At 66.1% G+C, this 57509-nt stretch carries 49 protein-coding genes and 5 tRNA genes (2 of these 54 only partly in view); 23 read left to right on the forward strand and 31 right to left on the reverse strand.

Annotation, left to right across the window (positions count from 1 at the left end; all coding sequences use genetic code 11):
* The 4 genes in view from panC to pcnB are tightly spaced (at most 34 nt apart) and all read right to left on the reverse strand, a layout consistent with a single transcriptional unit that may run on beyond the window.
* On the reverse strand, positions 1-321 hold the 5' portion of the coding sequence (panC, locus tag ACZK0Z_RS14435) for a pantoate--beta-alanine ligase (RefSeq protein ID WP_049431728.1). It extends 519 nt beyond the left edge of the window; the window shows 321 of its 840 coding nt (coding positions 1-321); the start codon lies at positions 319-321; its stop codon lies off the left edge, out of view.
* A complete protein-coding gene (panB, locus tag ACZK0Z_RS14440; RefSeq protein ID WP_049423510.1) occupies positions 318-1133 on the reverse strand; it encodes a 3-methyl-2-oxobutanoate hydroxymethyltransferase in 816 nt (271 codons plus the stop codon). The genes panC and panB overlap by 4 nt, the downstream gene beginning before the upstream one ends.
* A 34-nt stretch (positions 1134-1167) precedes the next feature.
* Positions 1168-1653 carry a 2-amino-4-hydroxy-6-hydroxymethyldihydropteridine diphosphokinase gene (gene folK / locus ACZK0Z_RS14445; protein ID WP_049431731.1) on the reverse strand — a complete coding sequence of 162 codons (486 nt, stop codon included), beginning with the start codon at positions 1651-1653 and terminating at the stop codon, positions 1168-1170.
* A 3-nt stretch (positions 1654-1656) separates the two neighbouring features.
* Positions 1657-3036, reverse strand: coding sequence for a polynucleotide adenylyltransferase PcnB (gene pcnB, locus ACZK0Z_RS14450; protein WP_049431734.1), 1380 nt, complete (start codon positions 3034-3036; stop codon positions 1657-1659).
* Between the two features lie 52 nt (positions 3037-3088).
* Here pcnB and ACZK0Z_RS14455 point away from each other — a divergent pair.
* Positions 3089-3163: transfer RNA gene (locus tag ACZK0Z_RS14455), tRNA-Glu, on the forward strand.
* Positions 3164-3699: 536 nt separating this feature from the next.
* On the opposite strand, the gene ACZK0Z_RS14460 is transcribed toward ACZK0Z_RS14455, so the two are convergent.
* On the reverse strand, positions 3700-5124 hold the full coding sequence (locus ACZK0Z_RS14460) for a sugar porter family MFS transporter (protein ID WP_197633512.1): 1425 nt from the start codon (positions 5122-5124) through the stop codon (positions 3700-3702).
* 193 nt (positions 5125-5317) lie between these two features.
* On the opposite strand from ACZK0Z_RS14460, the gene fdxA reads away from it, so the two are divergent.
* The gene (gene fdxA / locus ACZK0Z_RS14465; protein WP_005409054.1) at positions 5318-5641 is read left to right on the forward strand and encodes a ferredoxin FdxA; all 324 of its coding nucleotides are present in this window, start codon (positions 5318-5320) and stop codon (positions 5639-5641) included.
* Between the two features lie 171 nt (positions 5642-5812).
* On the opposite strand, the gene ACZK0Z_RS14470 is transcribed toward fdxA, so the two are convergent.
* Positions 5813-6328 (reverse strand): hypothetical protein, encoded by a 516-nt coding sequence (locus ACZK0Z_RS14470; protein ID WP_049430669.1) that lies wholly within the window; start codon positions 6326-6328, stop codon positions 5813-5815.
* 32 nt (positions 6329-6360) lie between these two features.
* Positions 6361-7254, reverse strand: coding sequence for a 4-hydroxy-tetrahydrodipicolinate synthase (gene dapA / locus ACZK0Z_RS14475; RefSeq protein ID WP_049430670.1), 894 nt, complete (start codon positions 7252-7254; stop codon positions 6361-6363).
* Positions 7255-7418: 164 nt separating this feature from the next.
* Here dapA and ACZK0Z_RS14480 point away from each other — a divergent pair, with 164 nt between their 5' ends.
* The 10 genes from ACZK0Z_RS14480 to ACZK0Z_RS14525 all read left to right on the forward strand — a co-directional run bounded on the left by ACZK0Z_RS14480 (position 7419) and on the right by ACZK0Z_RS14525 (position 13407).
* A complete protein-coding gene (locus tag ACZK0Z_RS14480; RefSeq protein WP_005409051.1) occupies positions 7419-7979 on the forward strand; it encodes a glycine cleavage system transcriptional repressor in 561 nt (186 codons plus the stop codon).
* A gap of 92 nt (positions 7980-8071) precedes the next feature.
* Complete coding sequence (locus ACZK0Z_RS14485; protein ID WP_049430673.1) at positions 8072-8551, forward strand: peroxiredoxin; 480 nt, start codon at positions 8072-8074, stop codon at positions 8549-8551.
* A gap of 84 nt (positions 8552-8635) precedes the next feature.
* Entirely contained in the window at positions 8636-10036 is a 1401-nt protein-coding gene (locus ACZK0Z_RS14490) for a PhoH family protein (protein ID WP_014036782.1), read from the forward strand.
* The gene (locus tag ACZK0Z_RS14495) at positions 10033-10536 is read left to right on the forward strand and encodes a hypothetical protein (protein ID WP_197632696.1); all 504 of its coding nucleotides are present in this window, start codon (positions 10033-10035) and stop codon (positions 10534-10536) included. The genes ACZK0Z_RS14490 and ACZK0Z_RS14495 overlap by 4 nt, the downstream gene beginning before the upstream one ends.
* Positions 10537-10548: 12 nt before the next feature.
* Positions 10549-11217, forward strand: coding sequence for a YoaK family protein (locus ACZK0Z_RS14500; RefSeq protein ID WP_049430678.1), 669 nt, complete (start codon positions 10549-10551; stop codon positions 11215-11217).
* Positions 11218-11352: 135 nt separating this feature from the next.
* Positions 11353-12162 carry a bifunctional hydroxymethylpyrimidine kinase/phosphomethylpyrimidine kinase gene (gene thiD, locus ACZK0Z_RS14505; protein ID WP_197632697.1) on the forward strand — a complete coding sequence of 270 codons (810 nt, stop codon included), beginning with the start codon at positions 11353-11355 and terminating at the stop codon, positions 12160-12162.
* Positions 12159-13085, forward strand: coding sequence for an alpha/beta hydrolase family protein (locus ACZK0Z_RS14510; RefSeq protein WP_197632698.1), 927 nt, complete (start codon positions 12159-12161; stop codon positions 13083-13085). Before thiD ends, ACZK0Z_RS14510 begins: the two co-directional genes overlap by 4 nt.
* Positions 13076-13152: transfer RNA gene (locus tag ACZK0Z_RS14515), tRNA-Arg, on the forward strand. Before ACZK0Z_RS14510 ends, ACZK0Z_RS14515 begins: the two co-directional genes overlap by 10 nt.
* 69 nt (positions 13153-13221) lie before the next feature.
* A tRNA-Arg gene (locus tag ACZK0Z_RS14520) sits at positions 13222-13298 on the forward strand.
* Between the two features lie 32 nt (positions 13299-13330).
* Positions 13331-13407: transfer RNA gene (locus ACZK0Z_RS14525), tRNA-Arg, on the forward strand.
* Positions 13408-14018: 611 nt separating this feature from the next.
* Here the strand turns inward: ACZK0Z_RS14525 and ACZK0Z_RS14530 are convergent.
* Positions 14019-14939, reverse strand: a complete 921-nt coding sequence (locus tag ACZK0Z_RS14530) for a LysR family transcriptional regulator (RefSeq protein ID WP_100443621.1) — start codon at positions 14937-14939, stop codon at positions 14019-14021.
* Positions 14940-15088: 149 nt separating this feature from the next.
* Here ACZK0Z_RS14530 and ACZK0Z_RS14535 point away from each other — a divergent pair, with 149 nt between their 5' ends.
* Positions 15089-15790, forward strand: coding sequence for a pirin family protein (locus tag ACZK0Z_RS14535; RefSeq protein WP_049428172.1), 702 nt, complete (start codon positions 15089-15091; stop codon positions 15788-15790).
* A 113-nt stretch (positions 15791-15903) separates the two neighbouring features.
* Here the strand turns inward: ACZK0Z_RS14535 and ACZK0Z_RS14540 are convergent, their stop codons facing one another.
* Both ACZK0Z_RS14540 and ACZK0Z_RS14545 read right to left on the reverse strand, forming a co-directional pair.
* A complete protein-coding gene (locus ACZK0Z_RS14540; RefSeq protein WP_459004708.1) occupies positions 15904-18108 on the reverse strand; it encodes a TonB-dependent siderophore receptor in 2205 nt (734 codons plus the stop codon).
* A 144-nt stretch (positions 18109-18252) separates the two neighbouring features.
* Positions 18253-18948: an alpha/beta hydrolase gene (locus ACZK0Z_RS14545; protein ID WP_049428171.1), complete on the reverse strand. Its 696-nt coding sequence runs from the start codon at positions 18946-18948 to the stop codon at positions 18253-18255.
* Between the two features lie 184 nt (positions 18949-19132).
* On the opposite strand from ACZK0Z_RS14545, the gene ACZK0Z_RS14550 reads away from it, so the two are divergent.
* Entirely contained in the window at positions 19133-20272 is a 1140-nt protein-coding gene (locus ACZK0Z_RS14550; protein WP_049428188.1) for an MFS transporter, read from the forward strand.
* Between the two features lie 78 nt (positions 20273-20350).
* On the opposite strand, the gene ACZK0Z_RS14555 is transcribed toward ACZK0Z_RS14550, so the two are convergent.
* Entirely contained in the window at positions 20351-21469 is a 1119-nt protein-coding gene (locus tag ACZK0Z_RS14555) for an alpha/beta hydrolase (RefSeq protein ID WP_049428170.1), read from the reverse strand.
* Positions 21470-21652: 183 nt separating this feature from the next.
* Here ACZK0Z_RS14555 and ACZK0Z_RS14560 point away from each other — a divergent pair, with 183 nt between their 5' ends.
* From ACZK0Z_RS14560 to ACZK0Z_RS14575, 4 genes are all read left to right on the forward strand, one after another.
* Complete coding sequence (locus tag ACZK0Z_RS14560; protein WP_197632700.1) at positions 21653-22999, forward strand: c-type cytochrome; 1347 nt, start codon at positions 21653-21655, stop codon at positions 22997-22999.
* A complete protein-coding gene (locus tag ACZK0Z_RS14565) occupies positions 22996-23922 on the forward strand; it encodes a c-type cytochrome (RefSeq protein ID WP_049428164.1) in 927 nt (308 codons plus the stop codon). The genes ACZK0Z_RS14560 and ACZK0Z_RS14565 overlap by 4 nt, the downstream gene beginning before the upstream one ends.
* Positions 23923-24042: 120 nt before the next feature.
* Positions 24043-26421: a TonB-dependent receptor domain-containing protein gene (locus ACZK0Z_RS14570; RefSeq protein WP_197632701.1), complete on the forward strand. Its 2379-nt coding sequence runs from the start codon at positions 24043-24045 to the stop codon at positions 26419-26421.
* An 8-nt stretch (positions 26422-26429) separates the two neighbouring features.
* Positions 26430-28538, forward strand: coding sequence for a phosphocholine-specific phospholipase C (locus ACZK0Z_RS14575; protein ID WP_197632702.1), 2109 nt, complete (start codon positions 26430-26432; stop codon positions 28536-28538).
* Positions 28539-28638: 100 nt separating this feature from the next.
* Here the strand turns inward: ACZK0Z_RS14575 and ACZK0Z_RS14580 are convergent, their stop codons facing one another.
* The 4 genes from ACZK0Z_RS14580 to ACZK0Z_RS14595 all read right to left on the reverse strand — a co-directional run bounded on the left by ACZK0Z_RS14580 (position 28639) and on the right by ACZK0Z_RS14595 (position 34854).
* Complete coding sequence (locus ACZK0Z_RS14580; RefSeq protein WP_478449145.1) at positions 28639-30234, reverse strand: alkaline phosphatase D family protein; 1596 nt, start codon at positions 30232-30234, stop codon at positions 28639-28641.
* Positions 30235-30244: 10 nt separating this feature from the next.
* Positions 30245-33178: a TonB-dependent receptor gene (locus ACZK0Z_RS14585; RefSeq protein WP_197632704.1), complete on the reverse strand. Its 2934-nt coding sequence runs from the start codon at positions 33176-33178 to the stop codon at positions 30245-30247.
* A 141-nt stretch (positions 33179-33319) separates the two neighbouring features.
* On the reverse strand, positions 33320-34342 hold the full coding sequence (locus ACZK0Z_RS14590) for a FecR domain-containing protein (RefSeq protein ID WP_197632705.1): 1023 nt from the start codon (positions 34340-34342) through the stop codon (positions 33320-33322).
* The gene (locus ACZK0Z_RS14595) at positions 34339-34854 is read right to left on the reverse strand and encodes an RNA polymerase sigma factor (protein WP_049428148.1); all 516 of its coding nucleotides are present in this window, start codon (positions 34852-34854) and stop codon (positions 34339-34341) included. The genes ACZK0Z_RS14590 and ACZK0Z_RS14595 overlap by 4 nt, the downstream gene beginning before the upstream one ends.
* A gap of 139 nt (positions 34855-34993) precedes the next feature.
* Between ACZK0Z_RS14595 and ACZK0Z_RS14600 the strand changes: the two genes are divergently transcribed.
* A complete protein-coding gene (locus ACZK0Z_RS14600; RefSeq protein WP_049428145.1) occupies positions 34994-35293 on the forward strand; it encodes a hypothetical protein in 300 nt (99 codons plus the stop codon).
* Positions 35294-35537: 244 nt separating this feature from the next.
* Positions 35538-38210: a pyruvate dehydrogenase (acetyl-transferring), homodimeric type gene (gene aceE / locus ACZK0Z_RS14605; protein ID WP_197632706.1), complete on the forward strand. Its 2673-nt coding sequence runs from the start codon at positions 35538-35540 to the stop codon at positions 38208-38210.
* Positions 38211-38261: 51 nt separating this feature from the next.
* Here aceE and ACZK0Z_RS14610 read toward each other — a convergent pair whose 3' ends face one another.
* Positions 38262-38744: a hypothetical protein gene (locus ACZK0Z_RS14610; RefSeq protein ID WP_049428141.1), complete on the reverse strand. Its 483-nt coding sequence runs from the start codon at positions 38742-38744 to the stop codon at positions 38262-38264.
* 203 nt (positions 38745-38947) lie between these two features.
* Between ACZK0Z_RS14610 and ACZK0Z_RS14615 the strand changes: the two genes are divergently transcribed.
* Together ACZK0Z_RS14615 and ACZK0Z_RS14620 are read left to right on the forward strand one after the other, a co-directional pair.
* On the forward strand, positions 38948-41278 hold the full coding sequence (locus tag ACZK0Z_RS14615) for a TonB-dependent receptor domain-containing protein (RefSeq protein WP_197632707.1): 2331 nt from the start codon (positions 38948-38950) through the stop codon (positions 41276-41278).
* 120 nt (positions 41279-41398) lie between these two features.
* Positions 41399-41833 (forward strand): DUF4189 domain-containing protein, encoded by a 435-nt coding sequence (locus ACZK0Z_RS14620; protein WP_197632708.1) that lies wholly within the window; start codon positions 41399-41401, stop codon positions 41831-41833.
* 105 nt (positions 41834-41938) lie between these two features.
* On the opposite strand, the gene ACZK0Z_RS14625 is transcribed toward ACZK0Z_RS14620, so the two are convergent.
* The 15 genes from ACZK0Z_RS14625 to rlmE form a co-directional block, all read right to left on the reverse strand.
* Positions 41939-42031, reverse strand: a tRNA-Ser gene (locus tag ACZK0Z_RS14625).
* Positions 42032-42109: 78 nt separating this feature from the next.
* Complete coding sequence (gene csrA / locus ACZK0Z_RS14630) at positions 42110-42313, reverse strand: carbon storage regulator CsrA (protein ID WP_004152909.1); 204 nt, start codon at positions 42311-42313, stop codon at positions 42110-42112.
* Between the two features lie 147 nt (positions 42314-42460).
* Complete coding sequence (gene alaS / locus ACZK0Z_RS14635; protein WP_049428135.1) at positions 42461-45109, reverse strand: alanine--tRNA ligase; 2649 nt, start codon at positions 45107-45109, stop codon at positions 42461-42463.
* Positions 45110-45218: 109 nt separating this feature from the next.
* Positions 45219-45710: a recombination regulator RecX gene (gene recX, locus ACZK0Z_RS14640; protein ID WP_005409024.1), complete on the reverse strand. Its 492-nt coding sequence runs from the start codon at positions 45708-45710 to the stop codon at positions 45219-45221.
* Between the two features lie 110 nt (positions 45711-45820).
* Positions 45821-46858: a recombinase RecA gene (gene recA, locus ACZK0Z_RS14645; RefSeq protein ID WP_049428133.1), complete on the reverse strand. Its 1038-nt coding sequence runs from the start codon at positions 46856-46858 to the stop codon at positions 45821-45823.
* 204 nt (positions 46859-47062) lie between these two features.
* Complete coding sequence (lexA, locus tag ACZK0Z_RS14650) at positions 47063-47698, reverse strand: transcriptional repressor LexA (RefSeq protein WP_049428130.1); 636 nt, start codon at positions 47696-47698, stop codon at positions 47063-47065.
* A 186-nt stretch (positions 47699-47884) separates the two neighbouring features.
* The gene (ubiB, locus tag ACZK0Z_RS14655) at positions 47885-49567 is read right to left on the reverse strand and encodes a 2-polyprenylphenol 6-hydroxylase (RefSeq protein ID WP_197632716.1); all 1683 of its coding nucleotides are present in this window, start codon (positions 49565-49567) and stop codon (positions 47885-47887) included.
* A gap of 34 nt (positions 49568-49601) precedes the next feature.
* Positions 49602-50096 carry a CinA family protein gene (locus tag ACZK0Z_RS14660; protein WP_049428177.1) on the reverse strand — a complete coding sequence of 165 codons (495 nt, stop codon included), beginning with the start codon at positions 50094-50096 and terminating at the stop codon, positions 49602-49604.
* Positions 50097-50199: 103 nt separating this feature from the next.
* Positions 50200-51510 (reverse strand): ribosome rescue GTPase HflX, encoded by a 1311-nt coding sequence (gene hflX, locus ACZK0Z_RS14665; protein ID WP_197632709.1) that lies wholly within the window; start codon positions 51508-51510, stop codon positions 50200-50202.
* A 14-nt stretch (positions 51511-51524) separates the two neighbouring features.
* Complete coding sequence (gene hfq / locus ACZK0Z_RS14670) at positions 51525-51800, reverse strand: RNA chaperone Hfq (protein WP_004152891.1); 276 nt, start codon at positions 51798-51800, stop codon at positions 51525-51527.
* 96 nt (positions 51801-51896) lie between these two features.
* On the reverse strand, positions 51897-52850 hold the full coding sequence (gene miaA / locus ACZK0Z_RS14675) for a tRNA (adenosine(37)-N6)-dimethylallyltransferase MiaA (protein ID WP_049428127.1): 954 nt from the start codon (positions 52848-52850) through the stop codon (positions 51897-51899).
* Entirely contained in the window at positions 52850-53746 is an 897-nt protein-coding gene (gene folP / locus ACZK0Z_RS14680) for a dihydropteroate synthase (RefSeq protein ID WP_197632710.1), read from the reverse strand. The genes miaA and folP overlap by 1 nt, the downstream gene beginning before the upstream one ends.
* 646 nt (positions 53747-54392) lie before the next feature.
* Positions 54393-54578, reverse strand: coding sequence for a hypothetical protein (locus ACZK0Z_RS14685; protein WP_043034328.1), 186 nt, complete (start codon positions 54576-54578; stop codon positions 54393-54395).
* Between the two features lie 102 nt (positions 54579-54680).
* Positions 54681-56615, reverse strand: a complete 1935-nt coding sequence (gene ftsH / locus ACZK0Z_RS14690) for an ATP-dependent zinc metalloprotease FtsH (RefSeq protein ID WP_010485966.1) — start codon at positions 56613-56615, stop codon at positions 54681-54683.
* 69 nt (positions 56616-56684) lie between these two features.
* Entirely contained in the window at positions 56685-57317 is a 633-nt protein-coding gene (rlmE, locus tag ACZK0Z_RS14695) for a 23S rRNA (uridine(2552)-2'-O)-methyltransferase RlmE (RefSeq protein ID WP_005409014.1), read from the reverse strand.
* A gap of 65 nt (positions 57318-57382) precedes the next feature.
* Between rlmE and yhbY the strand changes: the two genes are divergently transcribed.
* Positions 57383-57509, forward strand: partial view of a ribosome assembly RNA-binding protein YhbY gene (yhbY, locus tag ACZK0Z_RS14700; RefSeq protein WP_004152868.1) — the 5' portion only. Its footprint extends 179 nt past the window's final position; the window shows 127 of its 306 coding nt (coding positions 1-127); the start codon lies at positions 57383-57385; the stop codon falls past the right edge of the window.

A 57509-nucleotide genomic window follows, 5' to 3' on the forward strand; every position in this document is an offset into this window, starting at 1 on the left:
GGTCTTGTCCACGCCCAGCGGGTACATGGCCTCGACGCTGGGCAACCACACCGCGTCGCAGCCGACCTGCTCCAGCCCGGCCACGTCGGCCTCGGGCGTGCGCGGGTAGCGGTTGAAGTCTTCGTTCGGCCCGAACTGGGTCGGGTTGACGAAGATGCTCGCCACCACCCTGTCGGCGTACTGGCGGGCCAGGGTCACCAGCGAATGGTGGCCACCGTGCAGATTGCCCATGGTCGGCACCAGCGCCACGCGCAGGCCTTCGCGCTTCCACTGGGCGATCTGCCCGCGCAGCGCGCCGAGCTCGTTGAAGGTCTGGATCATTGAGCGTAGGCGTGCTGTTCGTCGGGGAAGCTGCCGTCGCGCACGGCGTCGGCATAGGCGCGGGTGGCACCGGCCACCGAGCCGCCTTCGGCAAGGAAATCCTTGACGAACTTGGGGCGGCGATGGCCACTGTCCAGGCCGAGGAAATCGTGCAGCACCAGCACCTGGCCGTCGCACTGCGGGCCGGCACCGATGCCGATGGTCGGCACATCCACCGCCGCGGTCACTTCCGCAGCGACCGGGGTCGGCACGCATTCGAGCACCATGATGCTGGCGCCGGCGGCGGCCACCGCCCTGGCATCTTCCACCAGCTGGCGCGCGGCATCGCCACGGCCCTGGATCTTGAAGCCGCCCAGGCGCAATACCGACTGCGGGGTCAGGCCCAGATGGGCGCAGACCGGAATCTCGCGCTCGACCAGGTAGCGGATGATGTCGACCTTGAAGCCGGCACCTTCGATCTTGACCATCTCGGCACCGGCCTGCAGCAGCTGCAGCGAGGCATCCAGCGCGCGTTCCGGGGTGGCATCGGCACCGAACGGCAGGTCGGCCACCAGCAGCGCGCGCTGCAGCACGCGGGCCACGGCGCGGGTGTGGTAGACCATGTCGGCCACAGTCACCGGCAGGGTCGAATCATGGCCCTGCACGACCATGCCCAGCGAATCGCCGATCAGGATCAGGTCGATGCCATTGGCATCGAAGGTGCGGGCGAAGCCAGCGTCGTAGGCGGTCAACATGACCAGCTTCTGGCCGTTGCGCTTGGCCTCGGCCAGGGCGGGAACGGTCCAGGGCTTGCTGTCTGCGTGGGTGCTCATGTGCTGATAACCGGGGGAGATAACCCGGGCATTATCACCCTATCGGCGCGATCCCGCAGGCATCCACCCGCATCACTGCATCCCGCACGCGGCCATGCCCGGGAATGGCCAGATCCGGCGCGATTTCGGCCAGCGGCACCAACACGAAGGCACGCTCGTGCATGTAAGGGTGCGGTACCTGCAGGCCGGGCTGGTCGAGCACCTGCGCGCCATACAGCAGCAGGTCCAGGTCCAGCGCGCGCGGCCCCCAGTGCACCGCCGCGTCACGCACGCGACCAAAGCGCTGCTCCAGCGCCAGCATCGCCTGCAGCAGTTCATCGGCTGCCAGTGACGTTTCGACCGCGGCCACCGCGTTCACGAACGGTGGCTGGTCTTCATTGCCCCAGGCCGGCGTTACGTACAGGCGCGAGGCCTGCAGCACGCGTGTCCCGGGCAGGCCGTCCAGCGCGGTGATCGCCGCGCCGACAGTCGTGGCCGCATCGCCGAGGTTGGCGCCGAGGCCGATCCACGCAGGCGTCATTGCTTATTCGCCAGCTGCACCGGCCGAGGCACCCGGACGGCGACGACGACGGCGCCGCTTGCGCGGTGCTCCGTTCTCGTCATCGCCCTCTTCGCTGTGCATCGCATCCAGCGACGATTCCAGCTCGCGGCCGGACTGGGCCTGTGCCTCACGCCAGAATTCAACATCGGCAGCGTGCTCGGCCGAGGCCACCTGGCGCAGGCTGAGGAAGTCGAACGCGGCGCGGAAGCGCGGGTGCGTGAGCGTACGGAATACGCGCTTGCGCTGGCGCGAGCCGAAGCGCGACTGCAGCAGCCAGATTTCCTGCATCGGCAGCGAGAAGCGGCGCGGCAATGCGATGGTGCTCAGCTGCTGCACGGTCACACGGTCGGCAGCACGACGCTGCGCCTCCTCCGGTGCCACGCCCTGCTTGAGCAGGGTCGCCTGCGCGCGGCAGAACGCCGGCCACAGCAGCAGCGCGAACAGGAACGCGGGCGAGACCGGCTCGTCATTGGCCACGCGCGCATCGGTGTTGGCCAGGCCCTCGACCAGCATGCGGCGCAGCGCGCCGGTGCGGTTGGACTTCAGCGCCTTGGCACTTTCCGGGAACAGCACGTCGAGCAGGCCGTAACGCTCCAGGCCTTCGAAGCTGGCCACGCCGTGCCCGGACAGGAACAGCTTCAGCACTTCCTCGAACAGGCGTGCCGGCGCGGCTTCGTTGAGCAGGCCGGCCAGCTGCGGGATCGGCGCGGCGGTGCCCTCTTCGATCTGGAAGCCGAGCTTGGCCGCCAGGCGCACGGCGCGCAGCATGCGTACCGGGTCTTCCTGGTAGCGCTGTACCGGGTCGCCGATGAGTTTCATCAGGCGCGCCTGCACGTCTTCGAAGCCGCCGGTGTAGTCACGCACCGAGAAGTCCTCGATGGCGTAGTACAGGGCGTTGCAGGTGAAGTCGCGGCGGATGGCGTCGTCTTCGATGGTGCCGTACACGTTGTCGCGCACGAGCATGCCGTTTTCCATCTCGCGGTCGCCGCTGCCGTCATCGCTGTTGGCGCGGAAGGTGGCGACTTCGATGATCTCGCGGCCGAACACAACGTGGGCGAGGCGGAACCGGCGGCCGATCAGGCGGCAGTTGCGGAACAGCTGCTTGACCTGTTCGGGCGTGGCGTCGGTGGCCACGTCGAAATCCTTGGGTTGGCCATTGACCAGCAGGTCGCGCACCGCGCCGCCGACAAGGTAGGCGCCGAAGCCGGCATCGCGCAGGCGATAAAGCACGCGCAGGGCGTTCGGGCTGATGTCCTTGCGGGAGATCGTGTGCTGGTCGCGCGGGATGACGCGCAGGCTGAACGGTGATGTAGCAGAGGAAATGATGTTGGCGCTTCCGGTTGAAGTTTCGGGATTGCCCAATGGCATCGAGGTGCATATACTAGCGCTCCTGCCTCGGCAGCGACACAGTTACGCTCCCTTCGTCTAGTGGTTAGGACGTGGCCCTCTCAAGGCTAAAACAGGGGTTCGAGTCCCCTAGGGAGCGCCAGTCGCCGCAGCAGGAACCGAAAAAGCCCGCCTTGTGCGGGCTTTTCTGTTTTCCGGGATTGCAGTGATTGCGGTCGGGTTGGTCGCTGTGGCGCCTGCCTGTTCCTGCGTTTGAGGGGGCGGGCCACCCTGGCCTGGACACGCAAAAGCCCATCCATGGTGCTCGATGGCGCCTTGCTCGCGTGCGCTGTCCTGCGCACGCGGCAAGACCAGGGTTGGGCTCCTGCCCAACCCGTCGGGCGCATGCGCCCAACCCATGGCGCCAACGGTCCAGTCAAGGGTGACCCGCCCCCTCCTGACAGTTTCCTGTGACGGCGGCACGAACAGCCTCGCCCCTCCGCAGCCAATTCAATCCCGACGCGCAGGCCTGCGTCCGCCACCCGCAATGTGTCGAGAGGCGGCAGGCCAGCCGATCCAGGACCGTTGGCGCCAAGGATGGCGCCATCGAGCCCCCATGGATGGGTTTACGGCGTGTCCTGGATCGGCTGGCCTGCCGCCTCCCCTCGTAACAGGGAGGCGCTGAAAAGGTGAGCGACGTCAGCCTTCCATCTGCTCCAACTCCTTGCCCTTGGTCTCGCGCACGTAGCGGACCACGAAGAAGATCGAGAGGATGGCCGCCACCGTATAGATGCCATAGGCACCGGCCAGGCCGATGCCGGCCAGCAGCATCGGGAAGGTCACGGTGATCGCGAAATTCGAGGTCCACTGCGCCGCACCGGCAACGGCCAACGCCGGGCCGCGGATCTGGTTCGGGAACATCTCGCCCAGCATCACCCACATCACCGGGCCCCAGGACATGTTGAAGAACACCACGTAGACATTGGCCGCGACCAGCGCCAGCCGGCCCATGCCGTCGGACAGCTGCAGGCGACCGTAGGCCAGGCTGCCGCTGGCGAAGGCCACCACCATCAGCACCAGCGCCACCGACATGCCGACCGAGCCGATCCACAGCAGCGGCTTGCGCCCGATGCGGTCGATCAACAGCACCGTCAGCAGGCAGGCGCCGATGCTCAGCGCACCGGACAGCACGTTGATCAACAGCGCGTCACTTTCCGAGAAGCCGACCGCCTGCCACAGCACTGCGCCGTAGTAGAACACCACGTTGATGCCGACCAGCTGCTGGAACATCGCCAGGCCGATGCCGACCCAGAGGATCGGGCGCAGCTTGCCGGTGACCTTGTCGTGCAGGTCGGCGAAGCGCGGCTTGTGCTGGTCCTGGGCCAGGCTGGCCTCGATCTCGGCCAGCTTGGTCGCGGCCGTGCCCTCACCATACAGGCGCGACAGCACCGCCCTCGCCTGCTCCGGGCGCCCCTTCACGACCAGGAAGCGCGGACTTTCGGGAATCACCAGCAACAGCAGCAGGAACAGCCCCGAGGGCAGCGCCTGCATCCAGAACATCCAGCGCCAGGCCTCCTGGCCCAGCCACAACGGCTCGGTCGAGGCCCCGGCTGCACGGGCCAGCAGGTAGTTGCTGAGGAACGCCGCGAACAGGCCGCAGATGATCGCCATCTGCTGCACGGTGGCCAGACGCCCGCGATAGCGCGCCGAGGCCACCTCCGCGATGTAGGCCGGCGACATCACGCTGGCCGCCCCCACCGCGAAGCCGCCCAGCACGCGTGCAGCAATGAACAGCCAGGAGGCGTGGGCAGCACCGGCGCCCAGCGCCGACACCAGGAACATCAGTGCCGACACGATCAGCACGCCACGACGGCCCAGGCGATCCCCCAGCCAGCCGGCCAGGAAGGCACCGATCGCGCACCCCAGCAGCATCGAAGCGACTTCAAAACCGAGCGCCGCCTCGCTGGAGTTGAAGGCCTGGCGAAGGCCGTCGACCGTGCCATTGATGACACCACTGTCGAAGCCGAACAGGAATCCACCAAGGGTGGCCACGCAGCTGATCAGGACGATGAATGCAGTGTTCTCACCGCCGTGGGGCGCGGTGCCGGGCTGGGCTTGGGACATGGACGATCCTGCTGGGAAGGGAATCCGGCCACGATGGGTGACCGATCGCCCCGCAGCGTCGCACAGGCCCTGCCCTGCCGCCAATGACCACCACGGCCGCGCCTGCCAGGCGCCCGATTTCCGCCCTGCGCCGACACCGGGGGCCAACCTGTTCTAGAATTGGCGGGTTCAGGAATCGATCCACCTCCAGCCCATGCCCTTTGTCGTCACCGAAAACTGCATCAAGTGCAAACACACCGATTGCGTGGAAGTGTGCCCCGTGGATTGCTTCCACGAAGGCCCGAACTTCCTGGTGATCGACCCGGATGAGTGCATCGACTGCACCCTCTGCGAGCCGGAGTGCCCGGTCAATGCGATCTTCCCGGAGGACGATGTCCCCGCCGGCCAGGAAGGCTTCGTCGCCCTCAACGCCGAACTGGCGAAAGAATGGCCGGTGCTGACCGTGCGCAAGGACCCGCCGGCCGACGCCGGCGAATGGGATGGCAAGCCGGACAAGCTGAAGCTGCTGGAGCGCTGAGGCGCAAGCAGCAGCAACGAAAAAGGGCGCCTTGGGCGCCCTTTTCCATTTCCGGTAGCGCCGGGCCATGCCCGGCGGATCCTGGGCCGCGCTTCACGCTCGCCGGGCATGGCCCGGCGCTACCCAAGGCAGGTGCGGACCAAGGCCCACACCCAGCGAGCTGGCTGGCCCTTACTGCGCCAGCTTCGCCTTCAGCGCGGCGATCAGCTTCACCGGCGCTTCGGCGGTGGCCGGCAGGCCACGCGGGTCGACCGCGGAGATGTAGGCACCGGCATCGACGGCGACCACGCGGACCAGGAAGTTGCTGCCTTCGTAGGCCACGTCGTAAGAGCCGAGCAGCTGGGCGCGGCTGGCGATGGTCACGCCCTGCACGCCTTCCAGCGCGGTACCGACCTTGGCGAAGGCCTCATCCTTGCCACCGGCAATGGTGAAGCCGGTGTTGCCAACGGCCGGAGCCGCGGCCGCCGGCGCTGCCGGCTTGGTGGCCGAAACCAGCGCCGGCACCTTGTTGTCACCGGTCGTGGCCGGCAGGTTCAGGTCCGGCGGAACTTCCAGCGGGCGCATTTCCGGGGCCAGGGCGTAGTCGCCCTTGACGCCACGCTTGAAGCAACCGGTGGTGCCGGCCGCAACAGCTACAGCAAGCAGGGCGTAGGACAGCACGCGGACAGTGGAAACGGATTGACGCATGTGAATCTCCTGGGTCAGACCAAGACGAAAGGTCAGTGGCTGGAAAGGGCTTCGAGGGCGGCGATGTCGCCGGCAAGATGGTCGGCAGCCGCATGGTGCGGCGCCGACAGCGGCAGCAGCGGCAGGCGCAGGTCGTGGCCGATGCCGATACGGCGCAGCAGCGCCTTGACCGGAATCGGGTTCGGCTCGACACCGCAGAAGTCATGGAACGGCTGCAGGCGCGCGTCCCAGGACCCGGTGGCTTCATGGTCGTGGGCGGCGGCCAGCTCGCACATCCGGCGGTAGGCGCCCGGAAGCACGTTGGAACCGACCGAGATCAAGCCATCGACACCGGCCTGGATCGACCGGGCCGCCGTGCCGTCGTCACCGCTGAGCACGGCGAACTGCGGGCTGCGCAGGGCCAGCAGCGCCTGCACCCGGCCGGTGTCGCCCACCGCCTCCTTGATGCCGACGATGTTGGGATGGCTGGCCAGTTCGGCCACGGTCTCCGGCTGCATGTCGCAACCGGTACGGCCGGGCACGTTGTACAGCACGACCGGCAACCCACCCTGGTCGGCCACCGCTCGGTAGTGCGCGATCAGGCCGGCCTGGGTCGGCCGCACGTATGGCGGGGTGACCACCAGCGCGTGGCTGGCACCGAGTGCAGCGGCGCGGCGGGTCTGTTCGATGGTTTTGGCGGTGCCCGACAGGCCGGTACCGGCGATGACCGGAATGCGGCCGCCGATGCGCTCGACCGCGCTGGCAAGCAGCAGGTCGTACTCGGCATCGGTGAGCGTTGCCGCTTCGCCGGTCGAGCCGGCAACGACAACGCCGTGGACGCGACCTTCCAGTTGCAGGTGCAGCAGGCGCTGCCAACCGTCGGGATCGAGGGCGCCGTCGGCCCGGAACGGGGTCGCCAGCGCGGTGATGAGGCCGGAAAGGGACAAGGACGTGCTGCTCTTGGCTGGAAAGGGAAAACGCCCGCCACGAAAGGCCGGGGGCGACCTGAATGTTACTTGCGGCGCGAAAGCACGGGCAAGTATGCTGGACACCGGTGGATCCCCGCCTCTGGCGGGCATTCAGACTAACGCATGCATTACCCGGAATCGCCTTGACCGACACCACCCCGCGCCCCGCGCCGAGCGAAAACCACCTCCTGATCAACGCCTATACGACGCATCCGGAGTCCCCCCTGCTGTCCGTCACCCGCCGCATCGCCGACAGCGGCTGCAACCTGGTGGACGCACGCCTGGCCACGGTCGGTCGCGATGTCTCGGTCACCGCCCTGGCCACCGGCTCCTGGGACTCGGTAGCCAAGCTGGAAGCGATGCTGACCCGGCTCGAGCGCGAGGAAGGCCTGAAGCTGGTCTGGTACCGCACCGCCGCCAAGCAGGCGCAGTCCAACCTGCTGCCGTACATCGTCGAGGTGATCGCCGCCGACAAGCCGGGCATCCTGTTCCAGCTGGCCGATTTCTTCGACCGCCAGGGCATCACCATCGAGAACCTGCAGAGCACCCGCTACCGCGCCATGCAGACCGGTGCGGAGATGTTCAGCGCGCAGGTCACCATCGGCGTGCCGGCCAACATGCACATCGCCGCGCTGCGCGACGATTTCCTCGAGTTCTGCGACCACCTGAACCTGGACGCGATCATGGACCCGATGAAATTCTGATCGGAAGTGCGGATTTTTCGCGCGCCTCTCACGGGCGCGTGGCGTTTCATGCAATTGTCGTAGAAACAACCCAGGCTCGACAGAAGGACCTCATGAACAACGGCGATACCCTGGACAGCACTACCCTCTCCCTGCCGCTGGCACTGTCCGGTGGCAACCAGGCCACCCTCGGCGACTATGCCGGCCAGTGGCTGGTGCTGTACTTCTACCCCAAGGACAGCACGCCCGGCTGCACCACCGAAGGCATCGACTTCAACGCGCTGCTGCCGAAGTTCAGGAAGGCCGGTGCGGTCGTGCTCGGTGTCTCGCGCGACTCGGTGAAGTCGCACGACAACTTCTGTGCCAAGCAGGGCTTCAGCTTCCCGCTGGTCAGCGATGGCGACGAAGCGCTGTGCACCGCCTTCGACGTGATCAAGATGAAGAACATGTACGGCAAGCAGGTACGTGGCATCGAACGCAGCACCTTCCTGATTTCCCCCGACAGCCGCATCGTGCAGTCCTGGCGCAAGGTCAAGGTTGCCGGCCATGCCGATGCTGTTCTCGCCGAACTGAAGGCCTCCCAGTCCAAGTGAGTCCCACTGCCTACTGTGTCTGCCATCACCCTGCCCCGCAGCAGGCCGTGGTGGTTTTTCCCTGTCCGTAACCAGGAATCGACGATGACCCGAGGCAAGCGCATCTACGTGCTGGATACCAACGTGCTGATGCACGATCCCACCGCGCTGTTCAAATTCGAAGAGCACGACGTCTACCTGCCCATGCAGGTGATCGAGGAGCTGGACAACGGCAAGAAGGGCACCTCCGAAGCGAGCCGCAACGCCCGCCAGGTGAGCCGCTTCCTCAACGAGCTGGTGCAGGCGTCGGGCCTGGACAACCTGGCCGACGGCATTCCGCTGCAGCGGCCCAATGGCCTGCAGCTGCGCGGCAAGCAGAGCGCGGGCAAGCTGCGCTTCCAGACCAGCCATTTCGATGCCGGCAAGAGCTTCGGCAAGGTCATCCCGGACAACGCCATCCTCGGCGCGATCCTGGCCCTGAAGGAAGAGACCCCGGACCTGCCGGTGGTGTTCGTTTCCAAGGACATCAACCTGCGGATCAAGGCTGCGATCGCCGGCATCGTGTCCGAGGACTACGAGAACGACCGCGCGCTGGACGATTTCAGCCTGCTCTACACCGGCGCCACCGAGCTGCCGGAAGACTTCTGGAAGCGCCATGGCGACGACCTGCGCAGCTGGAGCGACAAGGGCCGTACCCATTACGAAATCCTCGCGCAGGACGGCGAGGAGTGGTATCCGAACCAGTACGTCTACCTGCCCGGCGAAGACGAAGTCGAACTGCGCGTAAGCCGCGTGGTCGGCGACGGCAAGGTGGTGCTGTCGCTGGTCGATGATTTCCGCCACGGCAGCCACGCCGTGTGGGGCATCAGTGCGCGCAACCGCGAGCAGAACTTCGCGCTCAACGCACTGATGGACCCGGAGATCGACTTCGTCACCCTGCTGGGTACCGCCGGTACCGGCAAGACCCTGCTGGCACTGGCCGCCGGCCTGGCGCAGACGATGGACCAGCAGCGCTACCGCGAGATCATCATGACCCGCGCCACGGTCAGCGTCGGCGAGGACATCGGTTTCCTGCCGGGCACCGAGGAAGAGAAGATGACGCCGTGGATGGGCGCGCTGACCGACAACCTGGAAGTGCTCACGCACAACCAGGAAGGCGGCACCTGGGGCCGCCAGGCCACCAACGACCTGCTCGCCAGCCGCATCAAGATCCGCTCGATGAACTTCATGCGCGGCCGCACCTTCCTGTCGCGCTACCTGATCCTGGACGAGGCGCAGAACCTCACCCCGAAGCAGATGAAGACGCTGATCACCCGTGCCGGCCCCGGCACCAAGATCGTCTGCCTGGGCAACGTCGAGCAGATCGACACCCCGTACCTGACCGAAACCACTTCGGGCCTGACCTACGCGGTGGATCGCTTCAAGAACTGGCCGCATAGTGCGCACATCACCCTGCGCCGTGGCGAGCGTTCGCGCCTGGCCGATTACGCTTCGGAGGTGTTGTGAACCGCTGCACCCGCCTGCTGCTGCCCACGGCTGCGATCACCCTCACAGCCGTGCTCGGCGCCTGCACCACTACGCGCGGCCCGGCCAGCGTGCCGACCGCCGAGCGCACCGGCCAGTCCTGGGTCGTCACCCGCCCGATCATCGCCGCGCAGGTGCTCGACACCTGCTCGCGGCCCAGCCCCGGCCGCGAGGCCGGGCGCGTCAGCGGCTACTGGGCACCCAGCCGGCAGCAGATCGATCAGCTGGAAGCGCGGCTGTCATCGCTTGAAGCACAGGTGCCGAAGGTGCTGGACTTCGACCGCCAGTACGTCGGCATCGAAAGTGCCGGCAAGCGGCTGATCTACATCAACGCCTTCCCGCACGACGACAGCGGCGTGAATCCCGCACGGGAAGCGATCCGCACCTGCGATGGCGGCGCACAGTTCTGGGGCGCAGTGTTCGATCCGGCCAGCAACACCTTCAGCGAGCTGCAGTTCAACGGCGGCTTCGGCGGGCCCTGAGGGGCCCCGCCGATGGGAATACGCCTGCCCACCTGGGTCTGGATCGGTGCGGTCGCGCTCTCGTGCGTAGCCGGCATGGTCAACGTGGTCGGCTTCCTCGGTTTCGAGCACCAGGCGGTCAGTCACATGACCGGCAGTACCAGCCAGCTCGGCATGGCACTGGCCCAGGGGGACTGGCGCGCCGTCGGGCACCTGTGGGGGCTGCTGATCGCGTTCTCGCTGGGCGCGATGCTCAGCGGCCTGCTGATCCAGGACAGCGCCCTGCAACTGGGCCGGCGCTATGGCGTGGCACTGGCGCTGGAATCGGCGCTGCTGCTGATCGCCATTCCGCTCTTTGAACAACAGCAGATCTGGGGCGCGCTGGCCGCCGCCATGGCCTGCGGCCTGCAGAACGCGATGGCCACCACCTTCAGTGGCGCGGTGGTGCGCACCACCCACCTCAGCGGCATGTTCACCGACCTGGGCATCGGCCTCGGCCACCTGCTGCGCGGGCTGCCGCTGCAGGTGCGGCGCCTGACCCTCAGCGGACTGATCATCAGCGGCTTCCTCGCCGGCGGTGTCATCGGCGCCTGGCTGTTCGTACGCTGGCAATACGACGCCCTGCTCGCTCCGGCCCTGCTGACCGGCCTGACCGGGCTGGGCTATGTGCTGTACCAGCAGTGGGCACGTTGGCGGCATTGAGGGTCGCGCTGCGGGCGCCCGGGGGTCAGATCCCTTTTCCTGCGAAGAAGGGATCTGACCCCGCCTGACGGATCAAAGGCATCCACGCATGGCGTGGATCTACCCTCCCCTGCAGGACCACGGCACAATCGCCTGATGAGCCCGACCACTCCCGTTTCCGCCCTCACCATCGCCGGCTCCGACTCCGGCGGCGGCGCCGGCATCCAGGCCGACCTGAAGGCCTTCGCCGCACATCGCGTGCACGGCCTTTCGGCGATCGCCGCGCTGACCGCACAGAACACCCGCGGCGTGACCGCCGTGCATGTGCCGCCGATCGACTTCCTGCGCGCACAGCTGGAGGCGTGCTTCGACGACTTCGACATCCACGCGGTGAAGCTCGGCATGCTGGCCAACGCCGAAGTGATCAATGCCGTCGCCGACGCACTGGAGAAGCATCGTCCGCCCCACGTGGTGCTGGACCCAGTGATGGTCGCCACGAGCGGCGCACGCCTGCTGGAAGACAGCGCATTGCAGGCCATGCGTGAGCGCCTGATCCCGCTGGCCACGCTGATCACCCCCAACACGCCGGAAGCAGAACTGCTGGTCGGCCGGAAGATCAGCAACGGCGAAGACGCCGAGCAGGCGGCCTCCGCCCTGCTCGATCTTGGTGCGGGCGCGGTGCTGCTGAAAGGCGGCCACCTGCAGGAAGGCAATCGCGTGATCGACCGCTATTTCGACGGCGTCAGCAGCGAAGAATTCATCCATGCGCGCCTGCCACTGGATGCGCACGGTACCGGCTGCACGCTGGCCTCGGCCATCGCCGCGCAGCTGTGCAATGGCCTGAGCCTGGCCAATGCCTGCGAAGCCGGCATCGACTACATCGCACGTGGGCTGCAGCAAGGCTATGCGCCGGGCCGCAGCGAAGTGCTGGTGCTCGACCATTTCGGCGCGGCACCGCACGCATGAGCCTGACGCCGCGCATCCTCGCCGTGCAGTGCAACGACGGCCATCGCTACGAAGTGATCGCCTGCGTGCCCGCACAGCCCATCGCGCGCCTGCTGTGGCTGCCCGCGCTGGGCGTGGCTGCGCGCCACTACCTGCCGCTGGCGCAGGCACTGGCGGCGAAGGGCGTGGCGGTCTACCTGCATGAGTGGCGCGGCAACGGCAGCAGTTCGCTGCGGCCATCGCGCACGCGGGACTGGGGCTATCGGGAAGTACTCGAACAGGATCTGCCGGGCAGCCAGGCCGTTCTGGCTGCAGCGGATGACGAGGCTGGCGCCCTGCCCTGGATCATCGGCGGCCACAGCCTCGGCGGGCAGCTGGCCTGCGTGCACGCAGGCCGCAATCCGCAGCACTTCAACCGGCTATGGCTGGCCGCCAGCGGCTCACCGTTCTGGCGCAGCTTCCCGCCACCGCGGGGCTGGCTGTTGCCGCTGGTCTACCGCTTCCTGCCGTGGATCGCGCAACGCCAGGGCGTCCTGCATGGTCGTCGCCTTGGCTTCGGCGGTACCGAGGCGCGCGGCCTGATCGCCGACTGGGCGCGCGTCGGCCTGAACAACCATTACGCCGCGGTCGGCATGGACGAAGACCTCGACGCGCAGATGGCGCGCGTGCGTGGCAGCGCGCAGGCGGTGCTGATGGAACATGACTGGCTGGCACCGACCGGATCGATGCGCACGCTGCTGGCGAAACTGCCGAATGTGGTCGCGCAGCTGCGCGTGCTGTCCGCGCAGGAACTGGGTACGCACGCCGATCACTTCGCCTGGCTGAAGGCCCCGGACGCCGTGGCTGACAGCTTTTTCATTCAGTTGGATGAAAATTTTCACAAAACTGTTGACGGTGCGCGCCGACATCCGCATAATTCCGCTCCTGTCGCAGGGCGCCCGTAGCTCAGTTGGATAGAGTACCTGGCTACGAACCAGGCGGTCGGGAGTTCGAATCTCTCCGGGCGCACCACTCGACAGGTTTCCAGCATCCGCCGCTGGAAATGAAGTAAAATTAAGCAGTAAATTGATTGTGTACCGCGCGCCCGTAGCTCAGTTGGATAGAGTACCTGGCTACGAACCAGGCGGTCGGGAGTTCGAATCTCTCCGGGCGCACCATACACGGTCAACACAACAAGTTTATGTAATTGGCGCCCGTAGCTCAGTTGGATAGAGTACCTGGCTACGAACCAGGCGGTCGGGAGTTCGAATCTCTCCGGGCGCACCATTACACCGAAACAGCAGGCCTCGGCCTGCTGTTTTTTTTATGTGTGTTTTTCGGCAGGGCTGCGCCCTGCACCTGCCGAAGCCACGGCCGGAGCAACAGCAACAGCTGGCATTCCGAGGGATGGTGGGGCGGCATGGGCAGGCAGGACACGCCGTAAACCCATCCATGGGGGCTCGATGGCGGCATCCATGCCGCCAACGGTCCTGCCTGCCCATGCCGCCCCACCTCTGACAGATTTCCGCGATCTGATGGATCCACGCCATGCGTGGATGAATCTCCATCGAGTTCGAGTTCGAGTTCGAGTTCGAATATTTCGACAATTGATCGAAGAGCATCCACGCATGGCGTGGATCTACTGTGTCGACCAAGGTCGACACCCACCGATCGCACCAGCACCGACAGATCGCCGGAAACTGTCGAAGGCGGGGTGGGTCCGGTTGCGGGAGTGTCCGCGGCATGGATGCCGCGGCCAAGCCCCCATGGACGGGTTTACGGCGTCTCCCGCAACCGGACCCACCCCGCCATCCCTCAGGAAACCAGCTGTTGCTGTTGCTTTTGCTTCGGCCATAGCTGTTGCTTCGGCGGGTGCAGGGCGCAGCCCTGCCAAACCCCTACCCCCTGGCCATTGCCTGCCACCACTGCGACAGCAGCTCCGGCCTGCGCAGGCGCTCGCGCCACCAGCGCAACGCGGCGCCGTCCTCGCCAGTGCGCCAGGCCAGCCAGAAGGTTTCTTCCGGCTTGTGCTCCTCCACCTCACGGATCACCAGCTGGCCGCGCGCGACCGCGGCGCGCGCGCACGGCTCGGGCAGGAAACCGAAGCCCACGCCTTCGCACTGCAGTTTCAGCTTGCTGGCCATGTCGGGCACCGTCAGCATCTCCTGCCCCATCAACAGGCCCACCGTGCGCGGCAGCAGCCGTCGCGCCGAATCGGAGACGGCGATCGCGCAGTGCTCGACCAGCTGCTCGCGACCCAGCACACCCGGCACTGCAGCCAACGGATGATCGGGCGCGACCGCGAACACGAACTCCACCGTGCCCAGCGGCTCGACCACGTAACCACCCCCACTGGGGCCCTCGCCCGGTGCACCGACCAGCAGGTCGGCGCGGCGGTCCAGCAGGGCCTCCCAGGTGCCGGACAGCGCCTCGCCGATCAGCCGCAACCGGGTCGGTGCCTCGGCCTCACGAAACGCGGCGATGTCCGGGCCGAGCAGCCAGGTCGGAAACACCGAGTCCACCGCCAGGGTCAGCTCGGTCTCCCAGCCCGACGCCACCCGGCGCACCCGCAGTTCCAGCTCGCGTGCGGCGCGCAGCAGATGCCGCCCTTCATCCAGCAGCGCGCGGCCGGCCTCGGTCGGCTCGGCGCGCGGGCCGACCCGGTCGAACAGCTGAACGCCCAGGTCCTCCTCCAGCTTGGCCACGGTGTAGGAGATGGTCGAGGGCACCTTGTGCAGGGCCTTGCCGGCGCCGGCAAACGAGCCGCGGCGGTCGATGGCGTCCAGGATCTGCAGGGCATCGAGGCTGAGCTTGAGCATTCGAATTTTTCGATGATGGCTGTCAAAACTATCCGTTTTTCAAACCTTGGGCGCAAGCGGATACTTCTCTCCAACGGGGAAACACAGCGGCTACCGACCCACCCCGCACCATCGAAACCATCGAAACCATCGAACAAGGAGATTCCATCATGCTGCAGATCCGCAAGAGCGCTACCCGTGGCCTGGCCGAGCATGGCTGGCTGTCCTCGCGCCATACCTTCTCCTTTGCCAACTACTACGACCCCCGCTACGTCAGCTTCGGCCCGCTGCGGGTGATCAACGAAGACAAGGTGATCGGCGGACAGGGCTTCGGCACCCACGGCCACAGCAACATGGAGATCATCTCCTACGTGCTGGGCGGTGCGCTGGAACACAAGGACTCGATGGGCACCGGTTCGGTGCTGCGCTACGGCGACGTGCAGCGCATGAGCGCCGGCAGCGGCGTCACCCACAGCGAGTTCAACCACTCGGCCGACGAGACCGTTCACTTCCTGCAGATCTGGATCTTCCCGGATGCGGAGAACATCGCGCCGTCCTACGAGGAGACCCACTTCACGCCGGACAGCAAGCGCGGCCAGCTGCGCCTGATCGCTTCGCCGGACGGTGCCGACGGTTCGCTGCGCATCCACCAGGATGCCCGCATCTTCGCCACCATTCTCGATGGCGGCCAGAAGCTGCACCACGCTCTCGGCAACGGTCGTGGCGCGTACGTGCAGGTGGCGCGTGGCCAGCTGCAGGTGAACGGCATCACCCTGGAAGCCGGTGATGCGCTGCAGGTCAGCGACGAAGCGCAGCTGACCCTGGAGAACGGCAACGACGCCGAAGTGCTGGTGTTCGACCTGCCGCTGTAACGACAACGCCCGCGATGCCATCACGCATCGCGGGCGTCTTTGTAGAGCCGAGCCCATGCTCGGCTGGCTGTCAAACCGCAGCCGAGCGTGGGCTCGGCTCTACAGGACCGGTGTCAGAACCTGTAATTCAAGCTCAACCGCACATTGCGCGGCTCGCCCCAGGTATAGGTGCTGTACCAGCTGAAGATCGTGTAATACCGCTTGTCCAGCAGGTTGTTGACGTTGAGCGTGGCCGACAGGCGATCGTTGAATTCATAGCGCGCCATCGCATCGAGCAGCCAGTACGGCTGGGTGCGATGCACGACCTGCGCACCGGTGGCCGGGTTGCTGATCTCGCCGAACGTGGAATCCTGCCAGCGCGCGCCACCGCCCAGCGTCAGGCCCTTCCAGTCGCCATGCAGGCGATAGCTGGTGTGCAGGCTGAACTGGTTTTCCGGCTCCAGCGTGGTGACCTTGGCACCGGCCTGGCGGGCGATCTTGTGCGAGAAGCCACCCTGCACCTGCCAGCCCTCGGCCAGCTGGCCCGACATCTCAAGCTCGTAGCCCTTGGTACGCACGCCCATCAGGGCGCGATAGGCATCCTGCCCGTCCGGTGTCTTGCCGCCGGTGGGCTGGGCGAAGTTGTCCTGGTCGAGCTGGAACAGCGCCGCACTGGCGTTGAAGCGCCCATCGAGGAACTCGGCCTTCAGGCCCACCTCATGGCTGCGGCCTTCCAGCGGATCCAGCGCCTTGCCCTGCTCGTCGCGTTCGCTGTGCGGCTTGAAGATGGTGCTGTAACTGGCATACACCGAGTAGTGCTCGCCAAGGTCATAGACCACACCGGCATATGGCACGAACACGCCGGTCTCGTGCGTGCCCGGCGAGCGGTAGCTGGCCAGGCGGCTACCCACGATCACCTTCAGTGGATCGGCCATGTCGAAACGACCGACCACATAGACGCCATTCTCGCGCGTCACTTCATTGTTGTCGTAGCTGCGCTGCCATTGCGGCTCCGCAATGTCGCCCTGCCATGCGCGGTAATCGGGCGCCTCGGTCGGATAGCCGGGCTGCGGCGCGTAACCGGTATTGGTCCAGCGCTTGCGCGAGGCGCTGCCACCGACCACCAGCTCATGCTCGCGGCCGAACAGGCCGAAATGACCGCTCAGGTAGAAGTCGGCCGCGTTGCTGACAGTCTTGCCAACGTACTTGCCCAGCCACAACGACACGCCTTCGCCGGTGACCGGATCGGGATTGCCACCGGCCGCACCCGCCAGCGCCGCGTCATAGCCGTTGACCTGGTGGTTGAGCTGCAGCTTGGCCACCCAGTCGTTGGCGAAGGTGTGCTCGAGCGTGGCAAAGCCGGTGCGAACATACTGGCGCCAGCCACTCCAGCGGGTGCCGTTGTTGAACGAACGCGGCATGTCATTGAAGTTGCCGGCACTGTCCAGCAGCGGAATGCCGCCCCAGGTCGAACCCTTCGGGTCGCTGTCCATCGCATCGCCACCCACGGTCAGCAGCGTGCGCTCGCCCAGATCGGCTTCCAGCACCGCGTAGCCGACCTTGCTGGTGCGCTGGTAGTAATCGAGATTGGAATGCTTGTCCTGCCAGGCGCCCACTGCACGACCGCGCACGCGTCCATCGGCGGTCAACGGGCCGCCGACATCGATCTCGGCACGGTAGTCATCCCAGCGCCCCACACCCAGCGTCGCGCTGCCGGCGAAGTCCTTGCCCGGCTTCTTGCGCACCAGGTTGATGGTCGCGCCGGGATCTCCCATGCCGGTCAACAGACCGGTGGCGCCCTTGAGCACCTCGATGCGGTCATAGATGGCGGTATCACTGAGCGTGTTGCCCGCCGAGTAGGCCGAGTCACGCGACATCGGGATGCCGTCGTACTGGAAGTTCTGCACGGCGAAGCCACGTGCGTAGTACTCGGTGCGCTCGCTGTCGTAGGTGACGATGCTGATGCCAGGGGTCACCCGCATCACGTCATCGATGCCGTGCAGGCCGAAGTCATCCATCTCGGCACGGGTGATCACGCTGATGGTCTGCGGAGTCTGCCGCGGCGTCAGCACCAGGCGGGTGGCGGTGGCGATGGTGCCCGGCGTATAGGCGCCGCTGCCTTCGGTGATGGTGCCCAGCTGGTTGGCCGTGACCTGCACCGTCTGCAGGGTCTGCGAGGCGGGTGCCTGGCGATCCTTGTCCGGTTCGGTCGCGGACTGCGCGGCAGCCATTGCGCTGCTGCCCAACAATGCAATCAGAAGGCTCTGCGCGAGCACCTGCGGCAGCAGGCGGCGACGCGGCAATGAGGACGGAAGACGGACAACGGGCACGTACAGCACGACAGGACCTCCACGATCGGGTGGGATCCTCTGGCGGCGGCTGGAGGCAGGATGGGAACGCGGCCGGACAGCCGCAGGCGCAGGAGTGTACTCCCCTGCGCCCCGGCTGTCGTGCAGCGTGCCGTCGTGCTGTGCTGCTGGGGCTCAACCGCCGATGGCGGCGCAGGCCTCCAGGATCAACGCGGTGACCTCCCTGGGCTTCGATGCCAGCGAGGCATGGCTGGCATCCAGCTCCAGCAGGCGCTTGGGCTGCATCCGTCCGGCCATGGCCTTCTGGTTTTCCGGTGCGATCATGCGGTCATGGCGCGAGAGCTGGTACCAGCTTGGCTTGTGCTTCCATGCAGGGTCGCTCACCGTATCGCCGAAGGTGCTGGCCAGCGGCGCCTTCTGGGTCACCGCCATCACCCGGCCTTCGTCGTCGCTCAGGTCCTGGCAGAAGCTCTCATGGAACTTGTCGGCACGCAGCCACAGGTAGCCGTCGCTGTCCGGGGCCAGGTTCGGCGCCGCCTCCGGCAGGTGCTGCTGGGTGATGCCACCGGGGCTCTCGCCTGCATCGGGAGCAAAGGCGGCGATGTAGACCAGGCCCTTCACATTGGCCTCGTTGCCGGCCTCGCTGATCACTGCGCCGCCGTAGGAGTGGCCGACCAGCAGCACCGGTCCATCGATCTGACGGATCATTTCCCGGGTGCGCCCTGCGTCGTCAGCCAACGATGTGAGTGGCAGTTCCACCGCCTGCACGCGGTCGTGGCCATTGCGATGCAGTTCCAGGATCACCTTGGCCCAATGTGCGGCCCCGCCCCAGAATCCATGGACGAGGAGGATGGTCGGTGTCGTGCTCATGAACAGGTCTCCGGCAGCGGCCGGCGGGATGCCAACCGTGCAGCCACTGTCCGTGCATGGCGTTAATCACTGGTGACGCAATCGGGTCACTGCAATCGTATGCGTCGTCCGATGTCATGCATGGCACTTGCCGAACCCGACTGGAACCGTTTTCATGGCGATTCCCTGGAGCTTCGCGCCGCGCATGACGCCTTCATCCCCACGTGCCCAGCAGCACGCCACCCGTGCTGCCTTCTTCATTCCCGGATTCGCCACCGCTGCATGGGCACCGATGGTGCCTTACGCCAAAGCCAAGGCCGGGCTGTCCGATGCCAGCCTCGGTGCCGTGCTGCTGTGCCTCGGCCTCGGCTCGCTGCTGGCGATGCCGCTGGCGGGCGCATTGACGGGGCGGCTGGGCTGCCGCCGGGTAATGGTGATCACCTGCGCGATGATGCTGTGCGCCCTGCCCCTGCTGGTACTGGCACCGACGCCACTGGCACTGGGGGCGGCACTGTTCGTGTTCGGTGCAGGCGTCGGCGCCTTGGACTGCGCGATGAACATGCAGGCAGTGGCCGTCGAACGCGACGCCGGGCGGCCGATGATGTCGGGCTTCCATGCCTTCTACAGCATCGGCGGCTTCGTCGGCGCCGGCTGCATGACCGGCCTGCTGGTGCTTGGAACACCGTTGTGGATGGCCGCGCTGGCTTCGGTGACGGCACTGCTGCTGGTGGCGGCGCTCTCGGCGCCGCACTGGCGCCCGCAACGGATCCTGCATGAGGGGCCGTTGCTGGCGTTGCCGCATGGCGTGGTGCTGTTCATCGGCGTGCTGGCCTTCGTGGTGTTCCTCGGCGAAGGCTCGATGCTGGACTGGAGCGCGGTGTTCCTGGCCGAAGTGCGACAGGTGCCGCGCGACCAGGCCGGGGCTGGCTTTGCGGTGTTCACCCTGGCAATGACCGCGATGCGTTTGTTCGGCGATGGCATCGTCGAGCGCCTCGGCCGTACCCGCACGATCGTCATCGGCGGCATCACCGCAGCGGCCGGTTTCAGCCTGGCCACGCTGGTGCCGTCGTTCCCGGTGGCACTGGCCGGCTACGTGCTGGTCGGGCTGGGCTGCGCCAACATCGTGCCGGCGCTGTTCTCGATGGCCGGCCAGCAACGGGTGATGCCGGAGAGCATCGCCATCACCGCGGTCACCACGCTGGGGTACGCCGGCATCCTCGCCGGCCCGGCAGCCATTGGTGCGCTGGCTCACGCCACCAGCCTCGGCTTCGCCTTCCTGTGCGTGGCCGCCCTGCTGCTCGGCGTAGCCGCCTCCGCCCGCGCACTGGCACAACGCCTGCCCTGACACAAAAGGGGACGGAGGGAATTAAGTCGTTTCCAACGCAGGTGTGCGGGAAACGACTTAATTCCCTCCGTCCCCTTTTCAGGTGTGGGTGAGCCACTCGGCCTGGGCTGGCAGCTGCGGGGCCGGACAGGCGCTCTTCGGGTGGTGCTCGTCGCGCGCCATCCAGTCGTCGACCACGCCGGCCAGCAGGTCCAGCCGCAGCGGCAGGGTGATGTGGTCCTCGCCGCGCATCTCGATGTAGTGCGCGCGCGGGTTGGCCAGGGCCAACTCGCGGCCCTGGCTGACCGGAATGTGCTGGTCGCCCTGCCCGTGCAGCAACAGCACGCAGGCGCGGGTATCGGCCAGCGCGCGGGCCACGTCCACACGGTCCAGATCGACGTCGATGCGGCGGCTGGCGGCGGCGATCACCTGGTTGATGTCCTGGCCGCCATAGCGCCAGCGCGCGTAGGAGGCCACCGCCTGCGCCTTCAGGCCTTCCGGCTGCAGCCCCATCAGGTGCGGAATCATCGTGCGGATGGCCACGCCTGCGTTGGCGAACGATTCCATCGCCACCACGCCTTCCACCTGGTCCCCCAGCTTGTCGGCGGTGAACACCGCCGTGGCCGCGCCATACGACACGCCGAACAGATACAGCGGGCCGGTCACTTCGCCGCGTGCACGCAGTTCGCTGATCACATCGACCACATCGTCCGATTCGTAGGTGCCATAGCCGGACGGCCCCGCACCGGACTGGCCATGATTGCGCAGGTCGAGCGTGACCACGCGGTAGCCGGATTCGGCCAGCTGCAGCGACCACGGCAACATCGAATCACCGTTCATCATCCAGCCGTGCAGCAGCACCACCGTGCCGCGCGGCGCCTGCGCACGGAACGGCTGCGGTACCGCAAGGCTCAGCCCGGTGTCCAGCGGCAGGCCGTTCTCGTGGCGCTGCGGCAGGTAGCGGTAGCGCGCGCCGTAATCACCCGGGTCGAACACGCGCCAGAAGATCGGCACGCCATCGCGACCCGGTGCGAAGCCATGGCGGTTGGGCAGTTCGGCAATGGCCGCGGCGATGCGCGGGCGATCGAGCAGGGTCGACACGCCACCCGGCGCGATCAGCCGATCGGCGAGCGAGGTGGACGACGCGTTGATCGAGGAAGAGCATGCAGCCAGCCACAGGCCGGCGCACGCCAGCAACAACAGCAGCAGGCGCTTCATGGGCAATCGAGGAAAAGGTGCGACAGCGTGGCAGGTTAGCGACGCGGGCGCGGGCCATCTATCGCGCATGGATGACGGCTTGATGACAACGCAGGAACGATTCAGCTTGGTGTACAAGCTGTATCCGTTCAGTCATTGATCCGGATCAATGAACGCGCGCGAGGGAATCTCCACAGTGCCACCATGCGCACCTCGCTCAAGCTCGCCATTGCCTTGGCCGCCTCGCTGGCCGCCGCCTACGGCATCGCCCGCACCACGCCCTACTGGTTTGCGCCGCGGCAGACGGCGCAGGTCGATATCCACGACCCGACGCTGATCGCGCAGGGCCAGTACCTGTCGCGCGCCGCCGATTGCGCGGCCTGCCATACCGCACCGGGCGGCAAGCCGTTCGCCGGTGGCCTCGGCATGCAGACGCCGATGGGCACGATCTACTCGACCAACATCACGCCCGATCCGCAGACCGGCATCGGTGCCTACGATTACGCCGACTTCGAACGCGCGGTGCGCCGTGGCATCCGCCACGATGGCCAGCCGTTGTATCCAGCCATGCCGTACGCCTCGTATGTGATCGCCAGCGATGCCGAGGTCAAGGCGCTGTACGCCTACTTCATGGGCTCGGTGCAGCCGGTGAAACAGGACAACGCCGACAGCACCATCCCTTGGCCGGCCAACATGCGCTGGCCATTGGCCTGGTGGCAGCTGCTGTTCGCGCGCCCACGCAGCTTCAGCCCGGATCCGAAGCTGGATGCCGGCCAGCAGCGCGGCGCTGAACTGGTTGAAGGCCTGGCCCATTGCGGTGCCTGCCATACGCCACGCGGCCTGGCCTTCCAGGAAAAGACCATGGCCGACGATGGCAGCCGCCAGTTCCTGTCCGGCTCGGTGCTGGAAGGCTGGTATGCGAAGAACCTGCGCAATGAATCGACCGGCCTGGCCAGCTGGAACGAAGGCGAGATCGTCGACTTCCTGCGCACCGGCCGCACCGATCGTTCGGCGGCTTTCGGCGGCATGGCCGATGTGGTGGAGCACAGCACGCAGTACCTGTCCGACGCTGACCTGCTGGCGATGGCACGCTACCTCAAGCAGCTGCCCGCCCGCGAAGGGCGTAGCGCGCAGTGGTCGCCCGGCACCGATACGACCACCGCCGCACTGCGCAGCGGCGACTACCGCGTGGCCGGTTCGCTCGCCTACGCCGAGCACTGCCAGGCCTGCCATCGCGCCGACGGCCGCGGCATGCCGCGCGTCTATCCAGCCCTGGCCGGCAACTCGATCGTGTTCGCTGACGATCCCAGTTCGCTGGTGCAGGTGACCCTGATCGGCGGCCGCACGCCGCATACGCCGCATGACCGCATGGCCTTCACCATGCCCGGCTTCGAGCAGCTGCCGAACGCGCAGCTGGCACAGATCCTGACCTTCATCCGCAGCAGCTGGGGCAACCAGGCCGGCGCGGTGAGCGAGGTCGACGTGGCGCGGATGCGCCGGGTGGTGCGCGACAAGCCGGTGCACTACGTTCCGCAGGAGGCCGCACGATGAAGCGTTCGCGCAGACGTTCCCGCCTGCTGATCGGCAGCGCGATCACCCTGGTGCTGCTGGCCGCTGCTGGCACCCTTGCCTATCGCCACCTGTACCCGGACCTGGATGCCGCCGTGGCCAGCACGATCGATATCCTCGACGCGCAGGGCAAGGTGGTCGGCCACTACCACGCGCCCAGCGCCGAAGAGATCGCCGGGCTGGGCAATGCCGAATCGGTGATGCTCGGTCGCCGCCTCCTCAACGAAACCGCGCGGCTGCTGCCGGACAACGTCGGCAACGATCTGAACTGCAATTCGTGCCACATGGCCGAAGGCAAGCGACCGTTCGGCAACCACTACTTCAACACCGGCGGTGGTGCCTATCCGCGTTACATGCCTCGCCCGGGCAAGGTGATCGGGCTGGCCGAGCGCATCAATGGGTGCCTGCAGCGTTCGATGAACGGCAAGCCGCTGCCGAAGGACGCGCCGCAGATGCGCGCGATGCTCGACTACATGGCGTGGCTGAGCAGTCCTGTACCAGACGGTGCAAAGGTCGCCGCGCCAAGCGAAGGACCGATCGACAGCACGCTGACCCCGGACCCGAACCGTGGCCAGGCGCTGTACGCCGTGCAGTGCGCGGCGTGTCATGGCGACAACGGCGAAGGCCGGCGCGACGCCAGCGGTGACACCGCCTTCCCGCCGCTGTGGGGCGACCACAGCTTCAACATCGGCGCCGGCATGGCGCGCCTCTACAAGGCCGCCGGTTTCGTCAAGCACAACATGCCACCGGCAGTGACCCGCGAGCCCCCGCTCGGGCAGCAGGTGATGCCCGACCAGGATGCGGTGGACATCGCCAGCTACTTCATCAACCAGCCGCGTCCGGACTTCGCCAACAAGGCCAAGGACTGGCCGCGCGACCCGAAACCCAAGGACGCGCGGTACTGACAGGCAAGCGGCCGGAGGCACCGGCCGTCACACAACACGGTTCCTGCATCTCTACGTCATGCCGATGTCATTGGCGCTGCCGACACTCCGGGGCTTCCCTCTGCTGAAGGTCCGGTTTCGATGCGAACGATTGCGCGCTTTCCCCGTGTTTCGCTGCTTGCCCTGCTGATCGCCCCTGCACTGGACGCCCTGGCCGAAGCACCGCAGGGCGACGCGGCCGAGGCGCGCAGCACGGATGCCCGTACCCTGGACCAGGTGCAGGTGATCGGCCAGGCCACCAGCTACGCCAAGACCTCGGTACGCGCGGAAACGCTGAACCGGCAGACGGTGATGAGCAGCGTCAACGATGCGCTCAACGAAGTACCCGGCGTGGTGGTCAGCGAGGCCGACGCCACCGGTTCGTCGGTGTGGGGCACGCAGATCAGCATGCGCGGCTTCGTCACCAACCGCGATACGCAGCAGATCGGCACCACCATCGACGGCCTGCCCAACGGCGGCTCCGGCTACGGTGGCGGTTCGCTGGCCAACCGCTACATCGACACCCTCGACCTGGAGACGGTGGAAGTCAGCCAGGGCACCGCCGATATCTCCTCGCGCTCGAACGAAGCACTGGGCGGCACGCTCAACTTCCTTACCAGCGACCCGCTGCAGGACAGCCGCCTGCGCTTCGTGGTCGGCGCCGGTGACAACGATGCGCGCAAGTACTACGTGCGCTACGACACCGGCCTGCTCGGCGGCCACACCCGCGCGTGGGTCAGCGCCTCCTCGTCGAAGGTGCACGACTGGATCGACGGCACCGGCCACGCCAGCAACGACCACATCGCCGGCAAGTTCATCACCGAACTGGATCGCTGGACGCTGACCGGCTACCTGTCCTATAACGACGCCGACGAGCCCGAATACACCAGCGTTTCGCCGAAGGGCTTCGCCACCAACCCGGAGCGCGACAACCTGGTCGGCACCCTCACCGGCATCCCGTACCTGGACCAGAACTACCGCTCCGGTTCGCGTGCGCTGCGCGAGAACACCTTCGGCTACCTGCGCGCGGCGTTCGATGGCGGCAAAGGATTCAAGGCCTCGATGGCCGCCTACGGGCACCGGATGCAGGGCCGTGGCGACTGGCTGCCACCTTACCTGGCACAGGTCAGCGATGACGGTGCCGGCCGCCCCGAATCGGAGTACATCGGTGGAAAGACCGTGTACGGCGGCAGCAACCGTGGCCAGATCTTCTTCGTCAATCCCGACGGCAGCGCCGCACAGCGCCTGGCCAGCTGCACGCCGCGGCTGGGCTTCACCGCCGAGTACGATCCGAACTGCTACGCCGGCAATGTGCTGGGCGCGCAGTCGTATCGCCACACGCACTACGACAACGACCGCATGGGCGTGACCGCCGATGTCGAGTGGCGACAGACGTTCGGCGCGGTCGACAACACGATCCGTGGCGGCCTGTGGGTGGAGAAGCTGGACCGTTCGGCGCGCCGCGACTGGCATCGCCTGCTCAATGTCGGCCAGAGCATCGACTTCGACCACCAGCCGTACTGGGTGCAGTTCGAGGACAAGTACAAGGTCGACGAGCAGATGTACTACGTCGAGGACGTGGCCCGCTTCGGTCCGTTCAGCGCGCGCCTGGGCGTGAAGCAGTTCTTCGTCGACCAGTCGCGCCGCCGCGTGATCGGTGCAAGCGAGCACGTCACCTCCGATTCCAAGTCCGATCCGCTGCTCTCCACCGGCTTCACCTGGGCGCCGGGCGTGGAAGGCATGGAGCTGTTCGCCGGCTTCTCGCAGAACTTCGCCGCGATTCCGTCCGGCGTGCTTGGCGAGACCGACCCGCAGCGCTTCCGCAACGTCGAGCCGGAAACCGCCGACAACATCGAAGTGGGCATGCGCATCAGCCGCTGGCCGCTGACCGCCTCGGTCACGCTGTACAACATCAAGTTCGACAACCGCATCGTCTACCTGCCAGCGGGCTTCGTCAGCGGCATCGACTACCTGGGCGAGACCGACGGCGTCTACGAGAACTTCGGTGGCGTGGAAAGCAAAGGTCTGGAAGCGGCGTTCGGCTATGGCTGGGACAATGGCTGGCGGATCAACGCGGCCTACACCTACAACCGCTCCAAATACCTGGGCAGTGGCAATGCCGCCCGCGATACCCAGCTGGGCATCGTCGACGGTGCCAAGGTGATCGGCCAGCCGGAGAACACCCTGGTGCTGTCGGCCGACTGGCAGGGTGCCAACTGGAACGTCGGCCTCTCCGGACGTTACCTGGGCACGCGCTACCTCGATGCCGCCAACGTCAACAAGCTGCCCTCGGCCACGGTGTTCAACGCCAACATCGGCTTCGACCTGCAGGGCCTGTCGCCGCGCCTGAAGGGCATGGGGGCCAACCTGGTGGTGAGCAACCTCACCGATAAGCGGTATCTTGCAGGGGTGGACGGCCGCGACAACGCCTTCATCGGCGCTCCGCGCACCGTCGGCATCTCCTTCCGCGTGGACCTGTGAGTGAGCCCGTGACCGATATCGGCCGACGCCGGTTGTTGCAGGCCGGCGTTGCCGCCGGCCTTTCCCCGCTGCTGCCCAGCATCGCCCGGGCCGCAGCGATCGCCCCCGCCGCGCAGACGCGCAGCCTGGAAGACCTGCAGCACATCGTGGTGTTCATGCAGGAGAACCGATCGTTCGACCACTACTTCGGCACGCTGCCAGGCGTACGTGGCTTCGGTGATCGATTCGTCGCCCCGGCCGCCGCGCTGCAAGCGGGTGGCCGTACCCGCAGCCTGTGGCTGCAGCCCGATGCCAGCGGCAAACGTGCGATCGCGCCCTTCCCGCTGGATACCGCCGCGCACTTCGGCTACATGCGCGTGGAAGGCACGCCGCATACCTGGCCCGATGCGCAGCGCGCCTGGGACCACGGGCGCATGGGGCAATGGCCGAAGGCCAAGCAGAACCACTCGATGGGCTACTTCCAGCGCAACGACCTGCCGTTCCAGTTCGCGCTGGCCGATGCCTTCACGATCTGCGATGCGTACCACTGCGCGATGCAGGCCGGCACCAACCCGAACCGGGTGTTCCTGTGGACCGGTCAGAACGATGCGCAGGCCCGCGCGGGTGGCCCAGTGATCGCCAACTCGCACGACAACTTCCCCGAGCACGGCGGACATCCGGCGCCCTACCGCTGGACCAGTTATGTCGAGCGCCTGCAGAAGGCCGGCGTGTCCTGGCAGATCTACCAGGACATGGCCGACAACTTCACCGACAACCCGCTGGCCGGTTTCGATGCATTCCGTCGGGCCTACAGCGCTGCACCCGGGCATGATCCGCAGCTGCGCGCACGCGCTGTCAGCACCCGCGGCCTGCCACAGCTGCGCCAGGATGTGCTGGACGGGCGCCTGCCGCAGGTCAGTTTCATCATTGCCGATGCCGCGGGCAGCGAACACCCAGGCCCGTCCAGCCCGGCCCAGGGCGCGGCTTATACGGCGCGCGTGCTGGATGCGCTGACCGCCGATCCGGAAGTGTGGAGCCGCACCGCCCTGCTGCTGATGTTCGACGAAAACGACGGCTTCTTCGACCATATGCCGCCACCGGCCCCTCCCTCACCGGTGAACGGTGGATGGGCAGGTGCCTCGTCGGTCAGTACCGAGGGCGAGTATCACCGTCATCCCGCGCCGGGCGACGAAAAGTACGATGCTGCCGAGCTGCGCGGACGCCCGTATGGCCTCGGCCCGCGCGTGCCGCTGTACGTCATCTCGCCGTGGAGCCGCGGCGGCTGGGTCGATTCGCAGGTATATGACCACACCTCGGTCATACGGCTGATCGAACGTCGCTTCGGCGTCGCCGCACCGGACATCTCGCCGTGGCGCCGCGCCGTCTGCGGTGACCTGACGGGCGCCTTCGACTTCGCCCAGCGTGATACCCGTCCGTTCGTGCGCGGCCTTCCCGATGTCAGCGCGGTGGCGGCACGTGCGGCGGCCCTGCCGGGGCGTACCGTGCCGGCGCTGCCGGAGGGGCTGAAGCCAGCGAAGCAGGAAAGCGGCGTACGCCCGGCACGTGCCCTGCCCTATCGCCCGCAGGCATCGATTGCTGCGGTCGACGCCTCGGGCGTGGATCTGACGTTGTCCTGCGAAGGCGCGGCGGTTGTGCTGCATGTCTACGACCGGCTGCGGCTGGACGCGGTGCCACGCCGCTACACGCTGCTGCCGGGCATGCCGCTGCGCGAGCGCTGGCCGCTGGACGCCCAGGGTCGCTATGACCTGTGGTTGCTGGGCCCGAACGGCTTCCACCGCCACTTCAAGGGCAGCGCCAAGGCATCCGCGGTCCAGGCCACGGTCGAGCGTGCGGATGGTCAGCTGCGGCTGCGCCTGCGCAACCTGGGTGACAGCACGCAGCAGGTGCGCGTGCAGGCAGGTGCCTATGCCGGGCACATGCCCGAGCAGGCGCTGGCGGTGCCGGCGCATGCCGAGACCACGGTGGCCTGGGAAGCAGCGTCCACCGCAGGCTGGTACGACCTTCAGCTCAGCGCGGGTGAAAGCGTGCTGCGCCTGGCCGGCCGCGCAGAGGATGGACGCCCCGGCACCAGCGACCCGGCGATGGGCAGCGAGCCATTGCGGTTCGAGCACGATTGAAGGATCTCTGTAGAGCCGAGCCCATGCTCGGCTGCTTTTCCGGTCAGTTGTCGAAGAGCAGCCGAGCATGGGCTCGGCTCTACAGGCTAGACCGGTAGGATCAGGCCTCCTGCAGCCCCGGCCGGCCATGCTCCACCGCATAGCGCTTCCAGCTCTGCACCGCGCCATTCGGCTGCATCACGGTATCCAGCGTCTTCATGTCGCCGATCCATGCATCGCGGGTGACATCGCACAGCACGTAGCCACGCTTGTCGGTGGTCGCCTTCAGATAGGGGCTGTGCGCAAGCTGGTTCCTGGCATACGCATCCACACCCTGGCCATCGGCGCCGGAAGTAATCGATGTGGCCAGGAACTCGCTGGAGATCACCCCTGAGTCACGGTGGTCCTGCACCAGATCGCTGGCATAGTGGCGATGCGCGTCGCCACAGGCGGTCACCACGTTGCCGAAGCCGACCTTCTGGATGTGATCGAGCAGGCGCCGGCGGCTGTCCAGATAGCCCGACCATTGATCGTCGGACGACTGCACGATGCCATCCTTCTCGCGCATGTAGTTGCCCAGTGCCACCTGATGGGCGATGGTGTGCCAGCGCGGTGCGACATCGGCCAGACCATCGAACAGCCAGCGCTCCTGCTTCGCGCCCACAATGCTGCGTTCCGGCGATTCCACGTCCTCACGCAGCGCCATGTTCGCCTGCTTGCTCCGGTACTGGCGGGTGTCGAGCAGGTGCAGATCCATCAGTGTGCCGTAGCGTGCGCGCCGGTACATCTGCATGTGGCCATCGCGCGGGAATGCCGAACGGCGCAGTGGCATGTTCTCGTAGTAGGCCTGGAACGCCTGTGCCCGGCGCAGCAGGAACACTTCGCTGGGCGTGTCATCCTGGTCTTCGGCACCGGCCCAGTTGTTGTCCACTTCATGGTCGTCAAAAGTGACGAACCACGGTACCGCCGCATGCGCGGCCTGCAGGTCGGCATCGCTCTTGTACTGGGCGTAGCGGCGACGGTAATCATCCAGCGTGTAGATCTGCGGGCCGACGTGGTTGCGCAGATTGGTGAACGGCTGGCCGTTCATCTTCCGCAGGCCCGGCTGGCTTTCGCCTTCGTAGATGTAATCACCGTAGTGGAAGACGAAATCCAGCGGTTCCTCGGCGATGCGCCGCCACGCGGTGTAGTGGCCTTCTTCGTAGTGCTGGCAGCCAGCCACCGCAAAACGCACACGATCCACTGCGGCCGTGGCTGCGGGCAGCGTGCGGGTACAACCGATCGCACTGGCGTGGCCGCCTACGGTGAAGCGGTACCAGTAGGGTCGTCCGGGCGCCAATCCGCCCAGCTCCACGTGCACGGCGTGGCCGAGTTCGGGATGCGCCATTGCCGAACCCTGGCGCACCACCTTGCGCATGCCATCGTCTGCCGCCAGTTGCCACTCGACCACCATCGGCCGGGTCGGCATGCCACCGCCGAACACCAGCGGTTCGGTCGCCAGGCGCGTCCACAGCACCATGCCATCGGCCGAGGGATCACCCGAGGCCACGCCCAGGGTGAAGGGTGTACTGGCAAAGCGCGGCTTGGCCAGCAGGTTGCGCGGGTTCAGCGCGGTGGCATCGGCCTGCGCGGCCAGCGCGTGTGCCGTGCCCATCCAGGCACCGGCAGCGGACAGGCCGGCCAGGACCAGGAATCGCCTGCGATTGATCGTCTCCACGGCTGTGCCCTCAGTTGTAGATGATGTGGAAGTAGAAGAAGCGGCCGTAGTCGTCGATCTCGGTTCGGAAGCGTCCGTTCGGACCGGTGCTGTAGGTCGGCTGGGTGTTGAACAGGTTCTTGGCCTCGTACTTCAGTGTCACGTGCTTGCTGACCTTGTGGCTGAAGGCCATGTTGAAGGTCATGTATGGGTCGTAGTACGAATCCAGCCATTGGGTGTCACCGAAGTCGACCAGCATCCGGCTGCGGTATGTGCCGGACAGGCGCAGCTGCGCGCTCTTCCATGGCATGCGCCAGATCACCGAGCCATTGAGCGACCAGTCCGGCTGGTACAGCAGCCGGTCCAAGCGGCGCTCGGTGCCATCGCTGATGCGGTAGTTGGTCTGGCCTTCCAGCCGGGTTGCATTGAAGTACATGTCGAAGCGCTGGCGGCCCCACTGCAGGTTGCGGTTGGCCACCGCGAACTCGACGCCACGCAGCTTCGACTCGTCGGTGTTCATCGGCTGGGTGACCCGGTAGCGGGTATCCCCCACGTTCTCGAACGTGGTCAGGGTGTAGATATCGTCCTTGATCACCTTGTCGAACAGCGCCACCGAGACCAGGCCATTGTTGCCGTTGAAGTACAGGTCCCACGCCAGGTCGATGTTGGTGGAACGGCGCGGCTGCAGGTTGGCGTTGCCCTGCTTGATGCTGCAGAAGCCCCTGCCCTCCTCGTCATCGCCACAGCTGGTGCTGGTGGCCTGCGCGATGTTGCTCGGCGTCGGCCGGCCCAGCGTGCGACTGGCGGAGAAGCGCAGGCGCTGGTCCTCGCTCAGCTTGAACGTCGCATTCAACGAAGGCAGCAGGTTGTTGTAGCCACCGCTCGTATTGCGGAAGGCGGAGGTATAGGTAGTGCCGCCATCATCGCTGAACGGGCTGTAGGCATCGAAGCGGGTGTGGTCATAGCGCAGGCCGCCGATCAGCAGCAGCCGGTCCCAGGCGTAGTGCGCGGATACATAGGCATTGGTGATGTCCTCCACGTACCTGTAGTCGCTGGTGAAGTTGGCATTCGGATACGCCGCATTGTTGTTGCCCAGCTTGGGCAGCAGTTCCTCGTTCCACTTGCGGTTGTCGATCAGCGGGAAGCCCGGCACGCTTCCCAGCAGCGTCGAACCCGGATACAGGTAATCGTTGAGCGTGGCACTGCTCTTGAAGTAGTCGAAGTCGATGTCCTGCCAGATCTTCAGATGGCGGTATTCGGCGCCGGTGGCCAGGCCGAAGCCACGGGCATCGGCGTCGATGTTGTAGCTGAAATCGGCGCGCAGGTTGTCGATGCTCTCCTTGGCATCGCGCGGGGAGACATAGGCCTGCGCGGGATTGAGCTTGAACGCCGAGCTGGTCAGCAGGCTGGAATCGGAAACCGCCACCGCGTTCGGGAACCCGTGGCTGTCGTTCTCGTAGTCGACGAACAGATTGCTTGGGTAGGCGCGCACACCCCAGTAGACCTGGCTGTTGTGGAAGGTCTCTTCGGTATGGCCGCCACGCAGGGTCAGCCGTGAACGGTCGCCCATGTCCCAGTTGAAACTGGCGATGGCACCACGGTTGCTGCGGTCCCAGCGGTCGTGACGGTTCTTGATGTAGATGCTGTTGATCTGGGTGGTGCCGCTGTCCTCGGTCTGGTTGCGGATCGGAAACCTGGCATTGCCGTACAGATCGGTCTTGTTCATCGTCGAGTTCTCGTAGAACCGGTACGAGTACAGCAGCAGCGATGCGTAGAACGGGTCATCCGACGGCTTCCACTCAAGCTTGGCGGAGCCACCGAAGTTGGTGATGAAGTTGGTATAGGTGCCGGTGCTGAAGTTGCCAGGCGCACGCAGCCCGTTCCAGCCCTTGGCCTCGTCCGGACCGGTGGTACCGTCGGTGAGGTATCTGCCAGCGTCGTTGTAGTAGTAGTTCGACTCCACCCAGCGCTTGACGCTGTTGCGTGAACGCTGCTCGTAGCGTGCCACCGCAACGATGCCGAACTCCTGGTCGGCGCCGAACTGATTGGAGAACACCATCTTGGCGCTCTTGCCGAAGTGACCCATCGCCTCGTGGTTGCCACCAGCGCTGCGCTCGACGTTGGTCTCAGCGGTGGAATAGATGCCCGCCACATCGGCAAACACGTACTTGCGGGATCGGTCGAAAGCACTGCGGCTGATGATGTCGATCACCCCGCCGATCGCATCCGGTGCCTGCTCCGCACTGAAGCTCTTGTAGATGTCCGTACGGGTACCGATGTCGCTGGGAATCAGCTGCAGGTTGTTCATCCGCTCGCCGGAGCCACTGCCTCCCACGCTGGCAATCGCGATGCCATCGATGGTGGTGTAGTTGAGGTTGGCCTGTACGCCGCGCACGGTCACGTAACGTGGCTCGCCGGCATCCTCCACCGCACTCAGGCCTGGAGCGGCCATCAGGCTCTCGGCCAGGGTCTCGTCGCCGTAGCTGTCCATCTCGTCGTAGACCACCGAATCCTTGATCACCGGCGACGACTTCTTCTGGTCGATCACCTCGTGCGCGGCAATCACCTTGACGGTGTCCAGGGTCGGCGCCACCACCGCCTCTGCCTCGCGCGGCTTCGGCGCGGCCGGCTTCGGCGCGTTGCTTACGGGTGCCGGATCGATTGCGATGACATTGCCATCGACCACGGTGTAACCCAGGCCGGTACCGGCCAGCAGTGCATCCAGCGCCTGCTTGACGGTGGCACCGCGCGGCACCGCACCGGCCATGCGGGCATCACCGCCGGCCGAGTACAGGAACTGCACCCCGGAACTGCGCGACAACTGCTCCAGTGCGCGTGCCAACGGCTGCGCCGCGATCGGCGCCGAAACACGGGCCTCAAGGCCATCGGCAGTGGCCGCGACCGCCAGCGGTACGCTGCAGGGAGACAGGGCGAGGATGATCGACAGGTAGAGCGTGTTGCGCATCACGGGTCCTTGGAAGAGAGAAGGCAGCAGGCGCCGCTGCGTGGCTCGGCAGCGGCTTCTCCCAAGTAAGAGCCCGCATCCACCGAAGTGGAGAATGCGGATTCGATGAATTTTTTCTGACAGTCAACGGCCACGTCGGCCTCAGCGACTGCCGACCCGCACGGTGTCGCCTTCACGCCTCACCACGAAACGCGGGTCGCGTTCGAGGAAGGCCTGCAGCGCACCGATGCGATGCGCATCGAGACTGCCCGACAACCGTGCCGATGCCGCGCCTTCGTCCAGCACGCGCACCTGTACCTGGTTGTGCCGGTTGAAGGCAGCGGCCACCTCGTCCAGCCGTTCATCAAGGAAGGACACTTTGCGCTGCTGCCAGTCCAGCAGCATCGACAACGGTACGTCCAGTGACTCCACCGAATGGCTGCGCGCATCGACCTGCACCACCCGGCCCTCGCCCAGTTGCGCAAGACGCCGGGCGTCCGCACCCTGGCTCCAGATCTCCACCTCGCCGGAAACCACGCCGATGCGTGTGCTCTGCAACCGTCGCGAGACATCGAACACCGTGCCGATATCGCGGATCTGCAATCCGTTCACCTGCACCTCGAACGACCGTCGGTCACGGGCGATATCGAACGTGGCCTCGCCCTGCAGCAGCTCCACCTTGCGGCTGAACCAGCCCATGCGTACCCGCAGGCGGCTGTCCGCGTTGAGCCGCACCTGGGTCTGGTCGGGCAGCACCACGTCGCGAAGCTCACCCTGTCCGGCACTGTAAAGCTGCTCGGTGGGCATCACCTGCGGAACCAGGCCCACGCCGAGCAGGGCGATACAGGCTGCGGCAGCCGCCATCCACCAGCGCGCACGACCGCGACGCGGCACAGCGCGCGGCGGCGCGTGCACGCTACCGAACAGCGGCACCACCTTGGCAGCGACCTGCCGCGGTGGCACCGGCGCCTCTTCAGGCAACGGCGATTGCAGCGCCTCACCGACCCGCCGGTGCAGCGCGAGGGCGTGCATATAGGCGCGCACGTGCTCCGGCGAGCGCTTCATCCAGTCCAGGAACGCAACCCGCTCGGCCTCGCCCAGTGTTCCGTCGCGATTGCGCAGGAACCAGTCCATGGCCTCACAGGCGATCGTGTCGTCGACCACGGGCGATGAGTTCCGGTTCATGTGTGGTCCCTGGCGCCCAGCGCCTTCCTGCAAGCCTCCAGCCCCTTGCCTATGTGCTTGCGCACCATGTGCACCGACACCTGCAGCTGCTGGCTGATTCCCGGGCAATCCAGCCCATCGCGGTAGTGCAGCTCCATCACCCACCGCGTGGTCGCCGGCAGTCGTGCAATGGTGCTGCGGATATCACTCCAGCGCTGCGCACGCTCGAATTCACCCTCGATGTCTTCTTCGCTTTTCAGCACTTCGGCCAACAGATCGACATCTTCCAGCGGCGGCAGCGACGACCGCGCACGCGCATGCTCGCGCGCCAGGTTGGCCGCCACGGTGAACAGGTAGGCTTCCGGGTTCTCGACCGCATCGGCATCTTCGCCGGTGCTGCGCAACAGGCGAAGGTAGACCTCCTGTGCCAGGTCTTCGGCATCCTCGCTGGCCGAACCGCGACGCAGGAAGAAGCCACGCAGCAGTCGTCGCCGCAGCGCGTAGCTCTTCTCCCAGATCCTCACGCTGTTCACGGCCGGCCAACCATCCCGAGGCTGGAAAGCCCCGCAGGGTGACCGCCATCGATGACAGTGGCGTTTCAACGACCGGCAGGCAGCCGCTAGAATGCCGCCCCTGCAATGTCCCGGCAGCCGGCACAAGGAGTGCCCCGCAATGAACGCACGCACCGCCATCAACACCCTCAGCAGCCTGCTGTTCCTGCTGCTGGTCGCCCACACCACCGCCTACCAGCAGCAGATGTGGCCGCCCAGCCGGGTCATCCACGTGCATCCGGTGATCGTCGCCCTCGCCTATGCACTGGGCGTGCTCACGCTGCTGCTGTGGATCGGCGGCCGTCGCACACCGGAACCCGCCCAACGCCTGGCGCGCTGGCTGCCCATCGTCGCCTGGTGCCTGCTCGGCATCGGCGTGGCGGTCATCCCGGTGTTCCTGCCTGGGCTGTCCCCGGCCTGATCAGCGCCCGCGCCCAGCGCATCGGCCCATGATACGGCGCGCGGCGCCAACCCTTGCTTGCCAGAGACCCAAGCCGGGCCCGCCTATCGAAGCCGGGGGGGCCGGCCTACGCTTGTCTCCTCGGTGGCCGCCACGGCCGCCCTTCGCGTCACGGCCCTGCCGTTGCGACCCCGCTCCAGTGCTGTGCGCCCTGCCGGTGTTGTCGCCCAGGCAGACGTCCGACCGGCGCCCTCTGGAGACAGCCATGAACCAAGCCCTCATTCCCTTCGATACCGATCCACTGGAAACCCAGGAGTGGCGTGAATCGCTGGAGGCGGTGATGCAGGCGGGCGGCCGGCCGCGCGCGCACTATCTGATCGACCAGCTGAGCGATCTGGACGCCCAGCAGCACGGCGACCTGCATACCCGTGTCTGGACCGCCTACGTCAACACCATCCCGCCCGAGCGCCAGCCGGCCTACCCGGGCGACCTGGCCATCGAACGCCGCCTGAACGCGATGATCCGCTGGAACGCGATGGTGATGGTGCTGCGCGCCGGCAAGCACTCCAACGTCGGTGGCCACATCGCCACCTACCAGTCGGCGGCGGTGCTGTACGACGTCGGCTTCGATCACTTCTTTCGTGGCCGCACCGACACCTTCGACGGCGACATGATCTACATCCAGGGCCACTCCGCGCCGGGCATCTACGGCCGCGCGTATGTGGAGGGCCGCATCGATCCGGCACGGATGGACAACTTCCGCCGCGAAGCCGGCCGCGAAGGCCTGTCCTCGTATCCACACCCGCGCCTGATGCCGGAGTTCTGGCAGTTCCCCACCGTGTCGATGGGGCTGGGCCCGCTGACCGCGGCCTATCAGGCGCGCTACATGCGTTACCTGGAATACCGCGGCCTGAAAGCACACCAGGGACGCAAGGTCTGGGCCTTCCTCGGCGATGGCGAGATGGACCAGCCTGAATCGCTGGCGGCGATCTCGCTGGCCGGCCGCGAGCGGCTGGACAACCTCGTGTTCGTGGTCAACTGCAACCTGCAGCGCCTGGACGTGCCGGTACGCGGCAACGCCAAGGTGATCCAGGAACTGGAGGGCACCTTCCGCGCTGCTGGCTGGAACGTGATAAAGCTGATCTGGGGCAGCGGCTGGGACGACCTGCTGGCCCGCGACCACAACGGCCTGCTGCGCCAGCGCATGATGGAATGCGTGGATGGCGACTACCAGACCTTCAAGTCGCAGAGCGGCGCCTACGTGCGCGAACACTTCTTCGGCCGCTATCCCGAGCTTCTGGAGCGGGTCGCGCACATGAGCGACGACGATATCTGGGCGCTGGCGCGTGGTGGCCACGACCCGCAGAAGGTGTTCGCTGCCTACCAGCAGGCGGCGAACACCAGCGGCCGGCCGACGGTGATCCTGGCCAAGACGGTCAAGGGTTTCGGCATGGGCGAGGCCGGTGAAGGCCAGAACATCAACCATCAACTGAAGAAGATGAGCGCCGACGCGGTGCGCGCCTTCCGTGACCGCTTCAACCTGCCGGTCAGCGACGACCAGCTGGAAGAAATGCCCTACCTGCGCCCCGAACCCGGCAGCGCCGAGGCAGCCTACTTCGCCGAACGCCGCCGCGTCCAAGGTGGCCAGCTGCCATCGCGCCTGGCCAAGGTCGATCCGCTGCCGCTGCCACCACTGTCGATCTTCAACACCCAGCTGCAGGGCAGTGGCGATCGCGGCCAGTCCACCACCATGGGCTTCGTGCGCATCCTCACCAGCCTGCTGAAGGACCCGGACCTGGGCAAGCTGGTGATTCCGATCGTGCCCGATGAATCGCGCACCTTCGGCATGGAGGGCCTGTTCCGCCAGATCGGCATCCACTCCTACCTCGGCCAGCTGTACACCCCGCAGGATGCCGGCCAGCTGAGCTACTACAAGGAGGCCAAGGACGGCCAGATCCTGCAGGAAGGCATCAATGAATCCGGTGCGATCTGTTCGTGGATCGCCGCCGGCACTGCCTACAGCAACCACGGCCTGGCCACGATTCCGTTCTATATCTTCTATTCGATGTTCGGCCTGCAGCGCGTTGGCGACCTCGCCTGGGCTGCAGCCGATGCACGTACGCGCGGCTTCCTGCTCGGTGCCACGTCGGGCCGCACCACGCTGATGGGCGAAGGCCTGCAGCACGATGACGGCCACAGCCACGTGCTGTCATCGGTGATTCCCAGCTGCGTGTCCTACGACCCGACCTACAACTACGAACTGGCGGTGATCATCCACGACGGCCTGCGCCGCATGTATGTCGAGCAGGAAGACATCTACTACTACATCACCGTACTCAACGAGAACTACCCGCAGCCGGCCCTGCCCGAAGGCGTCGAGGCTGGCATCCTGAAGGGCCTGTACCTGCTGCATCCGGCGGCCGCCGATGCCGCCCCACAGCCACGCGTGCAGCTGATGGGCAGCGGCTCGATCCTGCGCGAAGTGGAAGCGGCGGCAGAACTGCTGCTGCAGGACTTCGGCATCGCCAGCGACGTCTGGAGCGCCACCAGCCTGACCGAACTGCGCCGCGATGGGCTGGCCGCCGAACGCTGGAACCTGCTGCATCCGGCCGAAGAACCGCACGTGCCCTACGTGCAGCAGTGCCTGCAGGGCCACGACGGCCCGGTGGTGGTAGCCACCGACTACATGAAGATCGTCGGCGACCAGATCCGTCCCTTCATCAACGACCGCCGCTTCACCGCACTGGGCACCGATGGCTTCGGCCGTTCCGACACGCGTGAATCGCTGCGCACGTTCTTCGAAGTCGATCGCCACTTCATCGTGCTGGCGGCATTGAAGTCACTGGCCGACGAAGGCCGCATCGAGCGCTCGCGGATGCAGGAGGCCATCGACAGGTACGGCATCGACACCGGCAAGCGCGATCCGGCTGCGGTGTAAGACGGCTGCATTCGCCACGCCCGAGGTACGGGCGTGGTGAATGCAGCAGCGCTAAGGCACCCGCTTGAACAGATTGGTCTGCAGGATCGGCGTACCGTCGTGGCCGTAGAACGCTTTGGTCTCAGTCATCGTCGTGCGGTCGGCGGCCACGGTATAGATGCGGGTGGACGCGGGCGTGCCATGGTCCACCAGCTGCATGACCAGCGTGTTCGGCGCCGGCAGTTTCAGGTTGGCCTTGTCCGCGCCGTAGGTGCCGGACAAAGGCCCCGGCGTGCCGTCGAGGGACAGTGTGCCATCGGACTTCATGGTCTTGCCGTCGTGCAGGACGATGTCCACGTGCGAACTCCAGCGTCCACCACCGGCATCCTTGAATTCCAGCACCACCTGTTTCGGGCGCTGCGCCTCGGGCAGCGCCGAGGTGGCAATGTCCAGCGACCAGCGTCCCAGCAGCGGTGAGGGCGGTGCCTCCATCGCGAACGCCGGGGCGGCCGGCAGCGAAAGCGCAGACAACAACACAGCGGACAGCAGCTTCATACGTTGCTCCGTTCGAGTGAAGAAGGGGCTGCGGGAGTATTGCGCTACGCAGTGACCCGGATCGTGCGCGCTGCCAAGGCGCCAGGCAAGCCATTCAGATGAACAGGGGCATCCTGCCAAGACGCTTGCAGCAGGCGCGTCTGCAACTTGTCACGTCAAATAGTTACGTTATAACATTTCACGTCATTTTCACGGATCGTGTCATGCGTCGTCATCTCCTTGCTGCAGCCATTCTGTTCGCCGTCCAGTCCGCCCATGCCGCGGACGAACCCACCCTTCCCACCCTCCGGGTCGAGGCCTCCCAGTCCTCGCGCATCGACAGCCGGGTCACCGTCGACAACCCGCAGGCGCAGAACCGCACCCTGGGCAACCTGCTGGAGCACGTCTCCGGCGTGCAGAGCAGCGCCTTCGGCCCGAACGCCGGCGCGCCGGTCATCCGCAGCCTCAGCGGCAACCGCGTGCAGATCCTGCAGGACGGCCAGTCCATCCTTGGCATGAACGCGATCAGCGCCGATATCAACATTCCGTTCGACCCGCTGTTCGTGCGCAGCGTCACCGTCAACAAGTCGTCCGATACCGTGCGCTACGGTGGCAACGCGATCGGCGGCAGCGTGGAGATCGACTCCGGCCTGATCTCGCGCAGCATGGAAGACAGGGACCAGTCGATGGAACTGGTCCTGCGCAAGGGCTTCAATGCCGCCGACGCGCAGGGCTTCCGCATGAACTTCAACAACCAGCACAACGTCTCGACCAACCTGCAGGTCTCTCGGCAGCGCATCTCGCACTACGACATCCCTGGCAACAGCAAGGCCAGTGTCTGCAATACGCGTCTGTTCCCGCCGACCGGTGGTGTGAACTCTGCGCTGGCCGACAGCTGCCAGAAGGAAGCGCGCGTGCAGCAGATCTACAACAAGGCCTCGCAGCCGTACATCGACCAGTTCATGACCGAGAACCCGGACTGGGCCGACGGTGATTTCTCGTTCTACACCAACAACCCGACTTCGGTCTGGCAGCGCCGCACCTACATCAATCCGGTCAATCCTGCCTATGTCGCAGGCACGCCCTCATACGTGCAGAAGCAGATCAACAACGATGTGACGCCCGACTACCATCGCCGGCTGGGCAACAGCTACGCGCGCAACTCGCAGGTGGCGCTCGGCTCCACGCTGTTCTTCGATCGTGGCTATGTGGGCATCAGCATCGATGCCAAGGACAGCGAATACGGCGTGCCAGGGTTCTCGATGCAGAACCTGTCATTCGGTTCCAACTATGCCGACGGGCTGCCGGTGGGCGTGGTGATCAAGCAGGAGCGCTACGCGCTGGAAGCACTGCTGCGCGATCCGCTGCCGGGGCTGGAGCGTGCCGAACTGCGTGTCTCCAGGCTGGACAACACCTCGGGCGAACGGCTGGGTGCTTCCAGGGCCAACGACTACGATTTCGAGGGTACCCAGGCCGAACTGCTGCTCAGCCACCAGCGGATCGGACCGCTCAGCGGCCTGCTCGGTTTCAGCCACCAGTCGCGTGACGTGACAGGTAGTGGCTCGCTACGCTATCTGCCTGATGTGGACTCCCGCAGCAACGCGGTGTTCCTGAAGGAAACGCTGGACTTCGGCTGGGCCAGTTTCGACGCTGGCGTGCGCCACGAGCGTGTCGATCACGAACTGCAGCCGAGCCGCTTCAAGACCGCGCGCAATGCTGCCAACACGAAACTGCAGGATCGTTCCTACCGGCTCAACAGCTACAGCCTGGGTTCGTATGTCGAGCTCGGTCCGTTGTTCGCCGCCAAAGTGCGCTACTCATCCTCGCAGCGCGCACCGGAAATCAACGAGCTGTACGCCAGCAACGCGCACTACTCGGTGATGACCCAGGAAGAAGGCAACCAGAATCTCGAACCGGAGCGCGCGAAGAATCTGGAGCTGACCGGCCTGTTCCACCTCGGCGGTTTCGAACTGTCAGGCACCGCCTACCGGATGCGCTACGAGAACTATCTTTACCTCGGCCATTCCGGCGCGCAGATGGCCAACCGCCTGCCGCTGAAATACTGGAAACAGACCGATACCACGGTAAAGGGCTTCGAGATCGATGCCTCGCAGGCATTGGACCTGGGCCGCTACGGCACGTTGAACGTCTCCGCCTTCGCCGACCTGGTGAAGAACAAGGCCGATCACCCCGATTCGTTGCGTGCCCACAATGACGGCGAGTACCTGCCGAACATGCCGACCAACCGCTACGGTGCCAACCTGCAGTGGCAGCGCGAAGGCTGGAAGGCGCAGCTGTCCAGCACCTATTACGACACGCAGAAGTACCTCGGCCGCAACGTCAGCGAGGAAGTACCGCTGGATGCCTTCAACCTGGTCGACCTGCAGGTCAGTCGTGAGCTGCCGGTGCGCAACAGCTACATCGCCGGCATGGAAGTGTTCGTCAATGGCAGCAACCTGCTTAATGAAGAAGCACGGCCGCACAACTCACCGTTGAAGTACATCGCGCCGTTGCCGGGGCGTGGGTTTCAGGTGGGGGTGACGGTGAGGCTCTGAGGCAGAGGCCGGAGAAAGGCAAGCCTGCAGGTGAGCCACCTGTGGGCGTCCTGGGTCACGGACTGCGTGATTGCCTCCCGGGCCGCGATTGATCCACCATCGGCGAAAATGGAGAAGGTGATGAACTGGAAACAAGCGATTTCCCTCGGGGTGCTGTTGAACATTGCATCCGGCGCCGGTGCCGCATCGGCGATCACCTACGACAAGGACGGTCGCTACGGCTACTCGATGAACCAACGTTCCTTGACCACCGCGATGCAGCAGTCGCTGCACTACTGCGCAGCGCGATCACGCAATTGTGGTCAATCCGCCAGCACGGCCAAAGAAGGCTATTCGGCCATCGCCACAGGCACGATTGCGCTGGGCTTTGCACTGGCAGAGAAGACGCCGGATGCTGCGCAGAAGAAGGCAGAGAGAATGTGCAGGGAGCGTGCCAACGATTGCGTGCTTGCCCTGCTGTGGAGGGAAGCGCCATCCGATGAGCTTGAACCGCCGGTCCACCCAGGCGCACCTGTTTCGGTGCCCGCGGCCACTCCCGACCGGCGCCTGCGATGAGCACGGTGGACCAGGCAGACACGGCTCGGCACTGACCTGTCCATTCGAGCCTCAGGCAAAGAAAAACGCCTGCAGATCGAAGATCTGCAGGCGCTTCTTTGTATCTGGCGGAGTGAGAGGGATTCGAACCCTCGATAGAGCTTTTGACCCTATACTCCCTTAGCAGGGGAGCCCCTTCGGCCACTCGGGCATCACTCCGGGGTTTTCTCCGCGTCTGGTGCGTTGCACCTCAGCGGGGCGTGAATCATAACGTTAATCGAGTGCGAAGGTAAAGCGTTATTCGGCAGAATTTTCGCTACCGGTGCCACCGGCTTCGTCACCGCGCTGGATGCGCTGATAGATCTCTTCGCGATGCACAGCGACGTCCTTCGGCGCGGTGATGCCGATACGCACCTGGTTACCCTTGACGCCAAGCACGGTGACGCTCACCGAGTCACCGATCATCAGGGTTTCGCCGACGCGGCGAGTCAGGATCAACATTTTTGTAAGTCTCCATGGAACCGTGTGGAAGGGTATCCCCCACCGGCTTGACGCTCCGTCAAGAAGCGCTACCACGACAAAGGGAAAAGATTCGCAATGGTACCGTCAGCCGTCCCGCTCCTACAAGGAGGGGGACGGCCAGGTTCATCACAGGCGGGGGCTGACCCATTCGACGACCGCAGCCAGCGCAGTGGCAAGGGCGGGCCCGTCCTCGCCACCACCCTGGGCGAGGTCCGGGCGTCCGCCGCCCTTGCCCCCGATCTGACTGGCGATATGGGACAACAGTTCCCCGGCCTTGACCTTGCCCATTGCGCTGCCGTTCACACCCGCGACCAAGGCGGCCTTGCCGTCCTGGGCGCCGGCCAGCACGATCACCGCATCGCCCAGCTGCTGCTTGAGACGGTCCATGGCGTCACGCAGGGCCTTGGCATCGAAGCCCTCCAGGCGGGCCGCCAGCACCTTCACGCCGGCAACCTCGACGGCCTGGCCGGACAGGTCGGCCGTGGCACCTGCGGCGACCTTGGCCTTCACGGCATCCAGTTCGCGCTCCAGCTGCTTCTGGCGCTGGCCAAGGGCACGGATCTTCTCGACCACGTCGGTAGCGCTGCCGCCGAGCAGTTCAGCGGCCTCGGCCAGCCGGGCCTCTTCGGCGTCCACGTAATCCAGGGCGCCCTGGCCGGTAACGGCCTCGATGCGGCGCACGCCGGCGGAGACACCACCCTCGGAGGTGATCTTGAACAGGCCGATGTCGCCGGTACGGTTGACGTGGGTGCCGCCGCACAGCTCGGTGGAGTAGTCACCCATCTTCAGCACGCGCACGTGCTCGCCGTACTTCTCGCCGAACAGCGCCATCGCACCGAAGTCCAGCGCTTCCTGCATGCCCATGTTGTGCACTTCGGCGGCGTTGTTGGCGCGCACCTGCTGGTTGACCTTGCGCTCGATCACGGCAAGCTCTTCCGCGCTGATCGGCTGGAAGTGCGAGAAGTCGAAACGCAGGCGGTCCGGTGCGACCAGCGAGCCCTTCTGCTGCACGTGGGTGCCCAGCACTTCGCGCAGGGCGGCGTGCAGCAGATGGGTGGCCGAGTGGTTGAGGATGGTGGCGCCACGGCGCTCGCCATCGACCTGGCCGGACAGGACGTCGCCAACCTTCAGGCCACCTTCGGACAGGGTGCCGACGTGGCCATGGAACTGGCCGGCGAACTTCTGGGTATCGTCCACCGCGAGGCGCACGCCGTTGCCGGTCAGCACGCCGGTGTCGCCGACCTGACCACCGGATTCGGCGTAGAACGGGGTCTGGTCAGTGATCACGATGACGGCGTCACCGGCATCGGCCGACTGCACCGGACGACCGTCCTTCAGCACGGCCAGCACGGTCAGGCCATCGGCCTGCAGGCGGTCGTAGCCCAGGAACCGGGTCGGGCTGAGGGTCGCCACCAGCTCGGCCGGCAGGGTCACGCCGCCGCCGAACTTGCCGGCCGCACGTGCGGTTTCGCGCTGCTGCTCCATCGCAGCATCGAAGCCGGCGATGTCGACGGTCAGGTCACGCTCGCGGGCGATGTCCTGGGTCAGGTCGAGCGGGAAGCCATAGGTGTCGTACAGGCGGAAGGCGTCAACGCCCGGGATCACGCCATTGCTGGCCTTGCCCGCGACGTCTTCGAAGATCTTCATGCCAGCATCGAGGGTTTCAGCGAAACGCTCTTCCTCGGCCTGCAGCGCACGGGTGACGGTGTCCACCGCTGCCGGCAGTTCCGGATAGGCCTCGCCCATCTGCTCGACCAGGGTCGGCACCAGCTTGCTGAAGAACGGCTGGCGCACGCCCAGCATCCAGCCGTGGCGCAGGGCGCGGCGGATGATACGGCGCAGCACGTAACCACGGCCTTCGTTGGACGGCAGCACGCCATCGACGATCAGGAACGAGCAGGCGCGGATGTGATCGGCGATCACGCGCAGCGACTTGTTCTCCAGGTCGGCGGTGCCGGTCAGCTCCGAGGCCTTGCGGATCAGCGCCTGGAACAGGTCGATCTCGTAGTTGGTATGCACGTGCTGCAGGATCGCCGCCAGGCGCTCCAGGCCCATGCCGGTATCCACGCACGGCGCCGGCAGCGGCACCAGGGTGCCGTCGGGCTGGCGGTCGAACTGCATGAACACCAGGTTCCAGATCTCGATGAAGCGGTCACCGTCTTCATCCGGAGAACCCGGGGGGCCACCGGCGATATGGTCGCCGTGGTCGTAGAAGATCTCGGTGCACGGGCCACAGGGGCCGGTGTCAGCCATCTGCCAGAAGTTGTCCGAGGCGAACGGTGCACCCTTGTTGTCGCCGATGCGCACGATGCGCGCTTCCGGAATGCCGACCATGTCGCGCCACAGTTCGTAGGCTTCGTCGTCGGTCTGGTACACGGTGACCAGCAGGCGCTCGGCCGGCAGCTTCCAGACCTGGGTCAGCAGTTCCCAGGCCCAGGCGATCGCATCCTTCTTGAAGTAGTCGCCGAAGGACCAGTTACCCAGCATTTCGAAGAAGGTGTGATGGCGCGCGGTGTAGCCGACCTGGTCGAGGTCGTTGTGCTTGCCGCCCGCGCGCAGGCAGCGCTGGACGTCGGCTGCACGCACGTAGCTGCGCTTCTCCGCGCCAAGGAACACGTCCTTGAACTGCACCATGCCGGAGTTGGTGAACAGCAGGGTCGGATCATTGCCCGGCACCAGCGGCGCCGACGGCACGATGGTGTGGCCTTTGCCCTTGAAGAATTCAAGGAAGTCGCTGCGGATCTGGGAAGTCGTGAATTTGGCGGATGCGTTCATTGGGGGCTGGCAGTCTGCGGGCCGGCGGGCCCGGACCACCAGCCGCGTTGGCCAGAGTCGCGAGGGACCGCCGAAAACCTAAAGGGTATCAGGCCCGGCGCCGCCAGTCTCAGTCATCCGGGTCGTAGCGGGTCGCACGGCGGATGCTGTCGCCGTCGAAGCCGCGTCGGGCCAGCAGATCGGCCGCCTTGCGCCGCTGCGTCAGATCCTGCGGGCCGGCCTCGCCGAAGCGCCGGCGGACCAGGTCACGGGCGTTTTCCTGCCAGTCGCCTTCGTAGCTGTCCATCGCCGCGGCAATGGCGGCACTGTCCAGGCCGTGGGTGCCGAGTTCGGCACGGACATGGATCGGCCCATAGCCGGTGTTGGCGCGCATCCGCACCAGGTTCTCGGCGAAACGGGTGTCGTCCTGCCAGCCGGCCTCGGTCAGCTTGGCGACAGCGGCCTGCGCGGCCTCGTCTTCGATGCCACGGGCGGTCAGCTTGCGGGTGAGTTCCTTGCGCGAGTGCTCGCGGCGGACCAGCAGGCCCAGCGCCCGTTGCACGGGGGTCTGCTCACGCGGCCGGCGCTTGCGGCCGGTCGGAATGTCTTCGGCGTCGGACATGGGTACTCCAAGGGTGGCGCCATCCGTGGCGCCCAGCCCATCCCTGGGCGATTCGAACCTGCGGGACAGGGCGACGTCACTGACGGCGCCGCCCTGCCCCACAGCAAGCCTTACTCGTCGTCGCCTTCGTCGTCGCCTTCCTCGCGGGCCGCTTCGGCCGGCTGGAACTTCTCGCGCAGCTCGGCCTCGAGCTTGGCGGCGACAGTCGGGTTGTCGCGCAGGTAGCCGCGGGCGTTGTCCTTGCCCTGGCCGATGCGTTCTTCACCGTAGCTGTACCAGGCACCGGCCTTCTCGACCAGCTTGGCATCCACGCCCATGTCGATCAGTTCGCCTTCGCGGCTGATGCCCTCGCCATACAGGATCTCGGTGATGACCTGCTTGAACGGCGGTGCCAGCTTGTTCTTGACGACCTTGATCTTGGTCTGGTTGCCGATGATCTCGTCGCCCTTCTTGATCGCGCCGATGCGGCGGATGTCCAGGCGGACCGAGGCGTAGAACTTCAGCGCGTTGCCACCGGTGGTGGTTTCCGGGCTCTGGCCCGGCATCATCACACCGATCTTCATGCGCAGCTGGTTGATGAAGATCACCAGGGTGTTGGAGCGCTTGATGTTGCCGGTCAGCTTGCGCAGCGCCTGGCTCATCAGGCGGGCCTGCAGGCCCGGCAGCTGGTCGCCCATCTCGCCTTCGATTTCGGCCTTCGGGGTCAGCGCGGCGACCGAGTCGATCACCAGGATGTCGACCGAACCCGAACGGACCAGCATGTCGGCGATTTCCAGCGCCTGCTCACCGGTATCCGGCTGCGACAGCAGCAGGTCGTCCACGTTCACGCCCAGCTTGGCGGCGTAGATCGGGTCCAGCGCGTGCTCGGCGTCGATGAAGGCCGCGGTGCCGCCCAGCTTCTGGCATTCGGCGATCGCCTGCAGGGTCAGCGTGGTCTTGCCCGAGGATTCCGGCCCGTAGATCTCAACGACACGGCCCTTCGGCAGCCCGCCAATGCCCAGTGCGATGTCGAGCATCAGCGAACCGGTCGGGATGGCTTCGACGGGCTCGACCACACGGTCGCCCATGCGCATCACCGAGCCCTTGCCGAACTGCTTCTCGATCTGGCCCAGAGCTGCAGCGAGGGCGCGCTTCTTGTTCTCGTCCATCGGATGGGTCCTTGCAGAGGTCGTGTCGTTGGAGGTGCTGTCTTTGGGGGTCTTCTTTGCCATGGGCTCACTTTAAGTCGGACGTATCGCACAGGCTGAGATTCTGCCCGGCGCTCTGAAAAGAATTATCGGACATCCGTACCAACCTCAGTGGAACCAGAGAATCGCCACAAAAGACCGCGGGGTAATGCGCTATGGAACGGGTCACCGGTTGGGTCGCAACAGGCCGCAATAGAGGCCTTCGATCGAGAAGTCCTGGTCCGGCAGCACCTCGATCGGCTTGTAGTCGGGGTTGCGCGGCAGCAGGCGGATACGATCCTTGGCGATCTTCAGCAGCTTGACGGTGATCTCGTCATCGATGCGGGCCACCACGATCTGCCCGGAATGGGCGTCGCGGGTGCGGTGCACGCCGATCAGGTCACCGTCGAAGATGCCCTCGTCGATCATCGAATCGCCCTGCACCTTCAGCAGGTAGTCCGGCGCTGGCGAGAAGAAGACCCGGTCCAACACCACGAAATCGTCCGAGCCGATATCGGCGCCGATCGGCAGGCCGGCCGCAACCCGGCCGAGCACCGGCAGGCGCAGCACGCTGTCGGGCAGATCTGGCTCGGCCAGCTTCTCGACCGGCGGTGCCTGCACCAGGCGGATGCCGCGCGCCTGGCCTGGGATGCGACGGATCGCACCGGCCTGCTCCAGGGCTTCCAGGTGGTACTGGGCCGCGCGCACGCCCTTGAAGCCGAACGCGCGTGCGATTTCAGTCTGCGACGGCGGTGCGCCTTCGCTCTCGATACGCTCGGCGATCAACTGCAGGATCGCCTGCTGGGTGTCGGTCAGGTCCATGGTTAGTAGTATTACTACTAACGTGCGGGACTGCAAGTGCCGAAGACGACACGGCGACATCTGCAGTGCCGAACCGTGCTCGGCAATGTGGCGAATGGCTGGGCTGGGCTGGGCTGACCTGGGCAAGAGCAGCCGAGCATGGCTCGGCTCTACAGGAATCGCTGCGCGATTCCGCGGTAAACACACTCATGTGTGTTTACCGCTTCTCCATATAGAGAACAGGATCCACACGCCGCAGAAGCCGGCGCCGATGAAGCCGCAGACCCCCAGCGCCAGCAGCCAGTGGCTGGAAACACCGCCGACGCTGTGCATCACGATCGAGGAGCCGATGATCAACGCGGCGGTGACGATGCCCATTACCAGCCGGTTCGCTGCGCGGTTCACCTGTTCGCCGAAGCCCTGCAGCGCGCTGGTTTCCACCTTCAGCTGGAGACGACCGCGACGCGCCGCCTGCACCAGCTTGCGCAGGTCGCGCGGCAGCTCACCGGCGAAGTCGACCAGGCCCAGCAGGCTGCGTCGGCCCCGCTTGAGCAGCGCCTTGGGCGCATAGCGCTGCAGCACTACCCGCTCCAGGAACGGGCGCGCAGCACTGGCCATGTCGAAATCCGGATCCAGCTGGCGCCCCATGCCCTCCAGGGTCAGGAACGCCTTGATCATCAGCGCCAGGTCGGCCGGCAGGGTCAGGCTGTAACTGCGCAGCAGCTGGGTGATGTCACCCAGCATCAGGCCGATGCGCAGGTCCTTCAGCGGCACGCCGCGGTACTGATCGACGAACTGGCTGATGTCGTGCTGCAGCCGGTTCTCGTCCACTTCCACGCCACCGGCCCAGTCCAGCAATACGTCGGCTACGCCCTGCGGGTCCTGCTCGACCAGACCGTGCAGCAGCTGCGCGACCTGGAAGCGGCGCACTTCCGACAAGGCGCCGACCATGCCGAAATCGATCACGCCGATGCGGCCGTCACGCAGGTAGATGATGTTGCCGGGGTGCGGGTCGGCATGGAAGCTGCCGTCTTCGAGCACCATCTTCAACACGATGTCCGCGCCGCGCCGGGCCAGTTCGCGCCGGTCCAGGCCCGCCGCATCGACACCGGCCAGGTCACGCCCGGGAATGCCGTCGACGAAGTCCTGGACGTTCAGGCTTTCGCAGGTCCACTGCCAGTGCACGCTGGGGATCAGGATGTCGTCACGGCCGTTGAAGTTGCGCGCGATGCGCTCGGCATTGCGGCATTCGGCAGCGAAATCCAGTTCGCGGCGCAGCGACACGGTGAACTGCTGCACGACCTCGGCCGGGCGGTAACGACGCAGGTCCGGCAGGCGCGCCTCGACAATCTCGGCCAGTCGGGCCAGCAGCCGCAGGTCGGCCTCGACCACATCGCGGATACCCGGGCGCCGCACCTTCAGCACCACCTCGCGGCCGTCATGCAGGCGCGCGCGGTGGGCCTGCGCCAGCGAGGCGGCGGCCATCGGGGTTTCATCGAGGAAGGCGAACACTTCCGTCGGCGAGGCGCCAAGGTCGGCTTCGAGCTGCTCGCGGATATCCGCGTACGGCAGCGCCGGCACCGCGTTCTGCAGTTCGGACAGTTCAGCGATCCATTCCGGCGGCAGCAGGTCAACGCGCGTCGCCAGCACCTGCCCGAGCTTGACGAAAGTGGGACCGAGATCCTGCATCGCACTGCGCACACGCACCGGCGCGGTCATCCGCAGCAGTTCCTGCCGCTCTTCGTTCCAGTGCAGCAGGCGCCCTGCCCGCTCCAGCGTGCTGGCCAGGCCGATGCGTCGCACCACGTCACCAAAGCCATAGCGGATCAGGACAACCGCAATTTCCTGCAGTCGGCCCAGGTCACGGACCGTGCCCAGCGTTTCCCACATCATGCGTGCTCCGGACGATTACCGGAGCAGCATGTCACAGCTGGGCGTCGATGCCGCGCAATGCCGCCGCCACGGTTTGCCGGCGGATGGCTTCGCGGTCGCCATCGAACTGGAACAGCTCGGCGCGGGCATAGCCGCCACGGCGCTTCCAGCCGATCCAGACACTGCCCACCGGCTTGTCCGGGCTGCCACCGCCGGGGCCGGCGATGCCGGTCACCGCCACCGCGATGCCGGCACCGGAATTGACCAGCGCACCGGAGACCATTTCCAGCACGGTTTCGCGGCTGACCGCACCGAACTGCTCCAGGGTCTGCGCGCGCACGCCGAGCAGGCGCTGCTTGGCTTCGTAGCTGTAGACCACCATGCCGCAGTCGAAGAACGCCGAGGAACCGGCAATGTCGGTCATGCACTTGGCAATCCAGCCACCACTGCAGCTTTCAGCGGTCACCAGCTGCAGCGAGGCCTGCTGCAGGCGCCGCCCGAGCGCGGCGGACTGGGCATTGAGTTCAGCGTCGGTGGGGATGGACATCGGCATGACGGTGGGGTGAAGAACCTGCACGTTGTACCGCAGATGACAGCCTCATGTCGCGCACCACCGCAATGGCAGCCGCCGGGCATGGCCCGGCGCTATCTCACCACTCCGGCAGCTTCTCCGGGAGCAGCGACCGGATCGGTGCACCGTCGGCGCTGGCGGCCAGCTTTTCGGCTTCGGCGACCGGCAGGTCAACCTGCAGCAGCCAGCCCTCTTCATCCGCCTGTTCGCTGCGGATCACTTCCAGCTGGTGCAGCCGCGCGCGCAGGCGACCGGCATCGGGTGGCAGGCGCAGTTCGCCGGTGACGTGCTGCAGGCCCAGGCGCTTGCCCAGCACCGCCTGCAGCAGCTCCAGGCCCTGCCCGTCGCGTGCGGAAATCCACACCCGCTCGCGGCGCGATTCGTCCGGGATGCCATCCTGGCCGTCGTGGCGGACGTCGGCACCCTCGATGCGGTCGATCTTGTTGAACACCAGCAGCTGCGGCAGGTCACCGGCACCGACGGCGGTCAGTACTTCGTCCACCTGAGCGATGCGCTCCTCGCGGTGCGGATCGGCGGCGTCAACCACGTGCAGCAGGAAATCGGCCTCGCGTGCCTCCGACAGCGTCGAGCGGAACGCGGCGACCAGGTCATGCGGCAGGTCGCGGACGAAACCGACGGTGTCGGCCAGCACCACGTTGCCACCGGGCACCGCGATGCGGCGCACGGTCGGGTCCAGTGTGGCGAACAGCTGATCGGCGGCGTAGGCCTCGGCGCCGGTCATGGCATTGAACAGGGTCGACTTGCCGGCGTTGGTATAGCCCACCAGGGCCACGCGCGGCAGCTCGCTGCGCACGCGCGCACGACGCATCTGGGTGCGCTGCACTTCGACCTTTTCCAGACGCTTCTGCAGCTGCTCGACCCGCTTCTGCAGCAGGCGGCGGTCGGTTTCCAGCTGGGTTTCACCCGGGCCGCGCAGGCCGATCGAACCGCCACGCTGGCGCTCCAGGTGGGTCCAGCCGCGCACCAGCCGCGTGGCCAGGTGACGCAGCTGCGCCAGCTCGACCTGCAGCTTGCCTTCGTGGCTGTGCGCACGCTGGGCGAAGATGTCCAGGATCAGGCCGGTACGGTCGATCACCCGGCGCTCCAGGAAACGTTCCAGGTTGCGCTCCTGGCCTGGGCTCAAGGCATGGTTGACCAGGATCAGGTCGGCACCGCTGGCGTCGGCCGCTGCCTTGATCTCGTCCAGCTTGCCGCTGCCGATCAGGGTCGACGGATTGGGACGGTCCAGGCGTGCGGTAATGGTCGCGGCGATGCTGGCCCCAGCCGAGCGGGCCAGATCACCGAATTCTTCCAGCACATCGTCTTCCAGCTTGCCGAAATGGGGCTGGATCAACAGGGCGTGTTCGCCCTTTTTCGAGCGGTCAAACATTCACCGCTCCGGTCTTACTCGTCTGCTTCATCACCTGCCTGACCACCTTCACCCGACTGCACATAACCACCGCCCGGACCGACCTTCACGTTGCGTGCCGGAACGACCGTGGAAATGGCGTGCTTGTAGACCATCTGACTGACCGTGTTGCGCAGCAGGACCACGAACTGGTCGAACGACTCGATCGTGCCCTGCAGCTTGATGCCGTTGACCAGGTACACCGAAACCGGCACGCGTTCGCGCCGCAGTGCGTTCAAGAAAGGATCCTGCAGCGATTGCCCCTTGGACATTGCACACTCCTGATTATTGTTCTTATTGGGTTGCCGACGGTTGCCACGGCCCCCGAGCCGCCCGCCGACCGATGATGTTACACGGCTGGCGGGGGTTCAGCGTGCGACGAAGGTCGACACCGCGCCGGCCAGGCGCTCTCCATCCACATGGGGGTCGAACCAGCGCGCATCAAGCTCGCCGCGCAGCCAGGTCAGCTGGCGCTTGGCCAGTTGCCGGGTGGCGAAGATCGCCTTGTCACGGAATCGGGCGGCATCGCCCTCCCCGTCCAGGTACTCCCAGGCCTGGCGATAGCCGACCGCGCGCACCGCCGGCAGGTCCAATGGCGCCGACATGGCAGCCATTTCCGGCATCGCGCGCAGTGCCCGTACCTCGTCAAGGAAGCCCTGCGCCAGCATGGCGTCGAAGCGCGCTTCGATCCGCTGGTGAAGCACCGCGCGGTCACGGGGAGCCAGGATCAGCTTGAGGGTGCGCACCGGCAAGGGTGCCACGCCCGGCCGACGCTGCCATTCGGTAATGGGGGTACCGGTCAGGCGGTAGACCTCCAGCGCCCGCTGGATGCGCTGCGGGTCGGTGGCATGGATGCGCCCGGCCGCAGCCGGATCGACCTCGGCCAGTTCAGCATGCAGGGCCGCCCAGCCGCGCTCGGCGGCTTCGGCGCTGAGCACCTCGCGCATTGCCGGGTCGGCCTCCGGCATTGGCGACAGGCCCTGCAGCAACGCACGGAAGTACAGGCCGGTGCCACCGGCCAGGATCGGCGTTTTGCCACGCGCCACGATGTCGGCCACGACCCGGCCGGCATCGGCGGCGAACTCGGCCGCCGAATAGGTCTGCCACGGATCACGCAGGTCCAGCAGATGGTGTGGCGCCTGCGCACGCTCGGCGGCGTCGGGCTTGGCCGAACCGATATCCAGATGGCGGTAGACCAGCGCCGAATCGACGCTGACGATCTCGCCGTCCAGCTGCCGCGCCAGGGCGATCGCCGTGGCGGTCTTGCCACTGGCAGTCGGCCCCATCACGGCGATCGCCAGCGGCCGCCGGTCGATGCCCATCAGTCTTCGTCCGGCCAGCGGATCGATGGCGTGGCATCAGCACGCGGCGTAGGCACGGCGTCGACGGCCTGCCAGATCTTCAGCGCATCCACGGTGGCTGCCACGTCATGCACGCGAACGATTCGCGCACCGCGCTGGACCGCAATCAGGTGTGCGGCCACCGAGGCAGCCACGCGCTCGGAGGGCGCGTCGCGGCCGGTCAGTTCGCCGAGGCTGCGCTTGCGCGACAAGCCGGCCAACATCGGCACGCCCAGTTCCAGGAAGCGCTCGGAGCGTGCCAGCAGGGTCATGTTGTGGGCGGTGGTCTTGCCGAAACCGAAGCCGAGATCGATCAGCAGATTCTTCTTGGCGATACCGGCCATTTCCGCAGCGAACAGCCGCTGCACCAGGAAACCGTGCACCTCGGCAACCACATCGTCGTAGTGCGGATCGGCCTGCATATGGCCCGGCTCACCCTGCATGTGCATCAGCACCACCGGCACGCCGACGTCGGCAGCGGCTTCCAATGCGCCGTCCTGGCGCAGGCCATAGATGTCGTTGATCATGCCGGCGCCGGCCGTCACGGCTGCGCGCATCACCTCCGGCTTGAAGGTGTCGATGCTGATCGGCACCGTTGTGCGTGCGGCCAGCTGCTCGATCACCGGAATCACCCGGCGCAGCTCCTCCTCCTCCGATACCGGCGCAGCACCCGGGCGGGTCGATTCGCCACCGATGTCGAGCAGGTCGGCGCCCTCCTCCACCAGCTTCAGGCCGTGCGCGACTGCGGCTTGGGTTGTGTCGTGCGCGCCGCCGTCGGAAAACGAGTCCGGGGTGACGTTGACGATGCCCATGACCCGGGCACGGTCCAGGCGCAGGATGCGGCCGGCGCAATCGAGCTGGGGCGAGGTATCGAACATGGGCAATCCTGCAGGGACAACGGCGGGTAGTTTAGTTCGGCAGGGCGGCGCCCTGCACCCGCCGAGGCCAGAGCGACAGCAACAGCCGGAGCAACAGCGGGTTTACTGAAGAATGGCGGGGTGGGTCCGGTTGCGGGGGCCGCTGCAAGTACGTCCATGTAAGCTCGGTCGCCGCATCCATGCGGCTCACGCCCCCGCAACCGGACCCACCCCGCCTTCGACAGATTTCCGCGATCTGCAGTAGATCCACGCCATGCGTAGATGAATCTCCATCGGAATCAAACATTTCGAATTGGAATCGAAATGTCTCCACGCATGGCGTGGATCTACCGTGTCGACCAAGGTCGACACCTACCAGCAGCTGCCGAAATCTGTCAGAGGTGGGGCGGTGTGGGCAGGCAGGACCGTTGGCGCCATGGATGGCGCCATCGAGCCCCCATGGGTGAGGGGGCTTTGCTTGCGAAGCATTGCTTCGCAAGCGCCCGAACGCACAGCCGCCAGCGGCTGGGCCGGACCGCGGAGCGGGGTTTACGGCGTGTCCTGCCTGCCCACACCGCCCCGCCATCCCACGGACAGCCAGCTTCTGCTGTTGCTTCGGCCGTTGCTTGAAGCTTCGGCAGGTGCAGGGCGCAGCCCTGCCGCGCCCTCAACGGCGGCGGCGCTTGCGATCCACGTACAGGGTCTTGGCAATGCTCAGCACGATGCCGACACCGATACCCACCACGCAGCCCAGCAGCAGGTTGTCGGCGCCCAGGCCCACACCCACGCCGACCACGGTGGCGATGACCATTTCGACGGTGTGGGAAATCGGTTCGGGCTTCGGGGCGGACATGCGGGCTCCAGCGTCAGTGCGGTTCTTCGGGATGGGCCAGTGGCCCGGAAACGACGAAGCCGGGTTGCCCCGGCCTCGTCTGGTGTCACATGCAGCGGGCCGTCAGTGCGATTCGGCCGGGCCTGCGATCGGCGGCAGCGGACGGGCGTCGCCGCCCTTGTCGTTGCCACCGTCCTTGTTCGACTTGTTCCAGCCGGCCGGCGGCGGCGGATCGCGGCCCTCCATGATGGCGTCGATCTGCGGCGCGTCGATGGTCTCGTACTGCAGCAGCAGCTGGGACATCGCGTGCAGCTTGTCCAGGTTGGCCGTCATCAGCTCGGTGGTGCGTGCGTATGCCTCGTCGAGGATGTTGCGCACTTCCTCGTCGATGCGGCGCGCGGTGTCGTTGGACACGCTCTTGTGCTGGGTGACCGAACGGCCCAGGAACACCTCGTCGTCCTCTTCGCCGTAGGCGATCGGGCCGAGCTGGTCGGACAGGCCCCACTTGGTGACCATGTTGCGGGCCATCTTGGTGGCGCGTTCAATGTCATTGGAGGCACCGGTGGTGACCTTGTCGGCACCGAAGATCAGCTCCTCGGCCACACGACCACCGTACAGCGAGCACAGCTGCGACTTGATCGCCACGCGGTTCATCGAGTACTTGTCGCCTTCCGGCAGGTACATGGTCACACCCAGCGCACGGCCGCGCGGAATGATGGTGACCTTGTAGACCGGGTCATGCTCGGGCACCAGGCGGCCGACGATGGCGTGACCAGCTTCGTGGTAAGCGGTGAGCGTTTTCTCTTCTTCGCTCATGGCCATCGAGCGGCGCTCGGCACCCATCAGGATCTTGTCGCGGGCACGGTCGAAGTGGTCCATGCGGACTTCCTTCTCGTTGCCACGCGCAGCGAACAGGGCGGCCTCGTTGCAGAGGTTGGCCAGATCCGCACCGGAGAAGCCGGGGGTACCACGCGCGATGACCATCGGCTCGACATCGTCGGCCAGCGGCAGCTTGCGCATGTGGACCTTCAGGATGTGCTCGCGGCCCTTCACGTCCGGCAGGCCGACCACCACCTGGCGGTCGAAACGGCCCGGACGCAGCAGCGCCGGGTCCAGCACGTCAGGACGGTTGGTCGCGGCGATCACAATCACGCCTTCGCCGCCTTCAAAACCGTCCATCTCGACCAGCAGCTGGTTCAGGGTCTGCTCGCGCTCGTCGTGACCGCCGCCCAGGCCGGCGCCACGGTGGCGACCGACGGCGTCGATTTCGTCGATGAAGATGATGCACGGCGCGTGCTTCTTGGCCTGCTCGAACATGTCACGCACGCGGCTGGCGCCGACGCCGACGAACATTTCAACGAAGTCCGAACCGGAGATCGAGAAGAACGGCACCTTGGCTTCGCCGGCGATGGCCTTGGCCAGCAGCGTCTTGCCGGTACCCGGCGGGCCCACCATCAGCACGCCGCGCGGAATCTTGCCGCCCAGCTTGGTGAACTTGGACGGGTCGCGCAGGAAGTCGACCAGTTCACCCACTTCTTCCTTGGCCTCGTCGCAGCCGGCGACGTCGGCGAAGGTGACCTTGATCTGGTCTTCGCCCTGCAGCTTGGCGCGCGACTTGCCGAAGGACATCGCGCCCTTGGCACCGCCGCCACCGCCCTGCATCTGGCGCATGATGAACAACCAGAAGCCGATGATCAGGATGACCGGCAGGAAATTCATCAGGATCGCGCCGAGGGAAATGCCGCTGGACGGCTCCTCCTGCACGATCTCCACGTTCTTGGTGCGCAGCACGTTGATCAGGTCACGATCGAACGGCGCGGTGATGGTGGACGACTGCCCACCGCGGGTGGTGTAGGTCAGCTGGCTGGTGCCGCCGCGCATGTCGCCGCCGAAGGCGACCTTCTGCACGTTGCCGCTGTCCACCTGGTCCAGGAACTGCGAATACGACGCGCCCTGCGCCCCGGCCCCGGAGGACTTGGGCGAGAAGCTCTGGAAGACCACCATCAGCACGACGGCGACGACCACCCATAGCAGGAGGTTCTTGGTCAAGTCGTTCATCCTCATTGGCTCCGGTGTTCCTCTCAGTGCTGGCGTTGCGTTGGGGTCGAACTTGCGTACGTTGCGAGCTTACTTCATGTGGGCGCGTTTTCCCTGACCCAAGGCATACACCTCGGGAGAGCGCTTGCGCGACGCTTCCGGCTTGCGGATGGAGACCTTGTCGTACCGGCGGCGCATGTCGCGCACGTAGTCATCAAAGCCTTCACCCTGGAACAGCTTGATCAGGAACGCCCCACCGGTCTTCAGGTGGTTGTCGGCAAAATCCAGGGCCAGCTCCGCCAGGTGCATCATCCGCGGCTGGTCAACCGCGCCCACACCACTCTTATTGGGGGCCATGTCCGACAGCACAAGGTCTACCGGCTGATCCCCGAGCATGGCTTCAAACTGCGATAGGACGGCTTCTTCCCTGAAGTCACCATGAAGGAACTCCACGCCGGCCAGCGGCGGCATGTCCAGGATGTCCAAGGCGAGCACACGGCCGGTGTCGCCGATCTGTCTCCGCACCTGCTGAGACCAGCCGCCCGGGGCCGCACCGAGGTCGACCACCACCATGTGCGGCTTCAGCAACCGGTCACGTTCAAGCAGCTCTTCGAGCTTGTAGGCGGCGCGCGAGCGCATGCCTTCGGCCTGGGCCTTCTTCACGAAGGGGTCGGAGAAGTGTTCCTTGAGCCAGCGCTGGCTGCTTTTGCTGCGGGTAGCCATTGAAAATAGGGGCTGATGGGGTCCTCATGATACCCTGATCGCCCCATTCAACCGTCTTTTCCTGCATGTCCATCGCCCTGACCGCCTCCCAGACCCGTTTCCTGCGCGGCCAAGCCCACGACCTGAAGGCCCTGCTGCAGACCGGCGGCAAGGGCGTGACCCCGGCCTTCATTGCTGAGCTGAACGAAGTGC

This window comes from Stenotrophomonas sp. 116085_Sma, from assembly GCF_056479585.1.

Excerpts from the sequence above, each read along its gene's own strand:
- panB (WP_049423510.1), bottom strand. The coding sequence starts at position 1,133 with ATGAGCACCCACGCAGACAGCAAGCCCTGGACCGTTCCCGCCCTGGCC.
- folK (WP_049431731.1), bottom strand. The coding sequence starts at position 1,653 with ATGACGCCTGCGTGGATCGGCCTCGGCGCCAACCTCGGCGATGCGGCC.
- ACZK0Z_RS14460 (WP_197633512.1), bottom strand. The coding sequence starts at position 5,124 with ATGTCCCAAGCCCAGCCCGGCACCGCGCCCCACGGCGGTGAGAACACT.
- fdxA (WP_005409054.1), top strand. The coding sequence starts at position 5,318 with ATGCCCTTTGTCGTCACCGAAAACTGCATCAAGTGCAAACACACCGAT.
- ACZK0Z_RS14470 (WP_049430669.1), bottom strand. The coding sequence starts at position 6,328 with ATGCGTCAATCCGTTTCCACTGTCCGCGTGCTGTCCTACGCCCTGCTT.
- ACZK0Z_RS14485 (WP_049430673.1), top strand. The coding sequence starts at position 8,072 with ATGAACAACGGCGATACCCTGGACAGCACTACCCTCTCCCTGCCGCTG.
- ACZK0Z_RS14490 (WP_014036782.1), top strand. The coding sequence starts at position 8,636 with ATGACCCGAGGCAAGCGCATCTACGTGCTGGATACCAACGTGCTGATG.
- ACZK0Z_RS14500 (WP_049430678.1), top strand. The coding sequence starts at position 10,549 with ATGGGAATACGCCTGCCCACCTGGGTCTGGATCGGTGCGGTCGCGCTC.
- thiD (WP_197632697.1), top strand. The coding sequence starts at position 11,353 with ATGAGCCCGACCACTCCCGTTTCCGCCCTCACCATCGCCGGCTCCGAC.
- ACZK0Z_RS14510 (WP_197632698.1), top strand. The coding sequence starts at position 12,159 with ATGAGCCTGACGCCGCGCATCCTCGCCGTGCAGTGCAACGACGGCCAT.
- ACZK0Z_RS14530 (WP_100443621.1), bottom strand. The coding sequence starts at position 14,939 with ATGCTCAAGCTCAGCCTCGATGCCCTGCAGATCCTGGACGCCATCGAC.
- ACZK0Z_RS14535 (WP_049428172.1), top strand. The coding sequence starts at position 15,089 with ATGCTGCAGATCCGCAAGAGCGCTACCCGTGGCCTGGCCGAGCATGGC.
- ACZK0Z_RS14545 (WP_049428171.1), bottom strand. The coding sequence starts at position 18,948 with ATGAGCACGACACCGACCATCCTCCTCGTCCATGGATTCTGGGGCGGG.
- ACZK0Z_RS14550 (WP_049428188.1), top strand. The coding sequence starts at position 19,133 with ATGACGCCTTCATCCCCACGTGCCCAGCAGCACGCCACCCGTGCTGCC.
- ACZK0Z_RS14555 (WP_049428170.1), bottom strand. The coding sequence starts at position 21,469 with ATGAAGCGCCTGCTGCTGTTGTTGCTGGCGTGCGCCGGCCTGTGGCTG.
- ACZK0Z_RS14560 (WP_197632700.1), top strand. The coding sequence starts at position 21,653 with ATGCGCACCTCGCTCAAGCTCGCCATTGCCTTGGCCGCCTCGCTGGCC.
- ACZK0Z_RS14565 (WP_049428164.1), top strand. The coding sequence starts at position 22,996 with ATGAAGCGTTCGCGCAGACGTTCCCGCCTGCTGATCGGCAGCGCGATC.
- ACZK0Z_RS14570 (WP_197632701.1), top strand. The coding sequence starts at position 24,043 with ATGCGAACGATTGCGCGCTTTCCCCGTGTTTCGCTGCTTGCCCTGCTG.
- ACZK0Z_RS14585 (WP_197632704.1), bottom strand. The coding sequence starts at position 33,178 with ATGCGCAACACGCTCTACCTGTCGATCATCCTCGCCCTGTCTCCCTGC.
- ACZK0Z_RS14590 (WP_197632705.1), bottom strand. The coding sequence starts at position 34,342 with ATGAACCGGAACTCATCGCCCGTGGTCGACGACACGATCGCCTGTGAG.
- ACZK0Z_RS14600 (WP_049428145.1), top strand. The coding sequence starts at position 34,994 with ATGAACGCACGCACCGCCATCAACACCCTCAGCAGCCTGCTGTTCCTG.
- aceE (WP_197632706.1), top strand. The coding sequence starts at position 35,538 with ATGAACCAAGCCCTCATTCCCTTCGATACCGATCCACTGGAAACCCAG.
- ACZK0Z_RS14610 (WP_049428141.1), bottom strand. The coding sequence starts at position 38,744 with ATGAAGCTGCTGTCCGCTGTGTTGTTGTCTGCGCTTTCGCTGCCGGCC.
- ACZK0Z_RS14615 (WP_197632707.1), top strand. The coding sequence starts at position 38,948 with ATGCGTCGTCATCTCCTTGCTGCAGCCATTCTGTTCGCCGTCCAGTCC.
- ACZK0Z_RS14620 (WP_197632708.1), top strand. The coding sequence starts at position 41,399 with ATGAACTGGAAACAAGCGATTTCCCTCGGGGTGCTGTTGAACATTGCA.
- csrA (WP_004152909.1), bottom strand. The coding sequence starts at position 42,313 with ATGTTGATCCTGACTCGCCGCGTCGGCGAAACCCTGATGATCGGTGAC.
- alaS (WP_049428135.1), bottom strand. The coding sequence starts at position 45,109 with ATGAACGCATCCGCCAAATTCACGACTTCCCAGATCCGCAGCGACTTC.
- recX (WP_005409024.1), bottom strand. The coding sequence starts at position 45,710 with ATGTCCGACGCCGAAGACATTCCGACCGGCCGCAAGCGCCGGCCGCGT.
- recA (WP_049428133.1), bottom strand. The coding sequence starts at position 46,858 with ATGGACGAGAACAAGAAGCGCGCCCTCGCTGCAGCTCTGGGCCAGATC.
- lexA (WP_049428130.1), bottom strand. The coding sequence starts at position 47,698 with ATGGACCTGACCGACACCCAGCAGGCGATCCTGCAGTTGATCGCCGAG.
- ubiB (WP_197632716.1), bottom strand. The coding sequence starts at position 49,567 with ATGTGGGAAACGCTGGGCACGGTCCGTGACCTGGGCCGACTGCAGGAA.
- ACZK0Z_RS14660 (WP_049428177.1), bottom strand. The coding sequence starts at position 50,096 with ATGTCCATCCCCACCGACGCTGAACTCAATGCCCAGTCCGCCGCGCTC.
- hflX (WP_197632709.1), bottom strand. The coding sequence starts at position 51,510 with ATGTTTGACCGCTCGAAAAAGGGCGAACACGCCCTGTTGATCCAGCCC.
- hfq (WP_004152891.1), bottom strand. The coding sequence starts at position 51,800 with ATGTCCAAGGGGCAATCGCTGCAGGATCCTTTCTTGAACGCACTGCGG.
- miaA (WP_049428127.1), bottom strand. The coding sequence starts at position 52,850 with ATGGGCATCGACCGGCGGCCGCTGGCGATCGCCGTGATGGGGCCGACT.
- folP (WP_197632710.1), bottom strand. The coding sequence starts at position 53,746 with ATGTTCGATACCTCGCCCCAGCTCGATTGCGCCGGCCGCATCCTGCGC.
- ACZK0Z_RS14685 (WP_043034328.1), bottom strand. The coding sequence starts at position 54,578 with ATGTCCGCCCCGAAGCCCGAACCGATTTCCCACACCGTCGAAATGGTC.
- ftsH (WP_010485966.1), bottom strand. The coding sequence starts at position 56,615 with ATGAACGACTTGACCAAGAACCTCCTGCTATGGGTGGTCGTCGCCGTC.
- rlmE (WP_005409014.1), bottom strand. The coding sequence starts at position 57,317 with ATGGCTACCCGCAGCAAAAGCAGCCAGCGCTGGCTCAAGGAACACTTC.